Annotated in this window: 48 protein-coding genes (1 of these 48 running past the window's edge); 17 read left to right on the top strand and 31 right to left on the bottom strand. The window is 32.0% G+C overall.

The window, feature by feature from the left end:
• Window positions 1-345: 345 nt before the first annotated feature.
• The 4 genes from ACFS5M_RS09660 to ACFS5M_RS09645 form a co-directional block, all read right to left on the bottom strand.
• On the bottom strand, window positions 346-3,291 hold the full coding sequence (locus ACFS5M_RS09660) for a tail fiber domain-containing protein (protein ID WP_183488256.1): 2,946 nt from the start codon (window positions 3,289-3,291) through the stop codon (window positions 346-348).
• A gap of 89 nt (window positions 3,292-3,380) precedes the next feature.
• Entirely contained in the window at window positions 3,381-3,773 is a 393-nt protein-coding gene (locus ACFS5M_RS09655; RefSeq protein ID WP_183488254.1) for a hypothetical protein, read from the bottom strand.
• Between the two features lie 57 nt (window positions 3,774-3,830).
• The gene (locus ACFS5M_RS09650; RefSeq protein ID WP_183488252.1) at window positions 3,831-3,977 is read right to left on the bottom strand and encodes a hypothetical protein; all 147 of its coding nucleotides are present in this window, start codon (window positions 3,975-3,977) and stop codon (window positions 3,831-3,833) included.
• A gap of 232 nt (window positions 3,978-4,209) precedes the next feature.
• Entirely contained in the window at window positions 4,210-5,559 is a 1,350-nt protein-coding gene (locus ACFS5M_RS09645; RefSeq protein WP_183488250.1) for a T9SS type A sorting domain-containing protein, read from the bottom strand.
• Between the two features lie 137 nt (window positions 5,560-5,696).
• Here ACFS5M_RS09645 and ACFS5M_RS09640 point away from each other — a divergent pair, with 137 nt between their 5' ends.
• Window positions 5,697-6,260, top strand: a complete 564-nt coding sequence (locus ACFS5M_RS09640) for an RNA polymerase sigma factor (RefSeq protein WP_183488248.1) — start codon at window positions 5,697-5,699, stop codon at window positions 6,258-6,260.
• Window positions 6,253-6,978 (top strand): tetratricopeptide repeat protein, encoded by a 726-nt coding sequence (locus ACFS5M_RS09635; protein WP_183488246.1) that lies wholly within the window; start codon window positions 6,253-6,255, stop codon window positions 6,976-6,978. Before ACFS5M_RS09640 ends, ACFS5M_RS09635 begins: the two co-directional genes overlap by 8 nt.
• On the opposite strand, the gene ACFS5M_RS09630 is transcribed toward ACFS5M_RS09635, so the two are convergent.
• On the bottom strand, window positions 6,973-9,918 hold the full coding sequence (locus tag ACFS5M_RS09630; protein WP_379898674.1) for a CHAT domain-containing protein: 2,946 nt from the start codon (window positions 9,916-9,918) through the stop codon (window positions 6,973-6,975). The genes ACFS5M_RS09635 and ACFS5M_RS09630 overlap by 6 nt on opposite strands.
• Window positions 9,919-10,095: 177 nt before the next feature.
• On the opposite strand from ACFS5M_RS09630, the gene ACFS5M_RS09625 reads away from it, so the two are divergent.
• Window positions 10,096-10,596: a DinB family protein gene (locus ACFS5M_RS09625; protein ID WP_183488242.1), complete on the top strand. Its 501-nt coding sequence runs from the start codon at window positions 10,096-10,098 to the stop codon at window positions 10,594-10,596.
• On the opposite strand, the gene ACFS5M_RS09620 is transcribed toward ACFS5M_RS09625, so the two are convergent.
• The 14 genes from ACFS5M_RS09620 to ACFS5M_RS09555 form a co-directional block, all read right to left on the bottom strand.
• Window positions 10,597-10,830: a DUF6095 family protein gene (locus ACFS5M_RS09620; RefSeq protein ID WP_183488240.1), complete on the bottom strand. Its 234-nt coding sequence runs from the start codon at window positions 10,828-10,830 to the stop codon at window positions 10,597-10,599.
• Window positions 10,817-11,638, bottom strand: coding sequence for an N-acetylmuramic acid 6-phosphate etherase (gene murQ, locus ACFS5M_RS09615; protein ID WP_183488239.1), 822 nt, complete (start codon window positions 11,636-11,638; stop codon window positions 10,817-10,819). The genes ACFS5M_RS09620 and murQ overlap by 14 nt, the downstream gene beginning before the upstream one ends.
• Before the next feature lie 160 nt (window positions 11,639-11,798).
• A complete protein-coding gene (locus ACFS5M_RS09610; RefSeq protein WP_183488238.1) occupies window positions 11,799-12,620 on the bottom strand; it encodes a DUF4249 domain-containing protein in 822 nt (273 codons plus the stop codon).
• Window positions 12,621-12,623: 3 nt separating this feature from the next.
• On the bottom strand, window positions 12,624-15,005 hold the full coding sequence (locus ACFS5M_RS09605; RefSeq protein WP_183488237.1) for a TonB-dependent receptor: 2,382 nt from the start codon (window positions 15,003-15,005) through the stop codon (window positions 12,624-12,626).
• Window positions 15,006-15,049: 44 nt separating this feature from the next.
• Window positions 15,050-15,526: a DinB family protein gene (locus ACFS5M_RS09600; RefSeq protein ID WP_183488236.1), complete on the bottom strand. Its 477-nt coding sequence runs from the start codon at window positions 15,524-15,526 to the stop codon at window positions 15,050-15,052.
• A 75-nt stretch (window positions 15,527-15,601) separates the two neighbouring features.
• Window positions 15,602-17,830 carry an NADP-dependent isocitrate dehydrogenase gene (locus tag ACFS5M_RS09595; RefSeq protein WP_183488235.1) on the bottom strand — a complete coding sequence of 743 codons (2,229 nt, stop codon included), beginning with the start codon at window positions 17,828-17,830 and terminating at the stop codon, window positions 15,602-15,604.
• 148 nt (window positions 17,831-17,978) lie between these two features.
• Window positions 17,979-18,551 carry a pentapeptide repeat-containing protein gene (locus ACFS5M_RS09590; RefSeq protein WP_183488234.1) on the bottom strand — a complete coding sequence of 191 codons (573 nt, stop codon included), beginning with the start codon at window positions 18,549-18,551 and terminating at the stop codon, window positions 17,979-17,981.
• A 687-nt stretch (window positions 18,552-19,238) separates the two neighbouring features.
• Complete coding sequence (gene rplS, locus ACFS5M_RS09585; protein WP_183488233.1) at window positions 19,239-19,589, bottom strand: 50S ribosomal protein L19; 351 nt, start codon at window positions 19,587-19,589, stop codon at window positions 19,239-19,241.
• 215 nt (window positions 19,590-19,804) lie between these two features.
• Window positions 19,805-20,284 (bottom strand): GyrI-like domain-containing protein, encoded by a 480-nt coding sequence (locus ACFS5M_RS09580; RefSeq protein ID WP_183488231.1) that lies wholly within the window; start codon window positions 20,282-20,284, stop codon window positions 19,805-19,807.
• 2 nt (window positions 20,285-20,286) lie between these two features.
• Complete coding sequence (gene trmD, locus ACFS5M_RS09575) at window positions 20,287-20,964, bottom strand: tRNA (guanosine(37)-N1)-methyltransferase TrmD (protein ID WP_183488229.1); 678 nt, start codon at window positions 20,962-20,964, stop codon at window positions 20,287-20,289.
• A 52-nt stretch (window positions 20,965-21,016) separates the two neighbouring features.
• Window positions 21,017-21,460: a GNAT family N-acetyltransferase gene (locus ACFS5M_RS09570; RefSeq protein WP_183488227.1), complete on the bottom strand. Its 444-nt coding sequence runs from the start codon at window positions 21,458-21,460 to the stop codon at window positions 21,017-21,019.
• Window positions 21,461-21,551: 91 nt separating this feature from the next.
• Window positions 21,552-22,178: a tRNA (guanine-N1)-methyltransferase gene (locus tag ACFS5M_RS09565; protein WP_183488225.1), complete on the bottom strand. Its 627-nt coding sequence runs from the start codon at window positions 22,176-22,178 to the stop codon at window positions 21,552-21,554.
• A 135-nt stretch (window positions 22,179-22,313) separates the two neighbouring features.
• Entirely contained in the window at window positions 22,314-23,762 is a 1,449-nt protein-coding gene (locus tag ACFS5M_RS09560) for a glyceraldehyde-3-phosphate dehydrogenase (protein ID WP_183488223.1), read from the bottom strand.
• A 169-nt stretch (window positions 23,763-23,931) separates the two neighbouring features.
• The gene (locus tag ACFS5M_RS09555) at window positions 23,932-25,338 is read right to left on the bottom strand and encodes a trypsin-like peptidase domain-containing protein (protein ID WP_183488221.1); all 1,407 of its coding nucleotides are present in this window, start codon (window positions 25,336-25,338) and stop codon (window positions 23,932-23,934) included.
• Window positions 25,339-25,472: 134 nt separating this feature from the next.
• Between ACFS5M_RS09555 and dapF the strand changes: the two genes are divergently transcribed.
• The 5 genes from dapF (at window position 25,473) to ACFS5M_RS09530 (ending at window position 29,530) form a co-directional block, all read left to right on the top strand.
• Complete coding sequence (dapF, locus tag ACFS5M_RS09550) at window positions 25,473-26,249, top strand: diaminopimelate epimerase (protein WP_183488218.1); 777 nt, start codon at window positions 25,473-25,475, stop codon at window positions 26,247-26,249.
• Window positions 26,246-26,770 carry a GNAT family N-acetyltransferase gene (locus ACFS5M_RS09545; RefSeq protein WP_183488216.1) on the top strand — a complete coding sequence of 175 codons (525 nt, stop codon included), beginning with the start codon at window positions 26,246-26,248 and terminating at the stop codon, window positions 26,768-26,770. Before dapF ends, ACFS5M_RS09545 begins: the two co-directional genes overlap by 4 nt.
• On the top strand, window positions 26,771-27,814 hold the full coding sequence (gene mltG / locus ACFS5M_RS09540) for an endolytic transglycosylase MltG (protein ID WP_183488214.1): 1,044 nt from the start codon (window positions 26,771-26,773) through the stop codon (window positions 27,812-27,814). It begins immediately after the preceding gene.
• Window positions 27,815-27,816: 2 nt separating this feature from the next.
• Window positions 27,817-28,725 carry a DUF2279 domain-containing protein gene (locus ACFS5M_RS09535; protein ID WP_221267576.1) on the top strand — a complete coding sequence of 303 codons (909 nt, stop codon included), beginning with the start codon at window positions 27,817-27,819 and terminating at the stop codon, window positions 28,723-28,725.
• A 163-nt stretch (window positions 28,726-28,888) separates the two neighbouring features.
• The gene (locus ACFS5M_RS09530; RefSeq protein WP_183488212.1) at window positions 28,889-29,530 is read left to right on the top strand and encodes a peptidoglycan-binding protein LysM; all 642 of its coding nucleotides are present in this window, start codon (window positions 28,889-28,891) and stop codon (window positions 29,528-29,530) included.
• Window positions 29,531-29,533: 3 nt separating this feature from the next.
• On the opposite strand, the gene ACFS5M_RS09525 is transcribed toward ACFS5M_RS09530, so the two are convergent.
• The 4 genes from ACFS5M_RS09525 to dnaA form a co-directional block, all read right to left on the bottom strand.
• Window positions 29,534-30,250 carry an SAM-dependent methyltransferase gene (locus tag ACFS5M_RS09525; protein ID WP_183488210.1) on the bottom strand — a complete coding sequence of 239 codons (717 nt, stop codon included), beginning with the start codon at window positions 30,248-30,250 and terminating at the stop codon, window positions 29,534-29,536.
• Window positions 30,250-31,653: a PQQ-dependent sugar dehydrogenase gene (locus ACFS5M_RS09520; RefSeq protein ID WP_183488208.1), complete on the bottom strand. Its 1,404-nt coding sequence runs from the start codon at window positions 31,651-31,653 to the stop codon at window positions 30,250-30,252. Before ACFS5M_RS09520 ends, ACFS5M_RS09525 begins: the two co-directional genes overlap by 1 nt.
• A gap of 75 nt (window positions 31,654-31,728) precedes the next feature.
• A complete protein-coding gene (locus ACFS5M_RS09515; RefSeq protein WP_379898655.1) occupies window positions 31,729-32,187 on the bottom strand; it encodes a low molecular weight protein-tyrosine-phosphatase in 459 nt (152 codons plus the stop codon).
• A 13-nt stretch (window positions 32,188-32,200) separates the two neighbouring features.
• A complete protein-coding gene (gene dnaA, locus ACFS5M_RS09510; RefSeq protein WP_183488206.1) occupies window positions 32,201-33,628 on the bottom strand; it encodes a chromosomal replication initiator protein DnaA in 1,428 nt (475 codons plus the stop codon).
• A 184-nt stretch (window positions 33,629-33,812) separates the two neighbouring features.
• Between dnaA and ACFS5M_RS09505 the strand changes: the two genes are divergently transcribed.
• Entirely contained in the window at window positions 33,813-34,205 is a 393-nt protein-coding gene (locus ACFS5M_RS09505) for an acyl-CoA thioesterase (protein WP_183488204.1), read from the top strand.
• A 9-nt stretch (window positions 34,206-34,214) separates the two neighbouring features.
• Here ACFS5M_RS09505 and ACFS5M_RS09500 read toward each other — a convergent pair whose 3' ends face one another.
• From ACFS5M_RS09500 to ACFS5M_RS09480, 5 genes are read right to left on the bottom strand one after another with little or no spacing between them, the layout of a single operon-like run.
• The gene (locus ACFS5M_RS09500) at window positions 34,215-34,829 is read right to left on the bottom strand and encodes an IMPACT family protein (protein ID WP_183488202.1); all 615 of its coding nucleotides are present in this window, start codon (window positions 34,827-34,829) and stop codon (window positions 34,215-34,217) included.
• Window positions 34,830-35,690: an EamA/RhaT family transporter gene (locus tag ACFS5M_RS09495; protein ID WP_183488200.1), complete on the bottom strand. Its 861-nt coding sequence runs from the start codon at window positions 35,688-35,690 to the stop codon at window positions 34,830-34,832. It abuts the gene before it with no gap.
• Window positions 35,687-36,298, bottom strand: coding sequence for an HAD family hydrolase (locus ACFS5M_RS09490; RefSeq protein WP_183488198.1), 612 nt, complete (start codon window positions 36,296-36,298; stop codon window positions 35,687-35,689). Before ACFS5M_RS09490 ends, ACFS5M_RS09495 begins: the two co-directional genes overlap by 4 nt.
• Window positions 36,291-37,274, bottom strand: a complete 984-nt coding sequence (ribD, locus tag ACFS5M_RS09485; protein ID WP_183488196.1) for a bifunctional diaminohydroxyphosphoribosylaminopyrimidine deaminase/5-amino-6-(5-phosphoribosylamino)uracil reductase RibD — start codon at window positions 37,272-37,274, stop codon at window positions 36,291-36,293. Before ribD ends, ACFS5M_RS09490 begins: the two co-directional genes overlap by 8 nt.
• A gap of 1 nt (window position 37,275) precedes the next feature.
• The gene (locus tag ACFS5M_RS09480; protein ID WP_183488194.1) at window positions 37,276-37,731 is read right to left on the bottom strand and encodes an LEA type 2 family protein; all 456 of its coding nucleotides are present in this window, start codon (window positions 37,729-37,731) and stop codon (window positions 37,276-37,278) included.
• A 53-nt stretch (window positions 37,732-37,784) separates the two neighbouring features.
• Between ACFS5M_RS09480 and ACFS5M_RS09475 the strand changes: the two genes are divergently transcribed.
• The 4 genes from ACFS5M_RS09475 to ACFS5M_RS09460 all read left to right on the top strand — a co-directional run bounded on the left by ACFS5M_RS09475 (window position 37,785) and on the right by ACFS5M_RS09460 (window position 41,974).
• Window positions 37,785-38,276 carry a GNAT family N-acetyltransferase gene (locus tag ACFS5M_RS09475; protein ID WP_183488192.1) on the top strand — a complete coding sequence of 164 codons (492 nt, stop codon included), beginning with the start codon at window positions 37,785-37,787 and terminating at the stop codon, window positions 38,274-38,276.
• A 1-nt stretch (window position 38,277) separates the two neighbouring features.
• Entirely contained in the window at window positions 38,278-39,147 is an 870-nt protein-coding gene (gene prmC / locus ACFS5M_RS09470) for a peptide chain release factor N(5)-glutamine methyltransferase (protein ID WP_183488190.1), read from the top strand.
• A gap of 24 nt (window positions 39,148-39,171) precedes the next feature.
• Entirely contained in the window at window positions 39,172-41,166 is a 1,995-nt protein-coding gene (gene ligA / locus ACFS5M_RS09465; RefSeq protein WP_183488188.1) for an NAD-dependent DNA ligase LigA, read from the top strand.
• A gap of 115 nt (window positions 41,167-41,281) precedes the next feature.
• Window positions 41,282-41,974 (top strand): hypothetical protein, encoded by a 693-nt coding sequence (locus ACFS5M_RS09460; protein WP_183488186.1) that lies wholly within the window; start codon window positions 41,282-41,284, stop codon window positions 41,972-41,974.
• On the opposite strand, the gene ACFS5M_RS09455 is transcribed toward ACFS5M_RS09460, so the two are convergent.
• Window positions 41,958-42,344, bottom strand: coding sequence for a DoxX family membrane protein (locus ACFS5M_RS09455; RefSeq protein WP_183488184.1), 387 nt, complete (start codon window positions 42,342-42,344; stop codon window positions 41,958-41,960). The genes ACFS5M_RS09460 and ACFS5M_RS09455 overlap by 17 nt on opposite strands.
• A gap of 206 nt (window positions 42,345-42,550) precedes the next feature.
• Here ACFS5M_RS09455 and ACFS5M_RS09450 point away from each other — a divergent pair, with 206 nt between their 5' ends.
• Window positions 42,551-43,279: a lysoplasmalogenase family protein gene (locus ACFS5M_RS09450; RefSeq protein WP_183488183.1), complete on the top strand. Its 729-nt coding sequence runs from the start codon at window positions 42,551-42,553 to the stop codon at window positions 43,277-43,279.
• Here the strand turns inward: ACFS5M_RS09450 and ACFS5M_RS09445 are convergent.
• Both ACFS5M_RS09445 and ACFS5M_RS09440 read right to left on the bottom strand, forming a co-directional pair.
• Window positions 43,266-44,183 carry a bifunctional metallophosphatase/5'-nucleotidase gene (locus ACFS5M_RS09445; protein ID WP_183488181.1) on the bottom strand — a complete coding sequence of 306 codons (918 nt, stop codon included), beginning with the start codon at window positions 44,181-44,183 and terminating at the stop codon, window positions 43,266-43,268. The two genes, ACFS5M_RS09450 and ACFS5M_RS09445, sit on opposite strands and share 14 nt — an antisense overlap.
• Before the next feature lie 4 nt (window positions 44,184-44,187).
• On the bottom strand, window positions 44,188-44,883 hold the full coding sequence (locus tag ACFS5M_RS09440) for a 5'-nucleotidase C-terminal domain-containing protein (protein ID WP_379898646.1): 696 nt from the start codon (window positions 44,881-44,883) through the stop codon (window positions 44,188-44,190).
• A 137-nt stretch (window positions 44,884-45,020) separates the two neighbouring features.
• Here ACFS5M_RS09440 and ACFS5M_RS09435 point away from each other — a divergent pair, with 137 nt between their 5' ends.
• From ACFS5M_RS09435 to ACFS5M_RS09425, 3 genes are all read left to right on the top strand, one after another.
• Window positions 45,021-45,548 carry a DUF6913 domain-containing protein gene (locus tag ACFS5M_RS09435; protein WP_183488177.1) on the top strand — a complete coding sequence of 176 codons (528 nt, stop codon included), beginning with the start codon at window positions 45,021-45,023 and terminating at the stop codon, window positions 45,546-45,548.
• Window positions 45,541-46,428, top strand: a complete 888-nt coding sequence (gene dapA, locus ACFS5M_RS09430; RefSeq protein ID WP_183488175.1) for a 4-hydroxy-tetrahydrodipicolinate synthase — start codon at window positions 45,541-45,543, stop codon at window positions 46,426-46,428. Before ACFS5M_RS09435 ends, dapA begins: the two co-directional genes overlap by 8 nt.
• Before the next feature lie 107 nt (window positions 46,429-46,535).
• A protein-coding gene (locus tag ACFS5M_RS09425; RefSeq protein ID WP_183488173.1) for an outer membrane protein assembly factor BamD crosses the window boundary here: on the top strand, window positions 46,536-46,869 show its 5' portion. It continues 479 nt past the right edge of the window; the window shows 334 of its 813 coding nt (coding positions 1-334); it begins with the start codon at window positions 46,536-46,538; its stop codon lies off the right edge, out of view.

Raw genomic sequence — 46,869 nt, 5'->3', positions numbered from 1 at the left:
GAACAGAGAAGTTAAGCCCATTTGCGCCGATGGTACTACATTGTGGAAGAGTAGGTCGTCGCCTTTTTAAACCCTTCATTATTTATTTAATGAAGGGTTTTTTTATGCGTAATAGTTACTGAATTTATAATGAATCTTAAATCTGCGTGAGTGATAGCAGCGGCATCCTTTTTATGGGGTCTCGATTATTAAGTATAAGTACTTTATAAAAACTCCCATAAAAAGATATAACGGATAGCACGGTTTTTATTTTTATTAAAAACACGCCATAAAAAAAGTCCAACTTTAAAAAATAAAACTGGACTTTATCTATATTTAGTGTTTACGAATTTTAGTGATAAAAGATTATTTTTTTGTTATACTGTTGTTAGAATCAATTTTATCTTTATTTTCTAGTATTTCGACACGTATTAATAGCGCTTGTAATATTTCAGTCTGTTCTGTATTGGTTTTATCTTGACTTGAAATGACTTCATTTTGATTCTCTATAACTTCTTGTTGCTCTTGAATGGCTTTTATAAGCACAGGAATTAATTCTGTGTAGCTAACACTTAGCGTTTTGGTTTCATCTTCAGCAGTATGTACAATTTCGTTGATAACAGTTTGTACGTCTTGAGCGATTAAACCCAAAGATTTTGGTTGGTCTGGATTGCGTTTCCAATGATAACTCACAGGGTTTAGATTCAAGACTTCATCTAAACCATAATTTAAATCTTCTATATCTTTTTTAAGACGTCTATCTGAATTTTGGGTTAATGCTCCTGCTAAAATGGCATTACCATTTTGATATACTGTAAAAGCATTTGAACGATTACTTGATGTACCATTTCCGACTTGAAATAAGGTGGTTGTAGATGTTGTGTTATCATTATAGGTTCCTACTACAGTTGAATTGATATCATCAGCAATGGTATTACGTCCTAATGCAGCTGAAAAGCTAGCTGATGCAGAACTGAAACCTCCCATTGCAATTGATTGAGATCCGGATGCATTTGTTGTGTATCCTAAAGCAACAGCATATAATCCTGAAGCTTTTGTTGAACCTCCTTGAGAAAAAGAATAATTTCCACTGGCTTCTACACTTATTCCAACAGCTAAAGAACCATAACCCGTAGCTCCGAGTACAAGAGAATTATTATTACTAAAACTAAAGTCAATGGCATTTTGGCCTATATTTCCAAAATATGCTGGATTTCTACCTACGAATCTCCAACCCATACCATTACCTTCATTTATAGCTTCAAGACCAGAAGCAATAGAACTGTTTGTGTCTACATACTCTTTAGTAACCAAAGCTTTTGGATCAGTAATTTCTGCGATGTCAAAGCTTGGTGCTGTGATGGTGCCATCTACCAATACTGTAAAAGCATTGGAGCGTTCACTATTACGCGCACCATTTCCTACCTGAAACAATGTGGTTGTAGAAACAGTATTATCATTATTTCTTCCAACAACAGTAGAATGTAAATCATCAGCTATTGTACCTACTCCCATTGCTGTAGAAACGTTTCCAGATGCTACTGTACCAGCTCCCATAGCTGTAGAGTAACTTCCAGATGCTATTGTCGTTAAACCTGAAGAAAAAGCATATTCACCGGTTGCTCCATATAAATCAGCATTTGAATTGCTAATACTTAAATCCACAGCATTTTCGCCTATATTCCCATAATTATCAGGGTTTATACCAGCAAGACGCCAACCAAAGCCATTCCCTTCATTAAGGGTTTCTAGTCCTGTTGGATTGGTACCTGAACCTCCTCCTAAATAATTAGCATCTGCATATTCTTTGGTGATTAATGCTTTATCATCTATAATTTCTGAAACATCAAAACTAGGTGCTGTAATGGTTCCATTTTTTAAAACGGTTAATGCGTTACTCCTATTTTGTACACCATCCTGGTTACTATTTCCTATTTCAAATAAAGGGTCTGTTTCAACCCAACTGTCTATAGTTCCTCCTCCAACATTATTACCTCCAATAGCAAATGATGCATATGCATCAGATTGCGTAAAGAAACCAAAAGCAGAAGAATGATTTCCGTTAGCTTCAGTTGAAGAGTTTGCAGCAAAAGATGAATACCCTAAAGCAGAAGTAGATGATCCAGCGGAAAAAGAACTTTCACCTAAAGCTCTAGTTAAATAACCGCTAGAAAAACTTAATTGACCAAGCGCTCCATAATAATTATCAGTTAAACCATAACTAAAATCAACAGCATTCAAGCCTATGTTTCCATAATTAGCTGGATCTCGTCCAAGCAATCTCCAGCCTATACCATTACTTTCATCTATGGCTTCAAGTCCTGTTGAAACGCCACCTCCTCCAGAGTAGTTTGCATCTGCAAATTCTTTAGTAATTAAAGCTTTGTTATCTGTAATTTCTGATATCTCAAAACTAGGAGCAGTAATGGTTCCATTTCTTAATACTGTTAAAGCATTGGTACGGTTATCATTAGTGCCATCCACATAATTTCCATTTCCAATTTCAAATAACGGATCGGTTGGTGATGCCAATAGAGGATCGCCACCCCCAACATTGTAAAGGCCAATAGCTGTAGTGTTAGGCGCTTCTGCTCTAGTACTAAGCCCTAAGGCTACCGAATTAAATCCTGAAGCAATTGTAGCAGCACCCATTGCTGTAGATTGTGATGATGATGCAATAGTACTAACGCCAGATGCGAAGGATTTTTGACCAGATGCTGTTGTTTGATACCCAAGAGCCGTAGCATATTCTCCAGTAGCACCGTGAGAAGTAGAAGCCACTGGACTATAGCTCAAATCAACCGATCTATTAGCTATAAGGCCATAATTTTCGGGATTCATTCCAATAAATCTCCATCCACTACCATTACCTTCATCAATATTTTCAAGACCTGAATAGTTAGAGTCTTCCGCATATAAAGCATAAGGTACAGCCTTAATTTCTGTTGTGCCCATATCAGTTAGACCAGAACCAGAATCTATTTGTACTTTTAAAAAGTGCGAACCAAAGTAACCTCTCCAATCTATATTACTATAACCACCTTCAAATCCTGATAAAGGAACTCCTTCTCCTATGTTCACTATAACAATTCCATTAGCATCAGTGGTAGTCATATGTGTTTCGATATAGATAACATCTGTAAAGCTTATTTCTGGTCCTTCTAGAATTGAAAACTCAATAGTTATATTTTGATTGGACAGTACATTATTACTATTATCTTTAATTAGGGCTTTATAGTTAATCCCTTTACTCTGAGAGAAACTTAGACTAGTAAATAGAAAGGTGATTAAAATTAATAGTATTTTTTTCATAATGATTGGTTTTAAATTGATAGTATTTTAGAAAAATAGAATAGCTACTTTTTTTCATTTTTTAAATTATAAAGAATACATATTAAACCTTATCCGCAACTAAGACTGTAAGAATCAATGGTTTGATTTGCCGCTCGTATTCGAGCAGTATATAAATTTTCAATGGAATTAAGATCATATTCACTGCATTCAAAACTATCGCGATGCTGATCGAAATATTCCTGATGTGTTTCAATAAATTCTAAATAACCCCGATAAATATCCAGTATGGCCATGCAATCTTCAATGGTTTCCCAACTACCATCTGGCCTCTGGAAAAGACTAGCTTGATAATTAGCCTCTTCATGGCGATCATTTATCTCTTCATTTATGATGTCATAACATGGCCGCTCAGTTGCTTCTAGAAAGGCCTCGGCACCCTCCTTCGAACAACTAATAAATAGAGTAATAAATGTTAGAAATAATATTTTTTTTGATTTCATGTATACAGGTTTATAGGCATTAATGATTTATACTTACAATTGGTTTTGTTGTGATTTTTATGAACAAGCCAGAAAATCCTCATAATGTTCTCTATAATACGCCATATTGTCATCTATCTGGCTTTCAAGTTGAACAAGTTCGCTTTCAGAACAGCCTCCTTCTGATTCCCTCCAATCTGTTTTGTATCTAGTTAGTGTAGCCAAATAAGTCGCAGTTATAAAAGCACTCTCTGCGCATTCCTCCGGAGAGCATCTGTTACAAAAATTCAAAGCTTCATCTATCTGCGTATATGCATTATTTAATAGTTCAGAACGCTCATTATAGCAGGACGTGTTTCCAAACTCTTGGTCTTCTCCAACACAACTTACACTGAGGGTTATAACTAAGACTAGTAATATTTCTATTTTAATTTTCATAACTTTTAAATTGTATTGATTAATTGGTTTTAATTATTTTATAAGTTTGGGTAGATGTTTTGGTATTTATATGTAGCATATACATACCATCGGCTTCATATTTAATAGGAATTTTTGCGGTGCTGTTTCCTGCTTCTATTATTACTTTATGGATTAATTTTCCTTGCATATCATATAATAATGCGTCACTTGAATAAGTGGTTGGACTTTTAAACTTTACATTAATAATATCTGTAGTTGGGTTTGGGTAAAGGCTTATGTTTTCAATGCTATTGAAGCTAACGCTTAGAGCTGTTGCTTCAGACCAAAATTTATCAGTTCTTGAACTATTTTCAAGCTCGGTTTCATCATAATTGTATTGATAAATAACTTGTGTGTGGTTGTTATTTTCATCATAAGTCGATGGCACAAAACTAAATGTAAACCAGTCGCCACCAGTGCCTAAGCTAGAATCCCATTCTTGCCATTCTGTGCTTAATACATTGTCATTAACATCATAAATTTGTAAACTACGAAATTCGTTTTCCCAAGCACTTCCGTTATAGTTTTCACTTAAAATAATAAGATTATAGGTTGCATCATCTCTTATATATGTAGATCTATTATATGGTTCAGTTTCCCAGTCCATAAGGCTGTTATCCCACAAATAATACTCTAGTGTTTCATATACATTTTCAGGTGTATAAGTAATAATTAATTGTTCATTATTTTTCCAGCCTGGTACAGTTAAAGTTGCATCCCAAGATTGGTATATTATGCTTTCAATTAAATCATTTGAAATTGTATATATATCGTTTGTATTTGGCTCAAATACTTCTGTGCTATAATTTCTAGACCAAACTTCTACATCGTAGCCTTCATCTGTCAATGTGTTTATAGCTTGCCTTTTAAGTACCCAAGTATCATCTTCATACTTATCATAGAAAAAATTTTCTTCTACAGTTTCAGTATAAGTGTTCTCTGTTTTTGTTTCATTCTCCCAGATTACTCCATTATGTTTTTGATGTAATTCTTGTAAGATATTATCGTCTCCATCGTAGGTTGTAGATGTTTTTGTATCATCTATCCAAGTACTACCATTCCACAATTGTTTAACATCTTCTATAATAAAATTATTAGAATTATAAGATTTAGTATGGCGAAAATTATCTGTGAATGAAATGCCATCAGCCGACACTTTATTTAGAACATTAGTTTCTTTTATACCACCAATATTATAGTCGTAATATTCTTCTACGTTTCTTAACCAATCATCATTTTCCCATGTATATCTATGTATATGATCTAGTTGATAAACCGTTTGTGCATCACTTGTATAGCTTACTAGTAAGCAAATAATAAGGATGGATAAATATGTATTTTTTTTCATGATAATAAGTGTTTAGTTTAGTTGTGCTTATAATCATTGGTACTCAATTTTTAAAAAGGTTAACAGGAGTTTAAATACTTATTTCTATTTTAGTATTTTAAAAAAAGATGTTAACCTTTTCCTTGTTTCTATAACTAATGATTGAACCCAGTTTTGAACACCTTAAAAGCGCTCTTAAAAAAGGAGATATGCAGCTCTTAGATGCTATATATAGAAATTATAAGTTGCCTTTTGTTAAGTTTAGCAATCAATTTGGTTTAGATGAAGATGATATTACAGATATTTATCAAGACTCTATTATTGCTTTGCGGGATAATGTTGTAAATGGAACAGTAAAGTCACTAAACAGCAGTATTAAAACCTATTTATTTTCAATTGGTAAGTTTATGATTTACAAGAGGTTCAATACGATTAGTAAAACTAAAAATTTTGAACAAGAGTATGTTTTTGAAGATGATTTTTATAGTCCGTTTGATTATAATGATAACATAGATGAATTGCAAAAAAAAGTAAATGATGGTTTTGATGGTTTAGGCGAAAAATGCCGAGAACTTTTAAAGTTATTTTATTACGACGGATTAACATTAAAAGAGATTCAAGCCTATTTTAAATATGATAATTATAATGTGGTGAAAAGTCAGAAATCAAGATGTTTAAAGACTTTAAAAGATTTGATTTACAAACAAGAACAAAATGGATAAAGAACAATTAATAACAAATTATTTTTCCAATGGTCTTTCTGAGGAAGAGAAAGTATTATTTAATCGCTTAATAGAAACAGATTCTGATTTTGCAACTAAAGTCGATTTTGAAACGCGTGTGAAGCATGCGATTCATAAAAAAGAACACCAAAAATTAAAACAGCATTTTAAAAATTTAGATCATTCTATTAAAAACGTAGACAAAACACCTCGCAGAAAAATTTGGTTAGTCGCAGCTAGTATTGCGCTTTTTACAACATTAGCCGTTTTATATAATTATGTTAATAGCGATTATTCTAGTGATGACCTTTTTGCAAGTTATTACCAACCAGCAAAAAATATCGTGCAACCTATTGTTCGAGATGGAAATTCTAAAACAGATAAAGTAGATGCTTTTATTGCGTATCAAAAGGAAGATTATGCAACAGCAAAGACGTTGTTTCGTAATTTATATGTATCGACAAAAGATTCTGAATTCTTGTTTTATGAAGGGATTTCTCTTTTAGAATTGCAAGAAACAGATGACGCTATTTTAAAACTCACTGCACATTTAGAGTCTAAAGATGCGGTTTCTGAAATGACACCATGGTATTTAGCCTTAGCTTATTTGAAGAAAGGTGACGTGCGTAATGCGAAAACGTTATTGATTAATATCGTTGAGGATCAATCGAGAATTTTCAAAAAAGAAGATGCCAAAGCATTGCTTAAAAAATTATGATTTCTTACTAAAGAAATAGAACATTAGAATTGCCAAAAGGAAAGCAATTCCAAAATATAAAACATAAGAATGACTTGCCACTAAAGCATCTGTGTTACCAGAAACTACAAATCCAGCCCAATAATAAGGATGTTGTAATGCGACTTCAGGAGTGTTTTTTAGATAATCTAATTTTGCGTTTTTAAGCGCTTCATCTTTTGTGTCTCCATTTTTTAAATACTTATAAAAAGCACTCATAATTTTAGATGTAGCCAAATCGTCAACTTTCCATAAACTAATTACAGTACTTGGAATTCCTGTATAGGTAAACGCTCTTGAAATACTTTGTATGCCTTCACCTTTTTCAAAACTTCCACTTCCAGATTCGCAAGCACTTAAAACCGCTAATTTGGCGTTTATGCTTTTGTTATATAATTCACTGACCAATAAATCGCCATCAACGAATTCTAAATTTGAAAAATCCGGATTTTCATTATTTATATTGGAATGCATTGCTAAATGCAAAATAGTATAACTGTTCGCATTATTTAAAAAGGCTTCTTTTGATGCATTTTTGAAGTGTTTTCCAGTGAAATAATTTAATATAGTACTAGTTTCTTGTGTAATGCTTGGCAGTTCTGATGATGAATTATTTGTTGAGAAAACACCAATTTGCAGATCTTTATTTAGAACAAGGTTATTTTGTTCGTTTAATAAGGTTAATGACGATGCGTAACTTGTGTTATATGAAGATAGATCTTTTTTATTAAAGAGTGTTTCAAAAGGCAGATAGTTTAATATTTCATCAGGAATGATTATAATACTTGTATGCTTTTTACTTTCAATTATGGGTTGAATTATAGGTTTCAATTTTTCTGAATATGTTGTGTTTTCAGAATTAAAATCAGCCACTGTTTTCACATAATTAGTGACATCTTCTTCAATTGAATTTGACACGTTTAATACTCTAAAATCAATTTTAGATTTTGAAATACTAAAGCAATATACTTGGTTGTTATTCAATATGTATTTTACCACGAGTTGATTCTTATTTAGTGTTTCTCTAAATGTAGAAAGTTGAAATGTATTATAATTTCTAGAATAGTAATTCGTGTAGTTGTTCTTTATAACATCTTGTAAATTAGAGAGTTCTAGTTTGAGGTTGTTGATTCTGTTTTTTAGAGTGTCAGATTCTAAATGCCCTTTTTCGTTTTCTGAATAACGCTCATTTTGATAGTAAGTAATGAGGTTTTTTAAATCGGCTTCAGTATTTAAGATACTGTCTGGAATATTTAGTTTGTGCTTTTGTTTATTGAATAAAAATTTTGACCAAGTTAGCTTAGAGTATGCTTGTTCTAATGCTTCAATTGATGCTATTATTTTCTCTTCGGAAGGCATAAGAACTAATGTTTTTGTAAGTCCGTTTTCAATGTTTTTATAGGTTTTGTATAAACTTTCATTATATCTTTTGCCTAAATAGAGATTATTAAAAACATCTGATGCTAAAAGATATAAATTATGAGACGTATCTAAATGTAATGTGTTTTTAGAATTTTGAAACCTACTAGAATACGATTCTGCGACTAATAGAATTCCATTTATGACTTCAAATGAATCAAAATATTTCAGATCATTAATTTTCAAAGTATTTAGGTTAATACGATTTAAATTTTCTTTTTTTAATAATTTAAAAGCATTTAAAAAATACTGTTCCGCAGTTTTATAATCTTCTTTTTTAGAAAATAAATTACCGTAATTAGCCGTTAAATAGAATTGCTCATGTGCATTATCTTGTGTGTAATTTGAAAGGATACTTTTTAAAAGTTCTTCAGATTCAGTGCCAAATTCTAAGGTCTTAAGTTTTTCAAAAAGAGCAATTTTATAAGGTGTTGGATCTAAAAAAAATAATTCTTTGTATTCAGTTGTTAAATCGATAGATTTTTTAATAAATTCAATGGCCTCTTTTTCAGGAGTACTTGGTAACTGCGAGTAATATAAATACAAAAGTGATTCATATTCAACATCTTCAATAAACTCTCGTGTAGATGCTTTTAACTCGTTTTCCGCAAGACCAATATATTTTTTAGCAGTTTTATAATCTTTCTTTTTCAGATTTAAATCAATATAATTTGAATATAAATCTAAATACTTACGTCTTCTTTCAAATACAAATTCTGCCTTTTTATGCTTTAAAGAATCAATAATACTGTATTGTTTATTTAAATAAGTTTCTGCTAAGTTATAATCGCCATAATACAAATACCATGAGGCTAATTTTTTATAACAGCTATAAAATGATGGATAGTATTTGTTGTTAATTTTTTTCCAATATTTTTCGGATAATAGCAACGCATTTAATTCTCTGTTTTTCAAGCCTAAAGCGTTATAATTGACAGCCAAAGAATTATAATTCATGGCTAAATCTATTTTATTTTCTTGGTGATGTGTTTTATATAAATCAATAGATTTATTATAGTATGTTAAGGAGGTTCGATAGTCGTTTAGCTTTGTATTGATAAAGCCTAAATCGTCTATAATGCGTAAGATTTTTATGTAATTTTCAGGTAAGGTATCTTGTAAAATCTTTAAGTTTTCTTTAGCTTCAACTAAAGTCATTTTCCAATTTTGAGTATACCCATATTGATGATAGATTCTATTGGCAATAAGATGTTTAAACCAAATACTAGGGTTTGAAGATGAATTCAGGATTTCTCTAGCCTTTCGAGAATACACTAAAGCTTCAGTGTGATTTTCTAAACCTCCATAGCCTTCAAGAATACACGATTTTGTGAAATTCCATTTTGCTTCTATATGCTTTTTATAATCTTCAGAATGCTTAGTTTCTTCTAGAGCAAGAGTTCTATAAGGAAGTGCTTTTAAATACTCTCCACCATTTTCTTCAAGAGAATCAGCAATTTGAGTATTGCTTTTATAGCTTGAAGTTTGACTATAAACAAACATCACTACAAAAAAATGTACAAAAAAAAGACTTGTTTTTTTACAATTGGACATTATATACTATGAAAATTCAGAACAAAAGGTACGATTTTTTCAATCTTTTAATGTAAGAATCATCGTAATATGAGACTAAGTGGATAAAAATTTTTATTTTCAATTTAATTAGTTATTTTAGTTTTCATGAATATACTCATTCAATCTTCTTTAAATACACTTAATAAATCACGATTTTTACTACTTAGATTGTCTGATGAACAGTTTGGAAATCTTTCGGTATCTCCTTATTACTCAAGTATTGGTTCACATATTAGGCATATTTTAGATTTTTATGCTTGTATTTTTAGTGAATCACAAAATGAAATTGATTTAACGGCTAGAGACCGAAATTTAGATGTTGAGACGTACTGTGAAACGGCTATTTGTTATTTAGATAATATCGTTCAAAAACTACAAAAGTTGAATGATTTAGAATTAGATAGAGAAATTGTAGTTATTGATGATTTAGGTTTGGGGAAAGCAAAATTAAAATATACTTTTTCAGCTTTACTCGCTCAAGCTAATAGTCATACAATTCATCATTATGCGATAATAAATTATATATTGGATCGATTAAATATAGTTATGGATGATGAAAATTTCGGTTATAATCCAACAACACCAAAGCATGTTGTAACTGAATAATTATTTCTTCTTAAACATACTGTTCATGATTATGTTTAAGCCTTTAAAAGCAAAATAGATTGCTAAGGCACAAATTATAATTCCAGAAATAATGAGTGGAATATATAAAGGTTTATCTTCATTTGAAAAACCAATGTAGAGTAGTGTTGGTCCTAAAAACATACCTGCCAACGTAATACCCATAGTTTTTATACCTTTTACTAACAGTTCTTTATCTGTTCTATTCGTTTCCATTTTTATGATTTTGAATTGCTAACCTTACATTTTTGTGTTTTTCAAGTAGTTTTTGTGCGATTTCTTCGGAAACCTGAAGTTCATTCATAATCATTTTTGCACCTCGATTGACTAATTTGTTATTGCTTAATTGCATGTCCACCATTTTATTCCCTTTCACTTTTCCAAGTTGAATCATGGCTGTAGTGCTTATCATATTGAGCACTAGTTTTTGTGCTGTTCCTGCTTTCATTCTAGAACTTCCTGTAACAAATTCAGGACCTACAATGACTTCAATTGGAAATTGAGCAGTTTGTGAAAGCGGACTTTCATGATTGCAAGTAATACAGCCTGTAATGATATTATTTTGATTACAATGTTCTAAGGCGCTTATGACATAAGGCGTGGTTCCTGAAGCTGCTATTCCTACTACGACATCATTTGAATTGATATTATAATGATGTAAATCTTCCCAGCCTTGACTTGTTGAGTCTTCTGCAAATTCAACCGCTTTTCTTATTGCAGAATCACCTCCTGCAATAAGACCGATGACTAAATCATGAGTAACTCCAAAAGTTGGTGGACATTCTGAAGCATCTAAAATACCCAGACGACCACTAGTTCCTGCACCAATATAAAATAAGCGTCCACCAGATTTTAGCTTTTGAACGATTTGTTTTACTAAGCTTTCAATTTGCGGCAAGGCTTTTTCTACAGCTAAAGGCACTGTTTTATCTTCAGTATTTATATTTTTCAATAATTCTGAAACAGACATGTTCTCTAGATGATTATAGTTGGAGTCCTGTTCTGTGGTTTTTATAAATGTCATACTGTAAAACTACGAAATTTTGTTTTGCGTTAGTGATTGAACGGTTTGTTTGAGCTCTTTTTAGTTTATTATAGACCTTTAGACTACGCTCAAGGTGACCACTAAAAAAGCGAGTAGTGAAAGCACGACCAAGACTTTTAGTCTTGGTAACGCCCAAATATTATTCATCAATAACAGTATAGGTAAATTCGGAGACCTCAGACAGTCTGAAGTAGCCAAAAGGAAAATTTTCTGGATTGGTTTGGTTAATACAATTGCCGCGAACGGTTGCTGGTTGCGTTTCAAAAGGTCCGCCACCACCATCGCTAGACTGTTGTAAAAGGACAAACATAAACTCGTAAAAACGTTCGGAAACCCCATGATTTCTAATGATGACACTTTCGCCTGGATCTAAATCTTCTTCGACATAAAATCCGAAAATTTCATTTCCATTTACAAATTCATCTTTAAAGGTGTCTAATGTAGGAGTCACATCTAAGCTAGGGATGAATTCGAAAAAATAATAATTTTCTTCATCTTCAGGGTCTGTAAAAAAGGCCTTGATTTCTGTTTCTTCACCTGTAAAGCCACCTTCAATGTTTTGTTCGACATGTGTAATTTCATTAACAGATTTAAGGGTTTCGGTTGCTGTATATGTATTGCCATCATAAAGAATAGTTAAGGTGTAAGCACCATTTATTTCGGGAATAAAAGTATTATTTTGATAAATACCAGTATCGCCATCTTCAATAAATTGAAACGTATTACTATTTGTATCTGTTATTGTAACAATAGCATTATTGGCAGGAGGAACTTCGCTATCATAAAAAGGTGCAGAGAGACTTATCTTGATGGATTGCTCATTTCCTGAGGTGCCTTTATACCAATCGATGGATGCATCAATAACCAATCTAGGTGTTTCTGTTGGTAAATCGATATCTATGACATCTTCACAAGACCATAAAAAGGTACTAATTAAAATGATAAGAATAAATTTCTTCATGGTTTAAAATTTAAAATTATAAGACACTGAAGGCACTATCCCAAAAATAGAAAGTCTTACAGCTTCATTTGTACCAGTATCTCTGTTTTCTCTAAAACTTATTGATGCAGCATTGCGTCTGTTATAAAGATTATAAACTCCAAAAACCCAATAGCTTTGCCAGCCTTTTTTCTTGTCTGGTTTTGGAGTATAATTTGCCGAAACATCTAAGCGATGGTAGGATGGGAGTCTAAATTCATTTCTGTTTGTATAGCTAGGAATAGTCACTCCATTGTATTCATACTGTCCGTTAGGATAGGTTACTGGTTGTCCTGTTTGAAATAAAAAATTAGCATTTAGCTTCCATTTTTTATTGAGTTCATAACTTCCAGTAAAGGAGACATCATGTGTTTTATCGTATGGAGTGTTATACCAATCACCATTATTAATTCCAGTTTCTATAGTGGTTCTTCCTGGAGTTTGTTGTTCAGATTTAGATAAGGTGTATGCGAGCCAACCTTTAAAGCGTCCTTCGTTTTTTCTGAATAATATTTCTAATCCATAGGCTCGAGCTCTTCCATTTAAAATTACTTGTTCAATAGCATCATTAGCAATTAAATCAGCACCATCTATATAATCGATTCTATTTTTGACTTTTTTATAAAAAGTTTCGACTTCTAATGAAAACAGATTATCCTTAAAGTTTCTAAAATAACCCAAAGCGATTTGATCTAGGATCTGCGGTTTGATATACTTTCCGCTAGGTGCCCAAACGTCTAAGGGAGTAGGTGAGCTTGTATTAGATAATAAGTGTAAATATTGACTTAGTCTGTTATAACTACCTTTTATTGACGAATTTTCATTAAGCTGATAAGCTAATGCCAATCTAGGCTCAAAATTCCCAAAGGATTTTATGGTTTGACTTCTACTGTATGATTCGGTATCTATTGGATCTGCTTTTTCATAAATTTGAAGGTCTTGATTAAAAATGACTGGAGTATCATTTTCATATAGATTCAGCTCTTTCTGGCCTAGTCTTAAGAACGAGCTGTAGCGTAAACCATAAGAAGCAGTTAGTTTTTCGGTAAGCTTGTGTTCAACATCTAAATAGATTGCATTTTCGAAAGCATATTTGTCTATTAATTTTTGAAAGTTAATTCCAGAGGTAGAAGTTGAAGGTTCAATTTCACCAGGATTAAATTTGTGGTAAATACTATTTAATCCATATTGTAATTTTATTTTATCGCTTAAGTAATGTTTGAAATCGTATTTTAAATTAAAATTTCTGATACCTGAATTCCAGTTGAATTCTATAAAATCTAAATTTAGTCCATAGTAATAATCAGAATAAATTAAAGAGAGATTTGAAAATAATTGATCAGAAAACAGGTGATTCCATCTAAAATTTAAAACGGAGTTTCCGTATGTGTTTTCAAAACTATCATTAATACTAAAAACATCTCTTCCGAAGTAACCTGATAGATATACATTATTATTTTTATTGATTTTATAGCTTATTTTAGTGTTTAAATCATAAAAATAAGCGACATTATCAATGTCGAATAAAGGCAAAAATAAATGCGCATAAGATGCTCTTCCACCAAGTAAAAAGGACCCTTTTTCTTTTTTTATTGGACCTTCTACCAATAGTCTGCTAGATACAATTCCTACACCACCATTAGCATGAAAGGCATTACTATTACCTTCTTTTTGATAGATGTCTAAAACCGATGATACGCGTCCGCCATATCTTGCAGGTATTCCACCTTTGTATAATTTCAAATCTTTAATTGCATCGGGATTGAATACCGAAAAGAAACCAAAGAGATGCGATGAATTATAAATGGTCGCTTCATCAAGAAGAATTAAATTTTGATCTGCAGCGCCACCACGAACATTAAAGCCAGAGGAACCCTCTCCAGCATTTGTAACTCCAGGTAATAAGGTAATGGCTTTAATAACATCTGCTTCGCCTAAAACAACAGGGATTTGTTTAATCGTATTAGACGATAAAGCATTAACACTCATTTGAGGTTTTTTAATATTTAACCGTTCTATGTTTTCGGTAATGACAACTTCATCTAAGCTTTCGGAAGCTTCAGCTAAGCTGTAGTTTTTTGTAATGTTTTCGGTAAGGGCAATAGTTTCTATAACATCTCCAAAACCTATATAGCTAATAATGATTTTATAGTTTCCTTCAGGAAGTGTTATGGAGTAAAAGCCATATTCATTAGTTGTTGTTCCTGTTTTTAATTCAGGAATAAGAATATTAACACCAATTAAAGTTTCGTTACTTGCTATTTCTGAGACTGTACCGCTTAATGTGAATTTATTTTGAGAATGTATTGAATTAAAACAGAAAACACTTAATATAAAGAGGATTAAATAGTTGGTTTTTTTGTTCACAGTTTTTTTTGCTTTTGATTGGAATGAATTTACTTTTAAACGTCCTAATTTTTGTTTTCTTGTGCAATCATCTTCTTAATTAAAATAATTTGTCCCAAGTGGTAATGCGTATGTTCTATAATACCATGTAGGTTTCTGTAAAAGTTTCCATATTTAGGATGAGTAAAATCTTGGTTGAGTTTCTCTTCTGGTAATTTTTCAATAAGTCGCACAAAATTTTCGCCATCAATCCAAATTTGGTTTAGCATTTCCTTCCAATCTTTTTGGGATTGTATTGTATGATGTTTAAAACTAAACTCGTCCTTAGCTTGAAGTTGTTGACCTTGTAAAACGTTTTGAACAGCTTTCACATAATAATTAATATGGTTGGCTAAAATGGCTATGGTATTAAAATCGTGTACTTGTTTTGTAGCTTCTTTCCAAGTAACATCTTCAAGAGTGCTTTTGAGATTGACAGTAGTCCAATTACCACCAAAATAAACCTCACGAAAATGTTTAGCTGTTAGTTTAGAAATACTCATTAATGTGGTATTGATATTTCATATAAAAGTATAAAAAAAGCTCCACAAAGGGAGCTTTTTTTATAAACTTAATAATTAATTAATTGTACTTAAAATACGATTAAAAGTCTGGCTAGGTCTCATAATCTTACTCGTTAAAGTGTCATTAGGTTCATAATAACCATCTATGTTTACAGGTTTTCCTTGAACCTCATTGAGTTCATTTACGATTACAGACTCATTTTCACTTAATGATTTGAAAATAGGAGTAAAAGTTGCTTTTAAATCGGCATCTTTATTTTGATTAGCTAAAGCTTCAGCCCAATACATTGCGAGATAAAAATGGCTTCCTCTATTGTCTAGCTCTCCAGCTTTACGAGAAGGTCCTTTTTTGTTTTCTAATAGTTTTTCGGTAGCATCATCTAATGTTTCACCTAAAACTATTGCTCTAGTATTGTTATTGGTTTCTCCTAAATGCTCTAAAGACACAGCAAGTGCCAAAAATTCACCTAACGAATCCCAGCGTAAATGGTTTTCTTCTACTAATTGTTGGACATGCTTTGGTGCAGAACCACCAGCACCAGTTTCAAATAACCCTCCACCATTCATAAGTGGTACAATAGAAAGCATTTTTGCAGAAGTTCCTAATTCTAAAATAGGGAAAAGGTCTGTTAAATAGTCACGTAGTACATTTCCTGTAACTGAAATCGTGTTTTTTCCTTCTTTAACACGTTCTAGTGTGAATTTAGTTGCTTCAATAGGCGATAAAATTCTTAGATCTAATCCAGTAGTGTCATGATTTTTTAAATAAAGAGTAACCTTTTTAATCAGTTCAGCATCGTGAGCTCTATTCTTATCTAACCAGAATACTGCAGGTGTTTGAGATGCTCTAGCTCTTGTTACGGCTAACTTTACCCAATCTTGAATAGGTGCGTCTTTAACTTGACACATACGCCAGATATCTCCAGTTTCTACAGCATGTTCTATTAATGTGTTTCCGTTAGCATCTATAACTTTTACTGTTCCATTATTAGCAATTTCGAAAGTTTTATCGTGAGAACCATATTCTTCAGCCTTTTGAGCCATAAGTCCAACATTAGGAACAGTTCCCATAGTTGTAGGATCAAAAGCACCATGCTCTTTACAAAATGCTATGGTGGCTGTATAAATTCCTGCATAACTACTATCAGGAATCACAGCTTTTGTGTCTTGTTGATTGCCTTCAGCATTCCACATTTGACCTGAAGTTCTTATCATTGCAGGCATTGATGCATCAATAATTACATCGCTTGGTACATGAAGGTTAGTTATTCCTTTATCACTATTAACCATCGCGAGGTCTGCATTATTTTTAAATAGTGCTTTTATATCTGCTTCAATATCTTTGCGCTTATCTTCTGATAATTCTTGAAGTTTACTAACAAGATTTCCAAATCCATTGTTTACATCAACGCCTAAGTCATCAAAAGTGCTTCCATATTTTTTAAAAAGATCGGCAAAAAAGACACGTACAGCATGACCAAAAATAATAGGATCACTAACTTTCATCATAGTTGCTTTCATGTGTAATGAAAAAAGCACACCTTGTTTTTTAGCATCGGCAACTTGTTCTTCTAAAAAGCTTAATAAGGCTTTCTTACTCATGACTGTTGCATCAATAATTTCACCTTCAATAAGGGCTAGATTTTCTTTTAAAATAGTATCATTTCCATTTGTGTCAGAGTGGACAATACTAATACTAGTAGCCTGATCTATTGTTACAGATTTTTCATTATGAGCAAAATCACCATGTGTCATGGTCGAAACATGAGTTTTAGAGTCTTTACTCCAAGCACCCATTCTATGTGGATTTTTCTTAGCGTAATTTTTTACAGCTTTAGGAGCACGACGATCAGAGTTACCTTCACGTAGTACAGGGTTTACTGCACTTCCTTTAACTTTATCGTATTTTGATTTTATACTTTTTTCTTCGGCAGTCTCAGGCTCGTCGGGATAATTAGGGAGGTTGTAGCCTTTATTCTGTAATTCTTTTATAGCTGCTTTTAGTTGTGGTACAGAAGCACTAATATTTGGTAATTTAATAATGTTGGCCTCAGGCTTTTTAACTAATTCACCTAATTCTGCTAAGGTGTCATTAACACGTTGGTCTTCTGGTAATATATCAGAAAATACAGCTAAAATTCTTGCTGCTAAAGAAATGTCTCTAGTTTCTACTTTTACTCCTGCAGAGTTTGTGTAAGCTTGTACTATTGGTAAAAAGGAGTGCGTCGCTAAAGCAGGCGCTTCATCTGTTTTTGTGTAAATTATTGTAGAAGGTTTTATCATGTGTTAAGATTTTTCAGAATTATAATTACTTTAATTTAAAGCGTTGCAAATATACAAAAAACAGCTTGTTTTTAGAAGTAAGTTATAAGTAGATGACTAAGAATTATAAAGTCTGCAACAGTGCTTTATATTTCTTGCATAATTATGATTATTCAATACAAATATTGTACATACTTAAAAGGCCAGAAAGATTTTCTGTACTAAATTTCGCCCCTTTTAGTTTGTTGTTTTCTGGATGGATACTAAAATTGGTAGCTGTGGTGAAGTCCGCTTTTTCTAAAGTACTGTATTTAAAAATAGCGTGAGACAAATCGCAATTTTTAAATGTGGCTAAAGTTAAATCTGTTTCAGTAAAATCTGAAGACTGTAGAGCGCAAGAATTAAAAAGGGTGTGTTTAAGATTAAGCGTATTAAACGAAGCAAAGCTTAAATTACAATTGTTAAAATGTAATTCAAGTAAAAAACGGTCACAATTAAAAAAAGGAAAACCGACCATTTTACAATTTGTAAAGGTCACATTTTTTAGTGCAGTGTTTTTTGTTTTTACATTACTTAAGTTGCAATCTTTAAATTCACATTCTAAAAAGGAAAAATTTGCTAGATAGCAATCTGTAAACATACAGTTTATAAACGTGCAGTTGTCATATTCGGCTTTTTGAAAAGTGCTTATTGTAAAATCAATATTTTCAAAAACTTTATCATTAATAAAGGGCAGATTCATTATTCAGATTTATTGTAAAAATATGGAAAGTCTATAAAACATAAAAGCCATATCACTTAGAACTTAATCTATATTGACATGGCTTTCTTTGAACTAGTTTTACATGATCTATTTAACATTTCTGTTAACCTCAGTTTAAAACTCACATTTTAAACCTTTTCAATTCAAGCATCACTATTTCAATAAAACATTTTATGTTGTAACTTTCAAAATGTATTGACCTGTTACTAAAATGTTTCTGTTAATTGCTTTTCTTGATGTCTAAATCATTCATGTTTCACTTGCGTGTTACATGCTTTTTCAAACATTGCTTCCATTCACAGTCTTTACTTTCGTTTAAACTCCTACCAGAAACTTTCAGTTTCACTAGTTACTATCTGCCTAAACATATAGCACTTTTTAAAACGTCATGACTTATTAGCTTTTACATGCATACACATGAGGCTTCAAAATCTCAAAAAACAATTATAATAAAGAACGTTACTTTATAGAATTCAACTTTTCATTCCTTTAAACAGAAAACTCACAGATGTGATGTTTAATTCTTTAGCTAATATAGTGTAAGAACTTAAAAATGCAAATTTTTCAAGCTATTAGATATCAACTACTTATGAACTGTAGTTATTAACTTTTGTTAATAAAAAAAGCCCTGATAATTCAGGGCTTTTCATAATTATTAAACGTTTATTAACGTCTTTTTTCTGTAATTCTAGCTTTCTTACCAGTAAGTCCTCTAAAGTAAAAGATACGTGCACGACGTACTTTACCTCTTTTGTTAACTTCTACCTTTTGTAAAGCAGGTAAGTTTACTGGAAATATACGTTCTACACCAACTGTTCCAGACATTTTTCTAATGGTAAATGTCTCAGATGATCCAGTGCCTCTGCGTTGTAAAACAACACCTCTAAAGAACTGTGTACGTACTTTGTCTCCTTCTCTAATTTCGTAATATACTGTAATCGTGTCTCCAGCGCCAAACTCTGGAAGGTCTTTTCTTGTTACAAACTCGTCTTGTACAAATTTTACTAAAGATTCCATCTTTATATGTTTTAATAGTTATTTCAAGATAACATTCACGATTCTCGCCAGAGGTTAACCCAAAAAGTGGTGCAAAAATAAGTATTAATTACTAATGTGCAATATTTTATTTTATTTTTTTAGTGTTCCCTAAAGGCTAAGCTTTAGGTCAGGCTATTCGCTGTATCTTTTGCTATGCAAAAGGATGCCGCTGCTATCCTTAACACGTTACATAATTATTTTTCCTTAATAGGTATATAAACGTCTTCTTCAGAGTCTGGATGATTGTTCTTGTATTTAGCTCCTAGTACATTAAAATGTGGTCTATGGTCTAATTCGTAATTAGATTCTGGTAGCCATTCAGTAAGAATAGTATTCATAAAACTTCCAAATCCGTTGGCTAACCCTTTATAGTTAAATATGGCATATAAACCTTCATTCAAGTTTAAAGTTTGCATGTTTTCAAGATGGGTTTCAGTAGTAGAGACTTCTAATGCAGCCCATTTTATAAACGAATGGTTCGGATTAAAGTTTTTAAAATAGGAGTGGTCATAAACCATAACTTCAAATATATCTGTACTTACGGTATTTTCTATTTGCTTACTCAAAGGCATAAAACCTGAAAAAAGTTCATGGGTTTTATTATTAACCAATGACATTTCAATAACATGACCGACTAATTGTTTTTGTGGAATTAATTCTATTCTAGGTTGCATAATTAATCGTCTAATAAATCAGGTCTTCTATTTTTAGTGCGTTGATAGGCTTGTTCTTCACGCCATTTTTCAATTTTTGAATGGTTGCCACTAAATAGTAACTCAGGCACTTTCCAACCTTTGTAATCTCTAGGTTTTGTATAAATAGGAGGCGCTAATAAATTATCTTGAAACGAATCGGTTAAGGCAGATGTTTCATTACCAAGCACACCAGGAATCAATCGTATGATAGCATCGCATAGCACAGCAGCTCCTAATTCGCCACCTGAAAGTACATAATCTCCAATGGAAATTTCTCGAGTAATAAAATGATCTCGAACACGTTGATCTACACCTTTATAATGTCCACAAAGGATAATAATGTTGCCTTTTAATGACAATTGATTGGCCATGCTTTGATTTAAGGGTTCGCCATCAGGAGTCATATATATAATTTCATCATAATCACGTTTTGCTTTTAACGCAGAAATGCATTTGTCAATTGGTTCGATCATCATGACCATTCCAGCACCACCACCAAACTGTGTGTCGTCAATAGACTTGTAATTATCGCTAGTATAATCACGTAAATTATGAAAATGAACCTCTACCAAATCTGCTTCAATTGCGCGTTTAAGAATAGAAGCTTCAAAAGGACTTTTTAATAATTCAGGTAAAACGGTTATGATGTCAATGCGCATAATTCCTATTTATAGTTTACAAAGATGCGAAGAATAAGATGAATAATAAAAATTACTTATCTGCACAGGTCCAAAAAAAACTTAAATCAGAATCAGGTTGAAAGCCTAGACGTTGATATAAATGTTGTGCTGGATTATCAAAAGCCGTTTGTATGATTAAACCATTATAGTTTTTTTCAATGCATAAGGCTTTGGCTTTTTCAATTAATGCTGCGCCAATTCCTTTATTCCTGTGTTTAGAGTCTATGTACAAATCATTTAACAAATAAATTGGTTGCATTGCTACCGAAGAAAACAAGCCATATAATTGAGTGAACCCAACAGCAACGTCATTAATATATGCTATATAAATAACGGAGTCTCGGTTTTTTAAACGGGACTGAAGAAATATTTTAGCAGCTTCATAATCGGATTCTTGTTTATAAAAAACGCGATAACCATCGAATAATAGAACAAGAGCTTCTAAATGTGAAATTTCAGCCTTAATAATTTTCATCTTGTATGTTTTTTAAATAGATATAAAAACAAAAAATCTGTAACATGAAATTACAGATTTTTAATTAGTGTTTAGAGCACAATAAATGTGACTAGCTATTAGGTTTTTGTTTATTTAACTCGTCTTGAAGTTGTCGTCTAACTTTTTGTTCGCGTTCTAGAGCGACTTTTCTATGCTCTTCGAATTCTTCTTCAATTTCAGCTAAAGCTCTATTGGCGTCTCTAGTAATACTATTGCTGTTTTTAAATTTATAAATAAAAAGTAATAACAAGGCTAATAAGCCACCAATAATAGACCACATTAAGACATTATAGCCAGATTTACTCATCTGTATTCCAAATAGAGACATGCTGTTTTTTTCAATATTTGTTTGATCTAAAGTGTCTTGTGTATTCGTTAAACTCGCTTTTAAAGATGAAATCTCTTTAGCTTGGCTGTTTACAATAGCTTGAGTTTCTGCTAAGTTTTTATGAATTGTTTTTAAAGAATCAATAGTATGAGCTCTTAAAGTAAGAAACATGCTACGCTTAACAGCTTCGTAGGGCTGACCATTAGTGCCTTTAAAGTTTCCAGATTTCCTTAAAATATATTCGAATTGGTTGTCAATAGTACCACTATTTAAAGACAATTGTTCTTCTTCCGAATCATTTTGGGCTTGTGTTGTAAATGTAAAAAGTGATATAGACAATAATAGCACTATAAATTTCACGTTATTCATTTGGAAAGGGTGTTTGGTTAATTGTTTTACGAAAATAACAAAATATGTTTAGTTTGAAACGTTTTAAATGAAAAGCCTCACAAAAATGTGAGGCTAAATGATATACGTTAATAATAAAAATTTAGATGTTTATTATTAATAATAAGTATGACGTCTAACTTTAGAAATGTATTTAGCTAAACGTATAACTTGATGACTATATCCATATTCATTATCATACCAAATGTATAATAGCGTATTTTTACCATCAGCTCTAACAATAGTCGCTTTACTGTCGTAAATTGATGGCGCAGAACTTCCAACGATATCACTTGATACTAATTCATCACTTAGTTCATATTTTATTTGTTCAACTAAATCCCCTTCTAAGGCATATTTTTTCATGATGGTATTTATACCTTCTACAGAAGTTGGATTTTCTAATTCTAAGTTTAAGATAGCTAATGAACCATTTGGTACAGGAACTCGAATAGCATTCGATGTTAATTTTCCTTCTAAACTTGGCAATGCCTTAGCTACGGCGCTTCCAGCACCTGTTTCAGTAATAACCATGTTTAATGCTGCTGCACGACCACGACGATACTTCTTATGGAAATTATCGACTAAGTTTTGATCATTTGTATATGCATGAATAGTTTCTAAATGTCCAGATTTAACTCCAAAAGAATCTTCCATTGCTTTTAAGATTGGAGTAATGGCATTAGTTGTACAAGACGCTGCAGAAAAAATATCTACTTGATCAGGATGATGATCGTTATGATTAACACCATGAACAATATTTGGCACACCTTTCCCTGGAGCAGTCAGTAATACTTTATCAGCACCTTTTGATTTTAGGTGTCTGCTTAATGCTTCATGGTCTCTAAAAGCACCAGTGTTATCAATCACTAAGGCATTGTTAATACCATATGTAGTATAATCAATATCTTCAGGTGCATTAGCAGAAATAATGTTTACTGTTGTACCATTAATGATTAACGCGTTATTTTCAGCATCAATAGCAACGGTTCCTAAAAAATCACCATGAACAGAATCATTACGTAATAAAGAGGCTCTTTTTTCTAAAACAGTAGCATCGATTGCGCCACGAGTTACGATGGCTCTTAAACGCAACTGATTTCCTTTTCCAGCTTTAGTCATTAACTCACGAGCAACTAAACGACCAATTCTTCCAAAGCCATAAAGCACGACATCTTTAGGTTGAATGGAGTTGTTCTTGCTGGCATCTTTAAGTTTATCAGCAACAAATGCTGTAGCATTATTGTATTGCTTATCTTCTAAATGATATTCATAAGTTAATTTTCCAATATCTAGTTTAGCAGGAGGAAGGTCTAGCGTGTTTATAGCTTGCGCAATTTCTACTGAGTCAAAAATTGAGATTGGTTTTTGTACAAATTCGCAGGCATATTCATGTAAATTTAAAATTTCGCTTACGTTTCTATCAATAAGTTGGTTTCTGAAAATCACCAGTTCAATAGATTTGTCATACCAAAGGTCGCTAACAATTTTGATGAATTCAACAGTAGCTCTACGTCTATCTGCTTGAAAAGCTAATTCGCTTTCATAAGTTTCGTTAATAGGCATTGTTATAATGTTTTGTGTGTTGTTAATTATTTTCAACTCAGTTAATTGTTAAGTTGAATTTGGATGCAAAAGTAACATATTTCAAACGTTTTCGTGATTAATTTTTTAAAAAAAATAAAGACGCTCTAGACTGTTCTAGAGCGTCTTAAAAAAATATTTTTAAAACGGCTTATCTAAAGTTATAACGCTCTGTTTCTCCTTTAGAGTTTATAAGTTCTATACGTAATAATTCATTAGGTTGCCTATTCGTTAATACATTTTGAACGTCGTCTATGTTATAGACTTTTTTGTTGTTTATTGCAGTAATAATATCACCTTCTTGTACACCATTACTCATCCAATATCTTAAATATTCTTTGTTAGAGGTTAATCGTGCTATTTTTACGCCATTTTTTGTCTTGTATTGTCTTAAGTCTTTATCTTTAGCATTCTTGATGATACCAATAATAGGGACTGTTAAGGTTTCGTTTTTAAATAACGTAACTGGGATTTCTTTTTTCACTCCATTTCTTAATACAGTAACGTTAATCACATCATTCGGGCTTTTAGAATTTAAGAAGCCACGTAAATCTGAGAACTTACTAATCTTAACATGATCTAATTTCTGAATAATATCGCCACTTTTTAACCCAGCGATATCAGCACCAGAATCTTCTTCAACTTCATCAATATAGAACCCTTCTGTTGTGTTAAGTCCAAATTTTTCAGCATACCCTGAGCTCACAGAACCACCTCTAACACCGAGTATTCCATTTTGTACGTTACCAAATTCCATGATATCCTGAACTACTTTTTTAGCAATATTACTAGGTACCGCAAATGAATAACCAATATAAGATCCGGTTTGAGAAGAGATTGCAGTATTTATTCCAACCAAATCACCATTAGTATTTACTAAAGCACCTCCAGAGTTTCCTGGATTTACAGCAGCGTCGGTTTGAATAAATGATTGGTTGTTAAAGCCAGATAAGTCTCTCGATTTTGCACTAATAATTCCTGCAGTAACAGTTGAGGTTAAATTAAAAGGGTTGCCAACAGCTAAAACCCATTCACCAATTTTTGCTTGATCGCTATCACTAAAAGCGGTAAATGGTAAGTCTTCATCAGCTTCAATTTTAATTAATGCAATATCAGTTTTATCGTCAGAACCTATAATTTTAGCCTCATAAGTTTTATTGTTGTTTAGTGTAACAGATAAGGCTCTTGAACCATCAATAACATGGTTATTTGTAATAATATAGCCATCTGGAGAAATAATAACGCCAGATCCAGAACCAATTTGGGCACGTTGTGGTTGTCTTCCAAAGAATAAATCTTCAAAAGTCATAGCGCCTGAATTTATAGTTGTATTTTTCACATGAACTACAGTGTGAACGGTTTTCTCTGCAGCAATAGTAAAATCCACTTTAGGCAAAGCCTTTGCAGCTCCAGGATAATTTACTGGAACCATAAAAGGATGTTCTTGGCTTTCTTGTTGTGTAATCGTTTTGTCTTGTTCAATAAAAGTTTTGTATGCACCAAGAGTTAAAGCTCCTCCTAATGCTGAAACAAATAATAGGGATAAAATCTTCTTCATAATATTTCTGTTTAGTAAAAAAGTTTAACGATTAAAATTAATTATTTGTTGCTTTTGAAAATGAACTTTAACGATGATTTAACATCATAAATTACAGTTTAATATTACTATATTTGTTGTTCGATAAAAGCTCTATGTCAAACACTTTTTATAAATATCAAGGTACTGGTAACGATTTTGTAATGATTGATAATCGTTTAGGATTCTTTAATAAAAGTGATGTAAAACGCATTTCTTTTTTGTGTGATAGACGTCTTGGGATTGGTGCCGATGGTTTGATATTGCTAGAAAATCATGATACAGCTGATTTCAAAATGGTCTATTTTAATGCAGATGGAAATGAAAGTTCAATGTGTGGCAATGGTGGACGATGCATTACCGCATTCGCCAAATATTTGGGCATTATAAAGGATAAAGCGATTTTTGAAGCTATTGATGGTTTACACAAAGCTATTATTGAAGATGACATTATTAAGTTGCACATGCAAAATGTAGATGTAGTTGAAAAGTATTCTACGCATGTTTTTCTTAATACAGGTTCGCCACATCATGTACAACTTGAATCACATTTAAAAGATTTAGACATTAAAACGGAAGGGTCTAAAATTCGTTTCGGAGCACCTTATAACAAAGCTGGAACAAATGTTAATTTTGTATCCAAACAATCTGATGACATATTTGCTGTAAGAACTTATGAAAGAGGCGTTGAAGATGAAACCTTATCCTGCGGAACAGGTGTTACTGCTGTAGCCTTGGCGATGCATTATATTGGAGAAACAGAAAAAAACCTCATTAGTCTTGAAACTCCTGGAGGACTACTTAAGGTATCATTTCATAAAAATGAAGAAGGTTATGAAAATATTTGGCTTATTGGTCCAGCAGTACAAGTATTTAAAGGCACATTGTCATGATTACATTAAAAGGCGAATATATTTATTTACGTGCGTTAGAGCCTGAAGACTTAGACTTTATCCATACTATTGAAAATGATGAAAGCCTTTGGGAAGTCAGTAATACACAAACGCCATATTCTAAATATTTAATTAAACAGTATTTAGATCATGCGCATAAAGACATATATGAAGTCAAACAATTAAGACTCGTAATTTCCAATTATGATGATGAAGCTCTTGGCCTGATAGATATTTTTGATTTCGATTTCAAGAACCGAAGAGCAGGAATAGGCATTTTGATCAAAGAAAACGAAAACAGACAAAAGGGTTATGGCGCAGCAGCTTTAAAACTGTTAGTCGATTATTGTTTTACTCACTTAGATTTGCATCAGTTATATTGTAATATTTCTGAGGACAATGCACTAAGTGTTAAGCTCTTTACTAATCAAGGTTTTGAAAAAATTGGATTGAAAAAAGACTGGAATATTATTAACGGAAAATTTAAAAACGAATATATTTTTCAACTCATTAATAAATAAATGTACTTTAAAAAAATACTTCTCGCAGTAGCTATAATTGGCTTAATCATCGCAGCATTTTTTGCGAATTTTGTCTATAAAGCCATGTTTAAACCTAATACCGCTTTTAATAATGAAGAAGCTTACGTTTATATTCCTAACCATGCTAATTATAATGAGGTTAGAACACAACTAATTCCGCTTTTACAAGACATGGATGCTTTTGATGCTTTAGCTCAAAGAAAGAAGTATAGTACCAATATAAAAGCTGGAAAATATGTCATAAAAAAGGGCATGAGTAATAACGAAATTATTAACTCTATTCGAAGCCAGAATTTACCTATAAAAATAGCATTTAATAATCAGGAAAATCTTGAAAAATTGGCTGGTCGTATTGCGACACAAATTGATGCTGATAGTATAAGTTTATTGCAATCTATGAAGGATAAGACCTTTTTAGAGGAAAGTGGATTTTCTGATCAAACAGCTTTAGGAATGTATATTCCTAACAGTTATGAGTTTTTCTGGAATACTTCAGCAGAAGCCTTTAGAGCGCGCATGTTAAAAGAGTATAAGCGCTTCTGGAATGCTGAACGTGTTTCAAAGGCTAAAGCTTTAAATTTTAGTAAAGACGAAGTTATGACTTTAGCATCCATAGTTCATGAAGAATCTAAACAAGCTAGTGAACAACCTCGAATTGCTGGCGTTTATTTAAATAGAATTAGAATAGGAATGCCTTTACAGGCAGATCCAACATTAAAATTTGCAGCTTATCAATTGCCTAAATACAAAAACACAGTTATTAAACGCGTTTTAAATGTTCATAAAGAAATTGTCTCTCCTTATAATACTTATAAAAATTTAGGATTGCCTCCTGGTCTTATTGCCATGCCTGATATCTCAGCAATTGATGCCGTTTTAAATGCTGAAAAACATAATTACTTATACTTTTGCGCTGATGCCAAAAAAATGGGCTATCATAAGTTTGCTAAAACCTTAGCTCAACATAATGTAAATGCTAGAGAATATCAGCGATATTTGTCTTCACAAGGTATAAACAGATAATTTTGAAGAGCCTTTTATATATACTTGCTATTTGTTGTTTAGCTACAAGTGCGTATTCTCAATCTAAAGTTAATACCTTCCTTACACCTAGTGATACATTAAATAAACCAAGACGAAATGCTTTAGTTATCTCGGAAGTATCAATCATTGGTTTGTCTTTAGTTGGATTAGATCAATTATGGTATGCCGATTACGAGCGCTCTAAACTTCACACGCTTAATGATAATAATGAATGGTTACAAATGGATAAGCTAGGCCATGCATTTACATCATATCAAATGGGTCGTTTAGGTGCAAATCTATTAGAGTGGACAGGTGTTAGTGAAAATCATCAGCTTATTTATGGAGCGACTTTAGGTTTTGGTTTTTTGACAGTAGTTGAAGTTTTTGATGGGTTTTCTGAAGAATGGGGCTTTTCTTGGGGCGATATGATTTCCAATGCTGCTGGAACAGGATTGTATGTTGGACAAGAGTTATTATGGAAAGAACAGCGAATTGCCTTAAAGTATTCATTTCATCAAACTCAATTTGCTGCTCAGCGTCCAGATAAATTAGGAAACGGACTTTTAGAAGAAATGCTTAAAGATTATAACGGACAAACCTATTGGTTAAGTGCAAACGTTAGCTCTTTTTTTAAAAATGAAAAGATACCTAAGTGGATCAATGTTGCATTTGGTTATGGGGCAGAAGGTATGTTAACTGGAACGAATGAATCTATAGATGGTATGTTTGTTAATCAAGACCGTAAACGACAGTTTTATTTAAGTCTTGATGTAGATTTAACCCGAATTAAGACTCAGTCTCACCTCTTAAAGACTGTTTTTGGGGTTCTAAATGTGATAAAATTACCCTTTCCAACAGTGGAGTTCAACGATAAAAATGACATAAAATTTCACGCTATATACTTTTAAATGCACTTAAGCGACTAATTTTTGACTCAAAAGCATTAACATTTAATATTGAAGTCTTAACCTACTAAATTGTTGATTTTCAGGATTCAAATAAAATATGTATATTTGCACGCCGAAAAAATCGAATGATTTATTTATTAATTATTAACTAATAAATTATGTTATGATAAAAAATATAGGAAAGTTCGCTCTATTACTATTGATCTGCACATTATTGAAGTTTTCGGTTTCTTCGAAAAAGTTTGCTAATGTTATAAACTCTGAAGAAAATTCAAACACTTCAATTAGTATTTCACAACAATATTTTGCCTTTAACACTAAACCGTTAGATTTTAATCCAAATTTAGGAAAGTCTTTTGTTGGTTTTAAAGAAGCATTAGCTTTTAAAGAGTCTAGAGGTGATTACTTTGTCGTGAATAAATTCGGTTATTTAGGAAAATACCAATTTGGTAAAGAAACTTTAAAAATGATTGGTATTTATAATCCTAATCAATTTTTACAAGATCCTGAGTTACAAGAGAAAGCTTTTATTGCTAATGCTCAACGTAACAAATGGATTTTACGTCGAGATATTAAACGCTTTAATGGAATGACTATTAATGGTGTTCTTGTTACAGAGTCTGGTATTTTAGCAGCTGCTCATTTAGCTGGTCCTGGAAGTGTAAAAAAATATTTGAGAAGTTACGGAGAAACTGGTTTTAAAGATGCTTTTGGTACTTCTATACAACATTATATGAAAAAGTTTTCTGGTTATGATACATCATCAGTAAAACCTAATCAAAAAGCCAAAGCGACTACAGTATAGTTTTTAGCTTTTATGAATTATAAAAATGGTTGGTCTTTTATGAAGGTCAACCATATTTTTTTTCCAATCACTTATGGTTTTGGTTTTAATAAATTCAGTTGGTAATGTGATATCACAAGCGATACATAAGTGTGTATTGTTTCCTAAAGACTGACAGATGTCTTCTAGCATTTTATTATTACGATACGGAGTTTCAATAAAAATTTGTGATTGATTTTTTTCAAATGATATTCGCTCTAAGCGCTTTAGTTCTTGTTTTTTTTCATTTTTATCAATAGGAAGATAACCATTAAAAGTAAAACTTTGTCCATTCATTCCAGAACTCATGATGGCTAATAGAATAGAAGAAGGGCCTACTAAAGGTACCACTTGTATGTTTTTATCGTGAGCTATTTTAACAACATCTGCTCCTGGGTCTGCGACACCAGGACAACCAGCTTCAGAAAGTAAGCCTATATTTTTTCCTTGAAAGCAAGGTTCTAAAAAAAAGGGAAGCTCATGAGTATCAGTAAACTTATTTAAATGAAATATAGTGAGTGCTGATTGCTGTTTTTTTGGTTGAATACTTTTTATAAAGCGTCTTGCTGTTTTTTCGTTCTCTACAATAAAAACATCAACATGTTCAATAACTTTTTTTATTGAAATAGGTAAAACTTCTAAAGGTGCATTATCTCCTAATGTTGTAGGGATTAAGTATAATTTACCAATATTCTTGTTCATTAATTTTTGATGAGTTTAGTTGTTTGTTTTCTTCCATCTGTAGTAGTGACTTCAACTAAATAAAATCCAGATAACATCGATTTGGTTGAAATGCTTGTCATGTTTTCAGTTGGATTGTTAATAGAGGATATACGCTTTCCATGGAGGTCAAAAACATGAATCGTTTTGATGTTTATTGAAGCAATAGAATTGTCAATAATCAAAACATCATTAACAGGGTTTGGATATATTTTAATATCTGAAAGTGATGCTTCTGAAACACTTAATTCTGCATCTATAATTTTGTAAATATCTCCAGAACTTAATCCAGCTATATATATTTCACCATTAATATCTTCACCAAAACCTGACCAATTGTTACCTGTATATTGTTCAGTAAATGACATGTTCCAATTGGTACCATCAAATTCTAAGATGCCAATTTCGCTACTACAATAATCAGCAAAAAAGTATAAGCCACTCAGTGTAGGTTGTGCAGTACCTCTATATCTATAACCGCCAGTGATAGAGCATTTTGATGGACCACTACTTGAGTGCGTATATTCTGCTACTGGGAATTGTAGAGTAGAAGGATCAGGACAGTCCGATAAGTTGTAACTCGAATTACCTTCGTAACAACGCCACCCATAGTTTATTGCTGGACTAGTTCCAGACACCATGTTAATTTCTTCAATTTCATTTTGACCAACATCAGCAATCCAAACTTCACCAGTATCTCTGTCAAAAGAAAAACGCCATGGATTTCTTAATCCGTAAGACCAAATTTCCTGAACAAGTGATGTGCTTCCAAATAATGGGTTGTCGGCAGGAATCGCATAATTATTGCCATCGCTAGTATTATCAACATCTATTCTTAATAATTTGCCTAAAGGAGTACTTAAATCTTGAGCTCGGTCTCCAGGATCTCCGCCAGAACCACCATCACCTGTAGCAATATACAAATAGCCATCATTTGGGCCAAAGGCCAAATCTCCACCATTATGATTTCCAAAGGGTTGGTCAATAGTCATTAGTATTAATTCTGAACTTGGATCTGCTGTGTCTGAAGTTGGTGAGTTGGCAGTAAATCGAGAGACTACAGTATCTCCAGAATTATTAGTGTAGTTTACATAAAAATAACTGTTAGCACTATAGTTTGGGTGAAAAGCCAATCCAAGTAAACCGCTTTCTCCACCACCAATAGTTAATGGATCAATATCTAAAAAAGGAGTTGCATTCAGGTTGCCATTTTCATCAAGTATTTGAATAGTGCCTCGTCTTTCAACTACAAACAGTCTGTCGTCTCCAGCATGTTTAATGCTAACAGGGTTGCTTAAACCAGTAGCAAAAGCTTCAATTTCTATATCCTGAGCATAGATTTGAATAGCTATTAAAGCTATAATAAGTGTAATTGAATTCTTCATTATTATGTGTTTTAGGAAGTCATGATTTTTTTAAAATTACAAAAAAAACATGGAATGGGTTGGTGTTGAGTGTTTTTACCCAAGCGTAACTTTCTCTTTTATAACGTCTGTTGCTTCATCAAGCATTTTAAATACGTTCTCAAACCCTTGATTACTATCGTGATATGGGTCAGGGACGTCGTAATTTTGATTAGGATAAACTTCGTTTAAAATAAGCTTAACTTTAGCAATATCATTTTCGTTTCGAGCTAATTTAACAACGTTCTTAAAATTAGAGTTGTCCATCACATAAATTAAATCAAAAGCATCAAAGTCATTTACTGAAAATTGCCTACCACGTTGATTGGTGATGTCAATACCATATTTTGAAGCAACAGCAATAGAGCGTTTGTCGGGCAAATCGCCAACATGATAATTGCCTGTGCCAGCAGAGTCAATTATAAATTGATCATTTGAAAGCTTTGAACGTAAAATACCTTCTGCTAAAGGAGAGCGACAGATATTTCCTAAGCAAACCATGAGAATTTTAGTCATTTGTAAAAGGAAGTTATACCGAAAGCTTTTTAGTTAAATCTTCGACGTATTTTCTAAACTGCTTATCTGTAGACGATAAGTTGTCAACAGTTTTACAAGCATGAAGAACCGTAGCATGGTCACGCTTACCAATTTGAGAACCAATACTCGCTAAAGAAGCTTTAGTGAATTTTTTAGCAAAAAACATCGCTAATTGTCTTGCTTGAACAATGTGACGCTTTCTTGTTTTAGATTGAAGAGTATCCACATCCATTTGAAAATAATCAGAAACTATTTTTTGAATGTAATCTATAGACACTTCGCGTTTAGTGTTTTTCACAAATTTCTCTACAACTTGCTTAGCTAGCTCAATTGTGACTTCTTTTTTGTTAAAAGAGGATTGTGCAATTAATGATATGATTGCACCTTCAAGTTCACGAATATTCGTCTTTATATGTTTTGCAACATATTCAATGATGTCATTTGGTAATTCAACACCATCACGATACAATTTATTTTTAAGAATTGAAACGCGTGTTTCAAAATCTGGACTTTGTAATTCAGCAGAAAGCCCCCATTTAAATCTTGACAATAGACGTTGCTCGATATCTTGCATGTCTACAGGTGCTTTGTCACTCGTTAAGATGACTTGCTTTCCGTTTTGGTGTAAGTGGTTGAAAATATGGAAGAAAACATCTTGTGTTCCTGTTTTTCCAGATAAGAATTGCACATCATCAATAATTAAGATGTCAATAATTTGATAAAAATGAATAAAGTCGTTTCTATTATTCTTTTTTACAGAATCTATATATTGTTGAGTGAATTTTTCAGCAGAAATATAAAGAACCGTTTTTTCTGGGTATTTATCTTTTATATCAACACCAATTGCATGTGCTAAGTGTGTTTTTCCTAAACCAACACCTCCAAAAATTAATAAAGGATTGAATGATGTGCCACCAGGTTTGCTCGCCACTGCTAATCCAGCACTTCTGGCTAAACGATTTGAATCGCCTTCCAAAAAGTTTTCAAAACTGTAATTAGGATTGAGCTGAGATTCAATTTTTACATTTCTAATTCCAGGAATAATAAAAGGATTTCTTAACTCAGGATTTTTATTATTTAAAGGAATATCAACTTCCTGCGATTTAACAGCAGATCTATTTGAGCTAGGAATTTTCTCTGTAAACGGTTGTTTGTTTCCGTAAGTGTTTTCCATTTTAATAATGTAAACAAGCTTAGCGGTTTCACCTAACTCTTTGGTTAGAGCTACTTTTAAAATTTTCACATAATGCTCTTCAAGCCATTCGTAAAAGAATTTACTTGGAACTTGAATACTTAATGCGTTTTCAGCAAGTTTTACTGCAATGATTGGCTCAAACCATGTTTTATATGCTTGCGGTTGAATATTATCTTTTATAAAATCAAGACAATTATTCCAAACCGATTGCGCAGTAACACTCATTCTTTTAGGGTGAAATTTATAGTTAGTAAAAAAAAGAGGAATTAGTTTCCTCTGGTTGTTTTATAGCGTGGCAAATATGTGAACAAAATTCTAAAAAAAAAAATCTTTTCCTATTGAATATTAAGAATTTTTTTCGCATGTTTAATCCGTTACCGAAACTACAAAAAAATATTGATATATGCATATGAAAGCTCACGAAATTTTCATAAGAATTAGATATGGTGAAACCGATCAAATGGGTGTTGTGCATCATGGTAATTACGCATTATATCTAGAAATGGGTAGGACAGAATGGTTAAGAGCGTTTGGAATTTCCTATGATGAAATGGAAAAAAATGGTGTTATGCTTCCTGTAATTTCGATGGCTTTAAATTTCAAAAAATCAGCTTATTACGATGAGGTTATTAAAGTGAAAACCCAACTCAAAAAAACACCTTCTGTAAAAATAGAATTTGAATATGAAATCTCAAATGAAGCTGGCGAAATTTTAGTAGAAGCAAATACAGTTTTAGCTTTTGTGAATATGAAAACCAAACGCCCAATGAAATGTCCTGATTATATTTTAGATCAACTTTAAAGTAGAAGTTTATATTTCTTCAATTTTTATTTCAAACAGATGGTCAAAAATTTCAAATATAGAATTGGCTTCTTTTTGACGTACAGAAATATAAATTTTACAATCTAATTCTAAAACTTGATGCGTAACATTTAAGTTTTTCTCTTTTATTATACGCATCACCTTATTCATATTTTTATAAGCAAATGAAAGACAGTATTCTATGTTAATGGTTTTTTCTACAATCTTTGAAGCTTCTAAAGCCATCTGAGCTCCAGTTCTATAGGCATTTATTAAACCGCCAACACCAAGTTTCACACCTCCAAAATAGCGCACAACTACAACAAGAATATTCGTTAATTCAAAAGATTGAATTTGTCCGTAAATAGGCATTCCAGCACTATTATTAGGTTCTCCATCATCATTGGCTCTATAAGAGAGCTTGTTAGCTTCGGTGCCTAATTGATAGGCATAGCACCAATGTCTTGCTGTATGATGTTGTTTTTTTAAATCTTCAATATGTGATTTAACTTCGTCTTCGTTTAACACAGGAAATGCATAGCCAAAGAATTTTGAATTTTTGTCTTTAAAGAGAACTTCTTTAGAGGGTTTGGTGATGGTTTTGTACGTGTCTTTAATTTCCATTTAAGCTAAAGTAACTAAAGTTATAGAAATGATAGCTAAGCCAATACCTATCCAATTTTTAAAAATCAATTTTTCTTTAAATAAGAATAATCCGATTAAGGTAGAAAGCATAACAATAGCCACATTGTTAATGGTGAAGATGGTAGAGCTTTCAGTATTTTCAAAATTTAGCGCTTTCAGTAAAAAAAAGATAGAATAATAATTAACTACACCTAAAACTATTCCACCAAAAATAGTTTTGAAATTAATAGCAAATTGCTTTTTCAAAGCCTTGGTTGTTAAAATAAGTACTCCAGTGATGGCAGCTATTGAAAAAATAGTAGCAGTGAATATTGGTATTCCATTATCTGCTACATAAGTTGTTTCAATATATTTTATGGACGTGTCAATAGTTCCTGAACCAAAAAACAATATAATGGGTAACCATAAGCTTTTAAGTGAAAATGTGGTGTTGGATTTAATAGAAGTCAGATAAACAGCAATTAGTGCTAAAATAATACCTGTAATTTTCTGAACTCCTGCGCCTTCTTGATAAGCATATATACCAAATGCTACTGGAATAACTACACTCATTTTACTGGCTACCGAAACCACAGAAAGCCCAAGCTTTTGAGAGGTTAAGGCCATGATGTAAAATATAGATATAAAGAGAAAGCCCAAGAAAATAGCGCCATAAAACCATTGTGACTGGACGATGTCTTGAATGTGTATTGGACTGTCATATGTTATAAGGCCACAAACACAAGCAGCAAAGTAATTAACTACAATGGCTTGAAAGGTATTAATGTTGTATTTATTAAATAGCTTGAAGACAATGAAGATTAAAGTAGAGGCTATAATGCTGAATAAAAGATTTATCAAAACAGGTCTTTTTTAATCTTAAATAAATTGATAATGTCTTCAGATGTTTCGTCAATATTCCAAGTATGAATACCTAATTTTTCTGCAGATTCAGTATTTTCTTTTGTGTCATCAATAAATAGACATTCTTTTGGGATGAGTTTGTTTTCAGCTAAAACAAATTCGTAAATATTTGTATTTGGTTTACGAAGCTGAATTTCATGCGATAAATAAAAAGCGTCAAAACATGCTTTAAAATCATCATAAAATAAAACCTGATCTTTTATCCAATTAATATGAAGCTCGTTTGTATTGCTTAATAAGATAAGTTTATATTTTTTTTCTTTGGCTAATTGTTGAAGAAATTCTAGGCGATTTTTTGGGAAATCTTTCAAAATATAATTCCATGCATCAATAATATCTTTTTCTGATAAGTTCGGAAAATTATCTTGATAGAATTCTAGAAACTCTTCAGTAGCAATCAAACCTTGCTCATAAAGGGTGTTTATAGCAATAAGGTCTTCAGAAAGCGTTTCGATTTCAAAAAGATCTAGCACATTTTTCATTGCGCCAGATTTGTCTAAATTGATAAAGACATCTCCAAAATCGAATATTAGAGTTTTAATCATTCTTGTAAATTCTTAATGTGTCGTTTTCTATATGTTCTTCAGAAAGTAATCGACTAGTTAATTTAGGGGCTTTTACACCTTCTTTAAATTCTGTAAGCCCTGTAAATATTCGTGCTTCATCCCAAATCTTTTCATTGATGAATAGTTGTAATGTTTGCGCTCCACCTTCAATAATTACTGAATTTATATTGTGTTTGTATAAGGCGTCACAAATGCTTTTTGCTGTGTTTACTTTTAAAACAATAGTTTCAGCATCAGAATTAAAGATTTTATAGTCTTTTGATAGTTGATTGTCTTTGTCTAAAACCACGCGAATAGGATGATTTCCTGTCCAATCTCTAACAGTTAAACTAGGATTGTCTTGAATCACTGTATTCCTGCCAACTAGAATGGCCTGTTCTTCTGCGCGCCATTTGTGTACTAATTGTCTTGAAAGTGTATTAGTAATCCAAACAGGTTCCTTTTTAGGTTTTGTTTTAGGAGCGATAAATCCATCAGTAGATTCTGCCCACTTTAAGATAATATAAGGCCTTTTTTTATTATGATAGGTAAAAAAGCGTTTGTGATGTGCTTTGCAGTCCTTTTCTAAAACACCGACAATAACGTGACAACCATTAGCTTTTAATTTTTGAATGCCTTTTCCTGCGACTTCAGGGTTGTCGTCTATACAGCCAATTACCACATTCGGAATCTGGTGTTTTAGAATCAAGTCGCTACAAGGAGGTGTTTTTCCAAAATGAGAACATGGTTCTAAGGTAACGTATAGTGTTGCGTCTTTTAATAGCGATTTGTCCTTCACAGAATTAATAGCGTTTACTTCGGCGTGATGACCTCCATATGCACTCGTGTTGCCTTCTCCAATTATAGAGTGTTTATGAACAATTACAGCGCCTACCATTGGATTTGGTCTAGTGGTTCCTAAACCAAGTTTAGCAAGTTGTAAGCAACGTTGTATATATGTTTCGTGCGTGTTCAAATTAGAACTTGATTTTAACGTTTTCAGTTTTATCAACATCATAAGTGTGAGAGAAACCTAACACTTTATATTTTATTTGTCCCTTATATTGTACTTTTAGTTTTTGGTTGAGTAAACTGCCAAGTAATCCACCAAGGCTTTTGTCGCTAAAAATACTATCTGTTGAAACAAGCGCTTTTAAAGGAATAGAGAATTCTTTTCTAGCTGGTACTTTAAAGCTTTCGGTAGAGACGTTGGCCATTTCATTATCATTAACATAGACTTTTATCTCATCTGTTTTTAACTCGCCACCAACATCATTGGGATTATTGAAATAAGCATCAGCAGTAAGGGTTATGAAATTTGAAGACGATTCGGAAATAGTGATATTTTCGACTCTTAAAAATTCAGGTTTTTCTTTTATTGAACAGCTGATGAAGCCGATTAGTATTGTTGATAAGATTAAGAGCTTCTTCATTCTATTTTTTTAGTTTTAGCGTATATTCACGAGCGCAAAAATAATATTTTAAAGTGATTAAAGATAATATTGTTATAAGAGAAATTGAACCACATGATAATGCTCAAATTGAAGCAGCAATACGCAACTGTTTTCCTGAATTTGGACTGCCTTTAGTTGGTACAGCTTATGCAGATGTTGAAACATCAAAAATGTTTGAGTCTTATCAAAATACTAATGAGACATATTTCGTTGTAGAACTTAATGGAGTAGTCCTTGGAGGTGGAGGTGTGAAGCCTTTAAAAGATTTTGAATCTGAAGTTTGTGAGATTCAGAAAATGTATTTTGCGCCAGAATTACGAGGTAGAGGTTTAGGCAAACGTATGTTTGAAAAATGTATGAAAGCGGCTAAAGAGTTAGGTTATAAGCAATGTTACTTAGAATCAGCGTCTCAACTTAAGGCAGCGATTCATATCTATGAGGTTTTTGGGTTTAAACATTTAAAACAACCATTAGGAAATACTGGACATTATTCTTGTGGTGTATGGATGATAAAGGATTTGTGATTTGAAATTAAAAGTAATACAAGATATATTCCATAAAGAATTGGATCCCATTTATGGAGCAAATGAAGTGAATAGTATGTTCTATTTGCTTATTGACGCATTTTATGGTTTTTCAAGACTTCAACTTGTTTTAGATTCTGATTATGCTATCATTAAGGAAGAGCAAGAGCGCATTATTGATGCGTTAGACAGGTTAAAACGAGAAGAACCTATTCAGTATATATTAAAAGAAACAGAGTTTTATGGTTTAATTATAAAAGTGAATACGCAAACACTTATACCAAGACCAGAGACTGAAGAGCTTGTACAATGGATTATTGATGAGGTCACATTGAACACGACTAAAAAACCGTTAACTATTTTAGATGTAGGCACAGGAAGCGGTTGTATTGCGATTGCTTTAGCAAAACATTTGCCTCAAGCCCAAGTGTATGCTATAGATGTTTCTGAAGCAGCTTTGAAAGTGGCTAAGGATAACTCTAAGCTAAACAATGTGAAAATTGAATTTATTAAAGGTAATGTTCTAGATGTTGAATCTTGTCCATTACCAGAAGATGTTCGGTTTGATATTATAGTGTCTAATCCGCCTTATGTTCGTCAATTAGAAAAAGAAAAGATGAGAGCTAATGTTTTAGAACATGAACCCCATCTTGCATTGTTTGTGAAAAATGAGAATCCGCTTGAATTTTATGAAGCAATAACAAAATTAGCTGTTAATAATTTGAAGCCAAAAGGCTTGCTTTTTTTTGAAATAAACGAGTATTTTGGAAAGGAAATGATTGATTTACTAGACGTTAATAAATTTCAATCTATTGAATTGAAACAGGATATTTTCAGTAAAGACAGAATGATTAAAGGAACAAAAGGTTAGATTTTTGCCTTCAGTAGTAAATAAATGAATATAAAAGAACATATACAGAACCTACGTCACGAACTTCGAACACATAATTACAATTATTATGTGCTAGATAACCCGACAATTAGCGATTATGAATTCGATATAAAACTTAAAGAACTTCAGGCTCTAGAAGCTCAACATCCTGAATTTTTTGATGCCAATTCACCCTCGTTGAGGGTTGGAGGCGAAGTGACTAAAAATTTTAATACTATAGTGCACGAGCATCGTATGTACTCTCTTGACAATTCTTATTCTTTAGAAGATTTACAAGACTGGGAAACACGAATCAAAAAATTAGTTGATGGAGAAATTCAATACACATGTGAATTAAAATACGATGGCGCTTCTATAAGTCTAACTTATGAAAATGGTAATTTTGTAAGAGCTGTTACTCGTGGAGATGGCGTTCAAGGTGATGAGGTGACTGCAAATGTTAAAACGATTAGGTCTGTGCCTTTGCAGTTAAAAGGCAATTATCCTGCTAAGTTTGACATTCGAGGAGAAATTGTTTTGCCTTGGGAAGGCTTTCATAAAATGAATGAAGAGCGTCTAGAAAATGGAGAAGAACCCTACAGAAATCCAAGAAACACAGCGTCAGGTAGCTTGAAGTTGCAAGATAGTTCTGAGGTGGCAAAGCGTCCACTGGAATGTTTACTGTATAATATTAAAGGGCATAATTTAGGAATTACCACTCAATTTGAAAGCTTAGAGCGTGCGCGCCTAATGGGTTTTAAAGTGCCTAGTGCTTCAAAACTCGTCAATTCTATTGAGGAGGTTTTAGAGTTTGTAAATTATTGGGATAAAGAAAGGCATCATTTACCTTATGAAACCGATGGTGTTGTTGTGAAAGTAAATGATTTACAGCAACAAGAAGAGTTGGGTTACACAGCTAAAGCACCACGTTGGGCGATGGCTTATAAGTTTAAAGCCGAACAAGTTTCAACGATTTTAAATAGTATATCATATCAAGTTGGTCGAACAGGCGCTATAACACCTGTAGCGAATTTAAAACCAGTAGAATTAGCTGGAACCACTGTAAAACGTGCTTCTTTGCATAATAGCGATCAAATAGAAAAACTAGATATTCGTATTAATGATACTGTTTTTGTTGAAAAAGGAGGTGAGATTATTCCTAAGATTATAGCTGTAGATTTTAGTAAAAGGCCAGAGCACTCAGCGCCTACCCAGTACATTTCGGAGTGTCCAGAATGTAAAACGCAGCTAGTTAGAATAGAAGGAGAGGCTAAACATTATTGCCCGAATTATAATGGTTGTAATCCGCAAATTATTGGACGAATTCAACATTTTATTTCTAGAAAAGCAATGGATATAGAAGGTTTAGGAGGAGAAACAGTAGCGCTTTTAGTAAATGCGAATTTAATTTCAAATTATTCAGATTTATATACTTTAACTAAGGAAGAGGTGATGCCATTAGAACGTATGGCCGAAAAGAGTGCAGAAAACTTAATTAATGGCGTTGAAGCCTCTAAGCAAATTCCTTTTGAGCGTGTCCTTTTTGCTTTAGGTATTCGTTTTGTTGGTGAAACTGTAGCGAAAAAATTAGCTAAACACTATAAAAGTATTGACGCTATAAAGAAAGCGAGCATTGATGATTTAGTTAATGTCGATGAAATAGGAATTAAAATAGCAGAGAGTGTGGTCGATTTTTTTGCTTCAGAGGAGAATGAACTTATTATAGAAAAATTACGTAATTTTGGAGTGCAATTAGAAGTTTCGGCTGAAAAACTAGCAAATCAAACCAACAAATTAGAACATCAAGTTTTTGTAGTTTCTGGTGTTTTTGAAACTGTTTCACGTGCAGAACTCAAAAAACTAATTGAAGATAATGGCGGAAAAGTATCGTCATCTATCTCTTCCAAAACCAGTTATATTGTTGCTGGAGATAAAATGGGGCCAAGTAAAAAAGAAAAAGCAGAGAAATTAGGAATACCATTAATTTCTGAACAGGAATTCCTACAATTATTGCAATAAACAAGGGTTTTTTAATAAAAACATCGATAAAATGTATTTTTATTCCGATAAATAACATTTTTTTATATATATTTGACAGCTATAATTTCGCTTTTAGGAGTGACAACATAATTTTATGCATATTAATTTATATAGTTTGGCTTTTTTTGGATTAATTGATGCTTCTTATATCTTTTCAGTATTAGAATTGTTAATTGTTCCAACAATTACTATATATTATTTGATTTATAACAAGAATAAAACAAAACTCTTTACTTTGTTTTTATTGTGCTATGCCATAGCAGATATACTTCATCTTTTAGATAGTGATTCTGATTCAGATTTACTTTATTTTCTTTGTAATAGTCTTTATGTCTCAGCTTATTTAATTTTATTAATTCAAATTGTAAAAACCTTAAACTTCAGAGTCATAATGAAACGCTTTTTAATACAAACGATTGTATTATTGGCTTTAGTGACTTATTTGTTCGTTGTTTTATGTAGTATTATTGATCCCATTATATTTGAAACTAAATTTTTAGATATGGTTAGATTTACTGAGCATATATATAACCTTGTGCTATTATTGCTATTAGCGGTGTCTTTCCTAAACTATTTAGAAAAGGATACTAGGAAATCTTTGCTGCTATTTATAGGCTGTTTGGCAATTAGTAATTCTGAATTTATATTAATTGGATATTATTATTTGTCAGATTTAGAGCTGCTTAGTTATTTGGCTTCTGCTTTAAATATTCTAGCCTTTGTCATGTTTTATATGCAATCTAATTTAGATGTAGATAGAAAAAAAGACACTAAAGTTTTTGCTTAAAAAGTTTAGGCACATCTTGTCTATATAGAAATAAAATTAAACTTGCTAGTACAAATGTAACAACAGCAGTTACAAACAAAATTCCACCATCATTATTTACGACTATTCCTAATAGGGTTAGGTGCATGAAAATGGCACCACCAATGATTCCAATAGTAAGTGAAGCTCCTAACCAAACAGTTTTTGGTATAAGTAATAATATTCCAGCAATAAGCTCTAAAACTCCAATAGCAATTCTACCATAAGGTTCTAATCCAACTTGTTTAAATATATATACACTATCTGGGTGTGCTGTAAATTTAAATCGAAGTGTTTGAATTAAGATAAGTGCGACAATTATTCTTAAGATTAAAGAAAGGTGCTTTTTCATAAGATTAGGTTGGTTAAATCGATTAGACGATGTATTAAATGGAACTTTACATAATTGAAGAAAAAACTTACAAATAATTAAAAATTTATGCATTTCATCGATTAAGAGTAATATTTTTTCGTTGTAATGAATATATTTTTTAAGTTTGACTCAACCTATTTATGTTATGTATTGTGAAAGATTGGCTTAGAATTTTTTCAAATAAGATGTTTCTGCTAATACTATTAGCGCTGATACTAATAAATGTATTTGCAACAATTAGTGAGAATGAGTTATTTCAGCAAATGACCAAACCATTATTTGTTCCAGTATTTTTAATTTATTTCTTATTAGGAAATAAAAAAATAAGTCCGATAATTTTTATCTTTTTAGCGTTCTCTTTTATAGGCGATTTTACCTCAGTATTTACTAATGAGATTTTAATGGTTGAGGTGTCTAGTCTATTTTATTGTTTAAGTTATATTAGTTTAATTGTAGCTTCTGTATTAAATATAAAAAAGTTGAAACTGGATAAAATAATTGGAATGTATTTAGTTGTCGTGTTTGTAATTAATTCTTACTTATTATTTATCCTTTTCGATACTCTTAAGTATCATATTCCAGATAGTGTAGAAATAACGCTCTTTGGTGTTAAGAGTGTATCATTATTAGTTTTAGCATTTATAGCTTTTGTAAACTATTTAAACACAGATTCAAAGCAATCTATTCAATTTTTAGTAATGTCTTTATGTTTTGTGTTCTCTGATGTACTGTATTATGTAAGTACCTATTATATGTATAATTGGAGCTTTGTAATGCTAGATAGAGTGTTACATGTTATAGGTCTATTTTTCCTATTTAATCTTATTTTGGAAAAAAACATTGAGCGTCGACGACAAAGTATTTTGGCTCAAAAAATGTCTTTGCGTAGAGCGTATGAGCTTAAACTAAAATAGAAGTGCCTTTAGAAGCTTTATTCTTATCTGCATCAAAATAAAAATCTATTCTGCCTAAATTGATGCCATAACAACCCACTTGATTTATAAGAACATTTTTGCCTTCACTATTTTTTTCAATAGTAGGCTTTGGTAAAAAAGTGTGTGTGTGACCACCAATAATTAAATCAATGTTTTTTGTGGCTCTTGCTAAATTTAAATCACTTATTCTTTCAGGAAAATTTTTATAATAATAGCCTAAATGTGAGAGGCAAATAATAAGGTCGCATTGTTCTTCGTCTTTTAAAATTCTGCTCATATCTTGAGCTATTTCAACAGGATCGAGGTATTTAGTTTCCTTATACATGTTTTTATCTACCAATCCATCGAGTTTAACACCTAAACCAAAAACACCAATTCTTATACCATCTTTTACAAAGATTTTGTAAGGTTTTACGTGTGTGTCTAAAATGGTATTCGAAAAATCATAATTAGCAGATAAAAAATCAAAAGCAGCGTGTGGTAATTGAGCATATAAGCCATCAATACCGTTATCGAAATCATGATTACCTATAGTTGCTGCATCATATTTGAGCTTACTCATTAATTTAAACTCAAGTTCGCCTCCATAATAATTAAAATAAGGAGTCCCTTGAAAAATATCACCAGCGTCCAGAAGTAAAGTATTTGGGTTTTCATGACGTATATTTTCAACTAAACTTGCTCGTCTAGCAACACCTCCTTTATTTGGATTTCTACCATCTTCAGGACCAAAAGGATCAATATGGCTATGAACATCATTTGTATGAAGTATAGTAATTTGAGTTGTTTGACTTCCTGAGGTAAAAGACTGTAAGCCTAATCCGCCTAGTGATAATAATGCTGTTGCAGCTGTTGATTGTTGTATAAAATCTCTACGTTTCATTTTATTATTTTATTTGGATAAACCTATCGTCAATTACTGGGTTAATGGTGTCGGCTTTCTTAAAATAATCTAATAAAGCACTTCTTACTTTGTAGTTTAAAACATGTAGACTATCATTGGTCTTAAAGAAAGTCATGCCGTCGCCACCATTATAAAGGTAGTCATTAGTAGCTACATTGTATGTTTTATTAGCATCAATAGCTTTTCCATTTATTAAGGCTTCAATAGGATTAAAATTCTTATCTAATTTTAGTGTTAAGCCAGCAATAGGATGAGCACGTTTGGCTTTACTTAAATAATAAACTAAGCTATCTGTAATCGTTTTTCCTTTCATTTCTGCCACAACAAGACTATTCTCAAAAGGCATTATATTGTAAGCTGTTCGTGTAGTAATTGGTCCTTTAGAAATAATAGCGCGAATACCTCCATGATTTACTAAAACAAGGTCTATGTTTTTTTCAGTACGTTTGTTAAAAACATAATTTGCTTGTTCAAGAATTGCATCTGCAAATAGATTGCCAATAGCTGTATTCAACTCACCATCAGATTTTGAATAGGTCGCTACAGCATATGATATGGTGCTATCTAAGTCTTTGTTTACATGGTCCCGATAAGGTTTTATAATAGCTTCAATTTCTGGGTTAATTTCTAAACTGTCATTAATGCTAATTTGTTTTCCTTCAATCTTTGTTAAATGCATTTGGTTTTGCTTACAACTAGAAAATATTAAAAGAAAAAAGACAAAAAAAAGATGTTTATAATTCATGTGTAAAGGAATAGATTTTAGTTATCAAAAGTGAGTACTTTTACTACCTTTGTAACAAAGCATAAATATAAATGATTTTACAGGGTTTTAAACAAAAATCTAATAAAAAGTATCTCAATAGCTTACTTGATTCTAGAGAAGTCCTATTAAATGAAAAAAAAATAGTGAGTCTTGGAGTGGTATTAAATATTGATGAAGTAAATGATTTTGAAACCTTTAGGCGATTAGCAAACGCAATTAAAGTAAAACCAAATAAACTGAAAATTATAGCGTTTACTTCTAATAAAAAAGATGAGCTAAATTCTTGGGATGTATGCTTTAATCCAAAAGATTTTGGATGGCACGGAAAAATAAAAAATATCGAGCTTCAGGAATTTATAGAAACACCATTTGATGCTTTAATTAGTTATTATACTGAAGAAATTCTCGAATTAAAGTTAATTACAGCAGCATCTCAAGCGAAATTTAAAATCGGCATTTTGCAAACCGATAATCGATTAAATGATTTTATAATAAAAACGAACTTGAAGCAGTTTAACATATTTCAAAAGGAATTAATAAAATACCTTAATATTTTTAATAAAATAAAGAATGAATAAAAAGTTTATTGGTACTGGAGTTGCCTTAGTAACCCCTTTTAATAAAGATTTAAGTGTGGACCATAAGTCGCTGGCTAATATTGTTGAACATAATATTGAAAACGGAACGGACTACCTTGTTATTAGCGGAACAACAGGAGAAAGTGTGACTATAACTGCTGCAGAAAAAAAAGCGATTATCAATACAATCTCTAAAGCGAACAATGGTCGTTTACCATTAGTTTTGGGAATAGGAGGAAATCATACAGCTCAAATTATTGAAGAAATTAAAAGCACAGATTTTTCTAATATTGATGCTATTTTATCGGTTTCTCCTTATTATAGTAAACCCACTCAAGAAGGGCTTTATCAACATTTTAAGGCTGTTTCAGAAGTGAGTCCAGTACCAGTGATTTTATATAATGTTCCAGGTCGAACGTCTAAAAATATGACTCCCGAAACAACTTTGCGTTTAGCTCGTGATTTTAAAAATATAATTGCGGTTAAAGAAGCTGGAAATGATGTGCACCAATATTTGCAATTACTTAAAAATAAACCTGAAGATTTTTTAATCATATCTGGTGACGATGATTTAGCCTTAGGTGTTGTTTTAGCTGGTGGAGCAGGAGTGATTTCTGTTATAGGGCAAGCGCTAACTAAAGATTTTACCACAATGATTAACTTAGGATTAAAGGGTGACGCAAAAGCTTCTTATGCCTTGCATTTTAAACTAATGGAAGTAACTAGCCTTATCTTTTCTGAAAATAATCCTGCTGGAATAAAAGCTGTTTTTGAAGCTTTAAAAATGTGTGACGCTACCGTAAGATTACCATTGGTCGAAGCCACGAATGCGTTAAAGCAAAAAATAGCAGAAGCGATTAAAGATTTTAATAAAAGTTAAATATTACTTAAACCTTTAAATTCCTTGATTTCATCAATTATTTTAGCCAAATAAAATATTTTTAAAATCCATATTAAAAGACTAATTTTGCAGTCTGTTTAAAAATTATGAAGAAATTACTTTACATATTATTAATTGGTTCTATTTTAAGTTCTTGTGGTGAATTCCAAAAAGCTTTAAATAGCGAAGACATTGCTGAAAAATTTACTGTAGGAGAAATGCTATATAATGAAGGAAAGTATGCTAAAGCCAATCGACTTTTTGAACAGATTATTCCTCAATATAGAGGAAAACCTCAAGCGCAAAAGTTAACGTATTTGCATGCAAACTCTTATTACCAAATGAAAGAGTATTATTTGGCGTCGTATCAATTTGAACGTTTTGCTTCTGCATATCCTAAAAGTGAAAAAGCTGAAGAAGCCGAATTCCTTTCTGCTAAAT

It is taken from the genome of Lacinutrix iliipiscaria (assembly GCF_042686125.1).
In the GTDB taxonomy this organism is placed as follows: Bacteria; Bacteroidota; Bacteroidia; order Flavobacteriales; family Flavobacteriaceae; genus Oceanihabitans; species Oceanihabitans iliipiscarium.
Note: the sequence above shows the minus strand (reverse complement) of the source record. Positions and strands in the feature narration are given on the sequence as shown.

Excerpts from the sequence above, each read along its gene's own strand:
- ACFS5M_RS09660 (WP_183488256.1), bottom strand. The coding sequence starts at position 3,291 with ATGAAAAAAATACTATTAATTTTAATCACCTTTCTATTTACTAGTCTA.
- ACFS5M_RS09655 (WP_183488254.1), bottom strand. The coding sequence starts at position 3,773 with ATGAAATCAAAAAAAATATTATTTCTAACATTTATTACTCTATTTATT.
- ACFS5M_RS09645 (WP_183488250.1), bottom strand. The coding sequence starts at position 5,559 with ATGAAAAAAAATACATATTTATCCATCCTTATTATTTGCTTACTAGTA.
- ACFS5M_RS09640 (WP_183488248.1), top strand. The coding sequence starts at position 5,697 with ATGATTGAACCCAGTTTTGAACACCTTAAAAGCGCTCTTAAAAAAGGA.
- ACFS5M_RS09635 (WP_183488246.1), top strand. The coding sequence starts at position 6,253 with ATGGATAAAGAACAATTAATAACAAATTATTTTTCCAATGGTCTTTCT.
- ACFS5M_RS09630 (WP_379898674.1), bottom strand. The coding sequence starts at position 9,918 with ATGTTTGTTTATAGTCAAACTTCAAGCTATAAAAGCAATACTCAAATT.
- ACFS5M_RS09625 (WP_183488242.1), top strand. The coding sequence starts at position 10,096 with ATGAATATACTCATTCAATCTTCTTTAAATACACTTAATAAATCACGA.
- ACFS5M_RS09620 (WP_183488240.1), bottom strand. The coding sequence starts at position 10,830 with ATGGAAACGAATAGAACAGATAAAGAACTGTTAGTAAAAGGTATAAAA.
- murQ (WP_183488239.1), bottom strand. The coding sequence starts at position 11,638 with ATGACATTTATAAAAACCACAGAACAGGACTCCAACTATAATCATCTA.
- ACFS5M_RS09610 (WP_183488238.1), bottom strand. The coding sequence starts at position 12,620 with ATGAAGAAATTTATTCTTATCATTTTAATTAGTACCTTTTTATGGTCT.
- ACFS5M_RS09600 (WP_183488236.1), bottom strand. The coding sequence starts at position 15,526 with ATGAGTATTTCTAAACTAACAGCTAAACATTTTCGTGAGGTTTATTTT.
- ACFS5M_RS09595 (WP_183488235.1), bottom strand. The coding sequence starts at position 17,830 with ATGATAAAACCTTCTACAATAATTTACACAAAAACAGATGAAGCGCCT.
- ACFS5M_RS09590 (WP_183488234.1), bottom strand. The coding sequence starts at position 18,551 with ATGAATCTGCCCTTTATTAATGATAAAGTTTTTGAAAATATTGATTTT.
- rplS (WP_183488233.1), bottom strand. The coding sequence starts at position 19,589 with ATGGAATCTTTAGTAAAATTTGTACAAGACGAGTTTGTAACAAGAAAA.
- ACFS5M_RS09580 (WP_183488231.1), bottom strand. The coding sequence starts at position 20,284 with ATGCAACCTAGAATAGAATTAATTCCACAAAAACAATTAGTCGGTCAT.
- trmD (WP_183488229.1), bottom strand. The coding sequence starts at position 20,964 with ATGCGCATTGACATCATAACCGTTTTACCTGAATTATTAAAAAGTCCT.
- ACFS5M_RS09570 (WP_183488227.1), bottom strand. The coding sequence starts at position 21,460 with ATGAAAATTATTAAGGCTGAAATTTCACATTTAGAAGCTCTTGTTCTA.
- ACFS5M_RS09565 (WP_183488225.1), bottom strand. The coding sequence starts at position 22,178 with ATGAATAACGTGAAATTTATAGTGCTATTATTGTCTATATCACTTTTT.
- ACFS5M_RS09560 (WP_183488223.1), bottom strand. The coding sequence starts at position 23,762 with ATGCCTATTAACGAAACTTATGAAAGCGAATTAGCTTTTCAAGCAGAT.
- ACFS5M_RS09555 (WP_183488221.1), bottom strand. The coding sequence starts at position 25,338 with ATGAAGAAGATTTTATCCCTATTATTTGTTTCAGCATTAGGAGGAGCT.
- dapF (WP_183488218.1), top strand. The coding sequence starts at position 25,473 with ATGTCAAACACTTTTTATAAATATCAAGGTACTGGTAACGATTTTGTA.
- ACFS5M_RS09545 (WP_183488216.1), top strand. The coding sequence starts at position 26,246 with ATGATTACATTAAAAGGCGAATATATTTATTTACGTGCGTTAGAGCCT.
- mltG (WP_183488214.1), top strand. The coding sequence starts at position 26,771 with ATGTACTTTAAAAAAATACTTCTCGCAGTAGCTATAATTGGCTTAATC.
- ACFS5M_RS09530 (WP_183488212.1), top strand. The coding sequence starts at position 28,889 with ATGATAAAAAATATAGGAAAGTTCGCTCTATTACTATTGATCTGCACA.
- ACFS5M_RS09525 (WP_183488210.1), bottom strand. The coding sequence starts at position 30,250 with ATGAACAAGAATATTGGTAAATTATACTTAATCCCTACAACATTAGGA.
- ACFS5M_RS09520 (WP_183488208.1), bottom strand. The coding sequence starts at position 31,653 with ATGAAGAATTCAATTACACTTATTATAGCTTTAATAGCTATTCAAATC.
- ACFS5M_RS09515 (WP_379898655.1), bottom strand. The coding sequence starts at position 32,187 with ATGACTAAAATTCTCATGGTTTGCTTAGGAAATATCTGTCGCTCTCCT.
- dnaA (WP_183488206.1), bottom strand. The coding sequence starts at position 33,628 with ATGAGTGTTACTGCGCAATCGGTTTGGAATAATTGTCTTGATTTTATA.
- ACFS5M_RS09505 (WP_183488204.1), top strand. The coding sequence starts at position 33,813 with ATGAAAGCTCACGAAATTTTCATAAGAATTAGATATGGTGAAACCGAT.
- ACFS5M_RS09500 (WP_183488202.1), bottom strand. The coding sequence starts at position 34,829 with ATGGAAATTAAAGACACGTACAAAACCATCACCAAACCCTCTAAAGAA.
- ACFS5M_RS09490 (WP_183488198.1), bottom strand. The coding sequence starts at position 36,298 with ATGATTAAAACTCTAATATTCGATTTTGGAGATGTCTTTATCAATTTA.
- ACFS5M_RS09480 (WP_183488194.1), bottom strand. The coding sequence starts at position 37,731 with ATGAAGAAGCTCTTAATCTTATCAACAATACTAATCGGCTTCATCAGC.
- ligA (WP_183488188.1), top strand. The coding sequence starts at position 39,172 with ATGAATATAAAAGAACATATACAGAACCTACGTCACGAACTTCGAACA.
- ACFS5M_RS09460 (WP_183488186.1), top strand. The coding sequence starts at position 41,282 with ATGCATATTAATTTATATAGTTTGGCTTTTTTTGGATTAATTGATGCT.
- ACFS5M_RS09455 (WP_183488184.1), bottom strand. The coding sequence starts at position 42,344 with ATGAAAAAGCACCTTTCTTTAATCTTAAGAATAATTGTCGCACTTATC.
- ACFS5M_RS09450 (WP_183488183.1), top strand. The coding sequence starts at position 42,551 with ATGTTTCTGCTAATACTATTAGCGCTGATACTAATAAATGTATTTGCA.
- ACFS5M_RS09445 (WP_183488181.1), bottom strand. The coding sequence starts at position 44,183 with ATGAAACGTAGAGATTTTATACAACAATCAACAGCTGCAACAGCATTA.
- ACFS5M_RS09440 (WP_379898646.1), bottom strand. The coding sequence starts at position 44,883 with ATGCATTTAACAAAGATTGAAGGAAAACAAATTAGCATTAATGACAGT.
- ACFS5M_RS09435 (WP_183488177.1), top strand. The coding sequence starts at position 45,021 with ATGATTTTACAGGGTTTTAAACAAAAATCTAATAAAAAGTATCTCAAT.
- dapA (WP_183488175.1), top strand. The coding sequence starts at position 45,541 with ATGAATAAAAAGTTTATTGGTACTGGAGTTGCCTTAGTAACCCCTTTT.